This window comes from Kribbella rubisoli (genome assembly GCF_004217145.1).
Classification (GTDB): domain Bacteria; phylum Actinomycetota; class Actinomycetes; order Propionibacteriales; family Kribbellaceae; genus Kribbella; species Kribbella rubisoli.
Genome location: NZ_SHKR01000011.1, coordinates 1749747 through 1805656 on the forward strand (window position 1 = coordinate 1749747; position 55910 = coordinate 1805656).

General features: G+C 68.1%; 59 protein-coding genes and 1 pseudogene (2 of these 60 cut by a window edge). 18 read left to right on the forward strand and 42 right to left on the reverse strand.

Features of this window, described 5'->3' with window-relative positions:
• The 15 genes from EV645_RS11355 to EV645_RS11415 all read right to left on the reverse strand — a co-directional run.
• Positions 1–95: the beginning of a hypothetical protein gene (locus EV645_RS11355; RefSeq protein WP_130442405.1), read on the reverse strand. 502 nt of this gene lie to the left of the window's left edge; 95 of the gene's 597 nt are visible here — the first part of the coding sequence; it begins with the start codon at positions 93–95; the stop codon falls past the left edge of the window.
• Positions 96–206: 111 nt separating this feature from the next.
• Entirely contained in the window at positions 207–1403 is a 1197-nt protein-coding gene (locus tag EV645_RS11360) for a Gfo/Idh/MocA family protein (RefSeq protein ID WP_130442407.1), read from the reverse strand.
• Between the two features lie 180 nt (positions 1404–1583).
• Positions 1584–2261: a glycerophosphodiester phosphodiesterase gene (locus EV645_RS11365; protein ID WP_130442409.1), complete on the reverse strand. Its 678-nt coding sequence runs from the start codon at positions 2259–2261 to the stop codon at positions 1584–1586.
• Between the two features lie 31 nt (positions 2262–2292).
• The gene (locus EV645_RS11370) at positions 2293–2496 is read right to left on the reverse strand and encodes a hypothetical protein (RefSeq protein WP_130442411.1); all 204 of its coding nucleotides are present in this window, start codon (positions 2494–2496) and stop codon (positions 2293–2295) included.
• A 63-nt stretch (positions 2497–2559) separates the two neighbouring features.
• Positions 2560–2724, reverse strand: a complete 165-nt coding sequence (locus EV645_RS41830; protein WP_157997047.1) for a hypothetical protein — start codon at positions 2722–2724, stop codon at positions 2560–2562.
• Complete coding sequence (locus EV645_RS11375) at positions 2721–4109, reverse strand: MFS transporter (RefSeq protein WP_130442413.1); 1389 nt, start codon at positions 4107–4109, stop codon at positions 2721–2723. Before EV645_RS11375 ends, EV645_RS41830 begins: the two co-directional genes overlap by 4 nt.
• Positions 4106–4537, reverse strand: coding sequence for a MarR family winged helix-turn-helix transcriptional regulator (locus tag EV645_RS11380; protein ID WP_130442422.1), 432 nt, complete (start codon positions 4535–4537; stop codon positions 4106–4108). Before EV645_RS11380 ends, EV645_RS11375 begins: the two co-directional genes overlap by 4 nt.
• A 22-nt stretch (positions 4538–4559) precedes the next feature.
• Positions 4560–5258, reverse strand: coding sequence for an MgtC/SapB family protein (locus EV645_RS11385; protein ID WP_130442424.1), 699 nt, complete (start codon positions 5256–5258; stop codon positions 4560–4562).
• 21 nt (positions 5259–5279) lie between these two features.
• Positions 5280–6299, reverse strand: a complete 1020-nt coding sequence (locus EV645_RS11390) for a 2-hydroxyacid dehydrogenase (RefSeq protein ID WP_130442426.1) — start codon at positions 6297–6299, stop codon at positions 5280–5282.
• Positions 6296–7756, reverse strand: coding sequence for an FGGY-family carbohydrate kinase (locus tag EV645_RS11395; protein WP_130442428.1), 1461 nt, complete (start codon positions 7754–7756; stop codon positions 6296–6298). Before EV645_RS11395 ends, EV645_RS11390 begins: the two co-directional genes overlap by 4 nt.
• Before the next feature lie 47 nt (positions 7757–7803).
• Positions 7804–8604 (reverse strand): DeoR/GlpR family DNA-binding transcription regulator, encoded by an 801-nt coding sequence (locus EV645_RS11400; RefSeq protein ID WP_130442430.1) that lies wholly within the window; start codon positions 8602–8604, stop codon positions 7804–7806.
• Positions 8601–9230, reverse strand: a complete 630-nt coding sequence (locus EV645_RS11405) for a histidine phosphatase family protein (protein ID WP_130442432.1) — start codon at positions 9228–9230, stop codon at positions 8601–8603. The genes EV645_RS11400 and EV645_RS11405 overlap by 4 nt, the downstream gene beginning before the upstream one ends.
• Positions 9227–10585, reverse strand: a complete 1359-nt coding sequence (locus tag EV645_RS11410; RefSeq protein ID WP_130442434.1) for an FGGY-family carbohydrate kinase — start codon at positions 10583–10585, stop codon at positions 9227–9229. The genes EV645_RS11405 and EV645_RS11410 overlap by 4 nt, the downstream gene beginning before the upstream one ends.
• A 135-nt stretch (positions 10586–10720) precedes the next feature.
• Entirely contained in the window at positions 10721–10954 is a 234-nt protein-coding gene (locus EV645_RS41835; protein ID WP_198681545.1) for a hypothetical protein, read from the reverse strand.
• 344 nt (positions 10955–11298) lie between these two features.
• On the reverse strand, positions 11299–11544 hold the full coding sequence (locus EV645_RS11415) for a hypothetical protein (protein WP_242000336.1): 246 nt from the start codon (positions 11542–11544) through the stop codon (positions 11299–11301).
• Between the two features lie 108 nt (positions 11545–11652).
• Between EV645_RS11415 and EV645_RS11420 the strand changes: the two genes are divergently transcribed.
• On the forward strand, positions 11653–11919 hold the full coding sequence (locus EV645_RS11420) for a hypothetical protein (protein WP_130442436.1): 267 nt from the start codon (positions 11653–11655) through the stop codon (positions 11917–11919).
• 121 nt (positions 11920–12040) lie between these two features.
• Entirely contained in the window at positions 12041–13453 is a 1413-nt protein-coding gene (locus EV645_RS11425) for a glycoside hydrolase family 43 protein (protein ID WP_130442438.1), read from the forward strand.
• On the opposite strand, the gene EV645_RS11430 is transcribed toward EV645_RS11425, so the two are convergent.
• The 5 genes from EV645_RS11430 to EV645_RS11450 form a co-directional block, all read right to left on the reverse strand.
• Positions 13450–15483, reverse strand: a complete 2034-nt coding sequence (locus EV645_RS11430) for a PD40 domain-containing protein (RefSeq protein ID WP_130442440.1) — start codon at positions 15481–15483, stop codon at positions 13450–13452. The genes EV645_RS11425 and EV645_RS11430 overlap by 4 nt on opposite strands.
• Positions 15484–15606: 123 nt before the next feature.
• Positions 15607–16362: a hypothetical protein gene (locus tag EV645_RS42205; RefSeq protein WP_198681547.1), complete on the reverse strand. Its 756-nt coding sequence runs from the start codon at positions 16360–16362 to the stop codon at positions 15607–15609.
• A gap of 45 nt (positions 16363–16407) precedes the next feature.
• A complete protein-coding gene (locus tag EV645_RS11440) occupies positions 16408–17229 on the reverse strand; it encodes a carbohydrate ABC transporter permease (protein ID WP_130442442.1) in 822 nt (273 codons plus the stop codon).
• Positions 17226–18104, reverse strand: coding sequence for a carbohydrate ABC transporter permease (locus EV645_RS11445; protein WP_130442444.1), 879 nt, complete (start codon positions 18102–18104; stop codon positions 17226–17228). Before EV645_RS11445 ends, EV645_RS11440 begins: the two co-directional genes overlap by 4 nt.
• The gene (locus EV645_RS11450; protein WP_130442446.1) at positions 18101–19393 is read right to left on the reverse strand and encodes an ABC transporter substrate-binding protein; all 1293 of its coding nucleotides are present in this window, start codon (positions 19391–19393) and stop codon (positions 18101–18103) included. Before EV645_RS11450 ends, EV645_RS11445 begins: the two co-directional genes overlap by 4 nt.
• Positions 19394–19693: 300 nt before the next feature.
• On the opposite strand from EV645_RS11450, the gene EV645_RS11455 reads away from it, so the two are divergent.
• Positions 19694–20407 carry a hypothetical protein gene (locus EV645_RS11455; RefSeq protein WP_130442448.1) on the forward strand — a complete coding sequence of 238 codons (714 nt, stop codon included), beginning with the start codon at positions 19694–19696 and terminating at the stop codon, positions 20405–20407.
• Positions 20408–20497: 90 nt separating this feature from the next.
• Entirely contained in the window at positions 20498–21214 is a 717-nt protein-coding gene (locus EV645_RS11460) for a hypothetical protein (protein ID WP_130442450.1), read from the forward strand.
• On the opposite strand, the gene EV645_RS11465 is transcribed toward EV645_RS11460, so the two are convergent.
• On the reverse strand, positions 21211–21945 hold the full coding sequence (locus tag EV645_RS11465; protein WP_130442452.1) for an ArsR/SmtB family transcription factor: 735 nt from the start codon (positions 21943–21945) through the stop codon (positions 21211–21213). The two genes, EV645_RS11460 and EV645_RS11465, sit on opposite strands and share 4 nt — an antisense overlap.
• A 66-nt stretch (positions 21946–22011) precedes the next feature.
• Here EV645_RS11465 and EV645_RS11470 point away from each other — a divergent pair, with 66 nt between their 5' ends.
• On the forward strand, positions 22012–23154 hold the full coding sequence (locus EV645_RS11470; RefSeq protein WP_130442454.1) for an MFS transporter: 1143 nt from the start codon (positions 22012–22014) through the stop codon (positions 23152–23154).
• A 127-nt stretch (positions 23155–23281) separates the two neighbouring features.
• Here EV645_RS11470 and EV645_RS11475 read toward each other — a convergent pair whose 3' ends face one another.
• Positions 23282–24814, reverse strand: a complete 1533-nt coding sequence (locus tag EV645_RS11475; protein WP_338419135.1) for a serine/threonine-protein kinase — start codon at positions 24812–24814, stop codon at positions 23282–23284.
• A 53-nt stretch (positions 24815–24867) separates the two neighbouring features.
• Here EV645_RS11475 and EV645_RS11480 point away from each other — a divergent pair, with 53 nt between their 5' ends.
• From EV645_RS11480 to ptsP, 6 genes and pseudogenes are all read left to right on the forward strand, one after another.
• Complete coding sequence (locus EV645_RS11480) at positions 24868–25428, forward strand: RNA polymerase sigma factor (protein WP_130442458.1); 561 nt, start codon at positions 24868–24870, stop codon at positions 25426–25428.
• A gap of 64 nt (positions 25429–25492) precedes the next feature.
• Complete coding sequence (locus EV645_RS11485; RefSeq protein ID WP_130442460.1) at positions 25493–26722, forward strand: MFS transporter; 1230 nt, start codon at positions 25493–25495, stop codon at positions 26720–26722.
• A gap of 43 nt (positions 26723–26765) precedes the next feature.
• The gene (gene dhaK, locus EV645_RS11490) at positions 26766–27770 is read left to right on the forward strand and encodes a dihydroxyacetone kinase subunit DhaK (RefSeq protein WP_130442462.1); all 1005 of its coding nucleotides are present in this window, start codon (positions 26766–26768) and stop codon (positions 27768–27770) included.
• 2 nt (positions 27771–27772) lie between these two features.
• Positions 27773–28393, forward strand: coding sequence for a dihydroxyacetone kinase subunit DhaL (gene dhaL / locus EV645_RS11495; RefSeq protein WP_130443745.1), 621 nt, complete (start codon positions 27773–27775; stop codon positions 28391–28393).
• Positions 28390–28800, forward strand: a pseudogene (gene dhaM / locus EV645_RS43290) (dihydroxyacetone kinase phosphoryl donor subunit DhaM); the annotation flags it as partial. The gene dhaL and the pseudogene dhaM, both read left to right, overlap by 4 nt.
• 51 nt (positions 28801–28851) lie before the next feature.
• Positions 28852–30702 carry a phosphoenolpyruvate--protein phosphotransferase gene (ptsP, locus tag EV645_RS11500; RefSeq protein WP_338419143.1) on the forward strand — a complete coding sequence of 617 codons (1851 nt, stop codon included), beginning with the start codon at positions 28852–28854 and terminating at the stop codon, positions 30700–30702.
• Here ptsP and EV645_RS11505 read toward each other — a convergent pair.
• From EV645_RS11505 to EV645_RS11525, 5 genes are read right to left on the reverse strand one after another with little or no spacing between them, the layout of a single operon-like run.
• Positions 30681–31337, reverse strand: coding sequence for a cupin domain-containing protein (locus EV645_RS11505; RefSeq protein ID WP_130442466.1), 657 nt, complete (start codon positions 31335–31337; stop codon positions 30681–30683). The two genes, ptsP and EV645_RS11505, sit on opposite strands and share 22 nt — an antisense overlap.
• On the reverse strand, positions 31334–31882 hold the full coding sequence (locus EV645_RS11510) for a GNAT family N-acetyltransferase (RefSeq protein WP_198681548.1): 549 nt from the start codon (positions 31880–31882) through the stop codon (positions 31334–31336). The genes EV645_RS11505 and EV645_RS11510 overlap by 4 nt, the downstream gene beginning before the upstream one ends.
• Positions 31883–31896: 14 nt before the next feature.
• The gene (locus EV645_RS11515; RefSeq protein ID WP_130442471.1) at positions 31897–32403 is read right to left on the reverse strand and encodes a hypothetical protein; all 507 of its coding nucleotides are present in this window, start codon (positions 32401–32403) and stop codon (positions 31897–31899) included.
• 23 nt (positions 32404–32426) lie between these two features.
• Positions 32427–33131: a DUF1707 SHOCT-like domain-containing protein gene (locus tag EV645_RS11520; protein WP_130442473.1), complete on the reverse strand. Its 705-nt coding sequence runs from the start codon at positions 33129–33131 to the stop codon at positions 32427–32429.
• Positions 33132–33157: 26 nt separating this feature from the next.
• Positions 33158–35473 carry a beta-L-arabinofuranosidase domain-containing protein gene (locus EV645_RS11525; RefSeq protein ID WP_130442475.1) on the reverse strand — a complete coding sequence of 772 codons (2316 nt, stop codon included), beginning with the start codon at positions 35471–35473 and terminating at the stop codon, positions 33158–33160.
• 159 nt (positions 35474–35632) lie between these two features.
• On the opposite strand from EV645_RS11525, the gene EV645_RS11530 reads away from it, so the two are divergent.
• Positions 35633–36604, forward strand: coding sequence for a LacI family DNA-binding transcriptional regulator (locus tag EV645_RS11530; protein ID WP_130442477.1), 972 nt, complete (start codon positions 35633–35635; stop codon positions 36602–36604).
• Here the strand turns inward: EV645_RS11530 and EV645_RS11535 are convergent.
• Genes EV645_RS11535 through purS form a run of 5 tightly spaced genes read right to left on the reverse strand, consistent with a single transcriptional unit; the run spans position 36593 to position 42378 of the window.
• Positions 36593–37087 (reverse strand): DUF1707 SHOCT-like domain-containing protein, encoded by a 495-nt coding sequence (locus EV645_RS11535; protein WP_130442479.1) that lies wholly within the window; start codon positions 37085–37087, stop codon positions 36593–36595. The genes EV645_RS11530 and EV645_RS11535 overlap by 12 nt on opposite strands.
• A gap of 42 nt (positions 37088–37129) precedes the next feature.
• Positions 37130–39403, reverse strand: coding sequence for a phosphoribosylformylglycinamidine synthase subunit PurL (purL, locus tag EV645_RS11540; RefSeq protein ID WP_130442481.1), 2274 nt, complete (start codon positions 39401–39403; stop codon positions 37130–37132).
• Position 39404: 1 nt separating this feature from the next.
• A complete protein-coding gene (locus EV645_RS11545) occupies positions 39405–41444 on the reverse strand; it encodes a hypothetical protein (RefSeq protein WP_198681549.1) in 2040 nt (679 codons plus the stop codon).
• Between the two features lie 14 nt (positions 41445–41458).
• Positions 41459–42130, reverse strand: a complete 672-nt coding sequence (purQ, locus tag EV645_RS11550; RefSeq protein WP_130442485.1) for a phosphoribosylformylglycinamidine synthase subunit PurQ — start codon at positions 42128–42130, stop codon at positions 41459–41461.
• Positions 42127–42378, reverse strand: coding sequence for a phosphoribosylformylglycinamidine synthase subunit PurS (purS, locus tag EV645_RS11555; protein ID WP_130387955.1), 252 nt, complete (start codon positions 42376–42378; stop codon positions 42127–42129). Before purS ends, purQ begins: the two co-directional genes overlap by 4 nt.
• Before the next feature lie 112 nt (positions 42379–42490).
• On the opposite strand from purS, the gene EV645_RS11560 reads away from it, so the two are divergent.
• The 5 genes from EV645_RS11560 (at position 42491) to EV645_RS11580 (ending at position 46199) form a co-directional block, all read left to right on the forward strand.
• The gene (locus EV645_RS11560) at positions 42491–43012 is read left to right on the forward strand and encodes a PadR family transcriptional regulator (RefSeq protein ID WP_130442487.1); all 522 of its coding nucleotides are present in this window, start codon (positions 42491–42493) and stop codon (positions 43010–43012) included.
• Positions 43009–43689 carry an ABC transporter ATP-binding protein gene (locus EV645_RS11565; RefSeq protein WP_130442489.1) on the forward strand — a complete coding sequence of 227 codons (681 nt, stop codon included), beginning with the start codon at positions 43009–43011 and terminating at the stop codon, positions 43687–43689. Before EV645_RS11560 ends, EV645_RS11565 begins: the two co-directional genes overlap by 4 nt.
• Positions 43689–45014 carry an FtsX-like permease family protein gene (locus EV645_RS11570; protein ID WP_130442491.1) on the forward strand — a complete coding sequence of 442 codons (1326 nt, stop codon included), beginning with the start codon at positions 43689–43691 and terminating at the stop codon, positions 45012–45014. The genes EV645_RS11565 and EV645_RS11570 overlap by 1 nt, the downstream gene beginning before the upstream one ends.
• Entirely contained in the window at positions 45011–45631 is a 621-nt protein-coding gene (locus EV645_RS11575; RefSeq protein ID WP_130442493.1) for a CDP-alcohol phosphatidyltransferase family protein, read from the forward strand. Before EV645_RS11570 ends, EV645_RS11575 begins: the two co-directional genes overlap by 4 nt.
• A gap of 79 nt (positions 45632–45710) precedes the next feature.
• A complete protein-coding gene (locus EV645_RS11580) occupies positions 45711–46199 on the forward strand; it encodes a hypothetical protein (protein ID WP_130442495.1) in 489 nt (162 codons plus the stop codon).
• Here EV645_RS11580 and EV645_RS11585 read toward each other — a convergent pair.
• Positions 46196–47071 (reverse strand): phosphoribosylaminoimidazolesuccinocarboxamide synthase, encoded by an 876-nt coding sequence (locus EV645_RS11585; RefSeq protein ID WP_130442497.1) that lies wholly within the window; start codon positions 47069–47071, stop codon positions 46196–46198. The two genes, EV645_RS11580 and EV645_RS11585, sit on opposite strands and share 4 nt — an antisense overlap.
• A gap of 9 nt (positions 47072–47080) precedes the next feature.
• Positions 47081–48136, reverse strand: a complete 1056-nt coding sequence (locus tag EV645_RS11590; protein ID WP_130442499.1) for an FAD-dependent monooxygenase — start codon at positions 48134–48136, stop codon at positions 47081–47083.
• A 53-nt stretch (positions 48137–48189) separates the two neighbouring features.
• On the opposite strand from EV645_RS11590, the gene EV645_RS11595 reads away from it, so the two are divergent.
• On the forward strand, positions 48190–48768 hold the full coding sequence (locus EV645_RS11595; RefSeq protein ID WP_130442501.1) for a TetR/AcrR family transcriptional regulator: 579 nt from the start codon (positions 48190–48192) through the stop codon (positions 48766–48768).
• On the opposite strand, the gene EV645_RS11600 is transcribed toward EV645_RS11595, so the two are convergent.
• From EV645_RS11600 to EV645_RS11635, 8 genes are all read right to left on the reverse strand, one after another.
• Positions 48752–49174 carry a hypothetical protein gene (locus EV645_RS11600; protein WP_130442503.1) on the reverse strand — a complete coding sequence of 141 codons (423 nt, stop codon included), beginning with the start codon at positions 49172–49174 and terminating at the stop codon, positions 48752–48754. The two genes, EV645_RS11595 and EV645_RS11600, sit on opposite strands and share 17 nt — an antisense overlap.
• A 181-nt stretch (positions 49175–49355) precedes the next feature.
• Positions 49356–49931, reverse strand: a complete 576-nt coding sequence (locus EV645_RS11605; protein ID WP_130442505.1) for a hypothetical protein — start codon at positions 49929–49931, stop codon at positions 49356–49358.
• Positions 49932–49933: 2 nt separating this feature from the next.
• Positions 49934–51967, reverse strand: coding sequence for a glycosyltransferase family 39 protein (locus EV645_RS43145; RefSeq protein WP_130442507.1), 2034 nt, complete (start codon positions 51965–51967; stop codon positions 49934–49936).
• 120 nt (positions 51968–52087) lie between these two features.
• Entirely contained in the window at positions 52088–53308 is a 1221-nt protein-coding gene (locus EV645_RS11615; protein ID WP_130442509.1) for a bifunctional glycosyltransferase family 2/GtrA family protein, read from the reverse strand.
• 85 nt (positions 53309–53393) lie between these two features.
• Positions 53394–53786 carry a hypothetical protein gene (locus EV645_RS11620; RefSeq protein ID WP_130442511.1) on the reverse strand — a complete coding sequence of 131 codons (393 nt, stop codon included), beginning with the start codon at positions 53784–53786 and terminating at the stop codon, positions 53394–53396.
• Between the two features lies 1 nt (position 53787).
• On the reverse strand, positions 53788–54144 hold the full coding sequence (locus EV645_RS11625) for a hypothetical protein (RefSeq protein WP_130442513.1): 357 nt from the start codon (positions 54142–54144) through the stop codon (positions 53788–53790).
• A 3-nt stretch (positions 54145–54147) separates the two neighbouring features.
• Positions 54148–55575, reverse strand: a complete 1428-nt coding sequence (gene purB / locus EV645_RS11630) for a lyase family protein (RefSeq protein ID WP_479684495.1) — start codon at positions 55573–55575, stop codon at positions 54148–54150.
• Positions 55576–55599: 24 nt separating this feature from the next.
• Positions 55600–55910 carry the 3' portion of a hypothetical protein gene (locus EV645_RS11635; RefSeq protein WP_130442517.1) on the reverse strand. It continues 304 nt past the right edge of the window, so only the last 311 of its 615 coding nucleotides appear in the window; the start codon falls outside the window, past its right edge; its stop codon occupies positions 55600–55602.

Consider the following 55910-nt stretch of genomic DNA (forward strand, 5'->3'; position numbering starts at 1 on the left):
GTACTGCTGGCCGGAGGAGAACTGGGCGTCTCCCCCGAGCAGCCGGCCGCCATCAATCCCAGCAGCCCGATGAGCGCCATCCGCCGAACGATCACGCCCGCACCCTATCGGGGCTAACGACAGGAGGTAGTCCGCTCGTGAGCCGAACCGCCCGCACACTCACGCCTGGCAGGTCGCCAACCGGTGGACTACCTCCTGTTCTTAGGTCAGGCAGGTGCGTCGCCGTGGTCGGGGATCTCTAGTTGTACGCCGCCTTGGAGGGCTGACTGGTGGGCGTAGATGCCGGGGAGGGTGTAGCGGGCGGAGATCCAGGCGTTGATGGGTGGGAGGGTCTTGTCGGCTACCGCGCGGACGAAGTCGTCGGCGAGGAAGTGGTGGGAACCCTCGTGGCCGTTGTGCATGCCGGCGAACGCCTCCGGCAGGCGGCTGCGGTCGTGGACCGGGGAGAGGCCGGAGCGGAACGCGTCGCGGAGCGCCGGGTCGACGTTCGCCAGGTCGGCGTCGTCGAGGGAGCTGCTCGGCTTGGTCTCCATCAGGTGGGAGACGTCCTCGACGCCTTCCTTGTTCTGCCACAGCGTCGTGGTGGCGAGCTGCTCGAAGCTGCCCTCGGTGCCGAACACCCGCAGTCGCGACTCGCGGATGTGCGACGGGTACCCGACGCGGCGCATCTCGTTCGTCCGCATGATGCCGCCGTCGGCGAGCTTGAAGAGCGCGGTCGCGTTCGAGAAGTCGTTGTTGAACTGGCTGATGTCCTTGTCGAAGACGCCGTCGCCGCGGTCGTCCTTGACCCCGATCGCCGACACGTGCGTGGCGTGCTGACCGGTCACCGAGAGAACGTTGCCGACGGCATGCGTCGGGTAGAGCAGCGGCGGGAACGACGCGGTCTTCTTCCACTCGTCGCCGCCGGAGTACTGGTACGCCGCGTAGAACCCGAGGTCCATGTCGTGGACGTAGTCACCCTCGGAGTAGAACACCCGCCCGAACGCGCCCTCGGCGAGCTTCTGCCGGCAGTAGACCGACGACGGGTAGTAGAAGCTGGTCTCGCCCATCATGTACGTCAGGCCGGTCTCCTTGACCAGCTCGATGATGCGCGCGATCTGGTCCGCCTCGATCGCCATCGGGACTGTCGAGTACACATGCTTGCCGGCCTCGAGCGCCTTGATCGCCATCTCCCCGTGCAGCCAGCGCTGCGTGAAGATCGCGACCGCGTCCAGGTCCGACTCGAGCATCTCCTCGAACGACGCGTGCGTCACTGCGATGCCCTGCTTGGCGGCCATCTCTGCGGTCCGCTCCGGGATGACGTCGGTCAGCCGCACCTCGGACACGTCCGGGTGCGCGGACCACAGCCGCAAGAACGAAGGAGCAAACTGTCCGGCGCCAACCACACCGATGCTGATTCCCATGCGAGATAGGCAATCACACATTTATGTTCTACGGAAGAACAAATTCAGACGTTGGAACGTGTGAGGCGAGTGGCGTTGGAAAGGGTGAGGCGGATCGCCAGGCCATCACAATGGCGGGGTGCGTCCATCGGCCCGCGTGGTGGGCGGGCGGAGGTGCGGTTGTGATGGCCTGGGGATCCGCTAGCTCGCGAGCTGGAGCAGGTGGGGGTTGTCGGTGGTGATGCCGTCGACGCGCAGAGCGACGGCCTCGGCCAGCGTCTTGGCGTCGGGGACGGGCCAGGCGGTGGTGGACAGGCCGGCGGCGTGCAGCTCGGCGACGCCCGCCGGGGTCAGGCCGGCGATGCCGCAGAGGGACCAGCTGGCCTCGGCCGCTCGGGTGCGGGCGATGACGTCGGCGATCTCCGGCGTCCGTCCGAAGATGTGGCCGGTCGTTACGTCCGGGAACGCCTGCCGCATCGCGAGCAGGATCTCCGGGTGGAACGACGTCACCAGCGTCCGCGCGGCCAGCGCCGGATCCGACTTCAGCGACTGGGCGAGCAGCGGTACGGCGGCCTCGGCCTTCACCTCCGCCTGAAAGCGGACGTCGATCGCGGCGACCGTCTCGGACCAGGTCGGTACCTGCTCGCCGAGACCCGCATCCAGCGCGCGGATTTCGGCGAGCGTCAGCGCGGCGACCTCGCCCGACCCGGAGGTGGTCCGGTCGACGGTGGCGTCGTGGATGATCACCAGCTCCCCGTCGGCGCTCACCCGCAGGTCGAGCTCGATCTCGTCGCAGCCGTCCGCGACCGCCCGGCGGAACGACCGCAGCGTGTTCTCCGGCTCCGTCCCCACCGCACCGCGATGCCCGGTGATGATCACGGCAACAGCTCCTCGGCCGACCCGGTGATGATCACAGCACCTTCTCCTCGTAGAGCCGCTTGACCTCGGTGCCGATCGCTTCGAGGCGCTTGGCGACCGAGCCGAAGACCTTCTTGGGTTGTGCGTTGTCGGCGTAGATCTGCTGCAGCCCGGTGTAGATCTGCACGTTCGCGTTCCGCCCGTACAGCCGGATCGCGTCCTGCTGCCGCGCGTTCTCCAGCTGCGCGATCGCCACCCCGTAGTTTCGGCTGCTCGGCGATCAGCTTCCTCAGCTCGGCGTCTTCGCGCGCCTTGTTCACTACCGGCAGATAGCCGGTCTGCGTCGTCCACCACGCCGAATTCTCCGGATGCGCCAGAACTGCAGGAACGTCGCCGCGGCCTGCTTGCGCTCGTCCGAGACGTTCCGCAGCATCCCGATCCCGCCGCCGCCGGTCGCAAGCCCGGTCGCGTTATAGAGAATCACTGTGATTTTCTTGCGAAGATCACATCTAGGAGCAGGATCGCCGCGATGCCGCCGACGAGGAGGCCGAGGCGGTGCAGGCCTGCGTCCGTAGCCGGTCCGGCGAAGACGAGAGCGATCGCGGCGGCGGCGAGGTTCGCGCCGACGTACTGCGAGGTGCGGAACAAGCCGGCCGCGGCACCGGCGACCTCCGGCGGGGCGGCGCGGTAGACAGCCAGCTGGTTGCCGAGCCCGTTGAACCCGTTCGGGATGCCGAGGACCGCGCTGATCAGGACGAGCACGACGATCGGCGTACCGGTGTGAACCCCGAAGGCGAGCGCGGCGCCCCCGACCAGCAGGCCGGCCGAACCGATCAGGAGCAGCAGCCGGTCGCCGTGAGAGCGAGCGAGTTTGGTCGCGATCGCGACGGTGATGGCGCCGAGCGTCGCGATTGGGAGGACGACCAGACCGACCTGCGTCGGGTCGAGCCCGCGGCCTTGCTCGAGCCAACCGGGCAGACCGTAGAAGATCGCGTAGAAGGCGACGTACGTAAGCATCGTGCGGAGGTAACCGAGCGACAGCGGCGCGCTGCGAGCGAGCAGGCGCACGTCGACGAACGGGGTCGTGGAGCGACGTTCCCACAGGATGAACAGCACGACGAGCGGGACCACCGCGCCCAGCAACCACCAGTTCGGACTGGTGGTCAGCGAGAGCAGAACCAGCATCAGCGCGGTCATCGCGAGCGTGAACAAGAGCAGCCCGGCGAGGTCGATCTCCCGCCAGAGCTTGCGGTCGTCGTCCGCCGGCCGGGGCGGATCCTTGGGCACAAGCCGGAGTACGGCGATGCCCGCGACGGCGGCGACCGGGAGGTTGACGAGGAAGATCGCCTGCCAGTCGAACGTGCCGACGAGGAGACCGCCGACGCTCGGACCCAGCGCCGCAGAGGTCTGCGCGAAGACGGACAGCAGCCCGAGCGCACCTACCGCGGACGCCTTCCGGCGGTCGGCGATCCGGCGGATCATCGCGACGCCCGAGGGGAACTGCGCGCCGGTCCCGATTCCGAGCAGGACCCGCGCGGCGATCAACCACCCGAGGCTCGGCGAGAGCGGGGCCAACGCCGACACGACCGCCACGAGCGCAAGTCCGGCAAGGAACACTCGACGAGCGCCGATGAGATCAGCCAGCCGACCGGCTGTCGGCGCCGAGACCGCTGTCGCGAGGTACAGCCCCGAGACCAGCCACTGCGTCTCGGTCCCCGCGTGGAAGTCCGCGCCGATCGCAACCAGCGCGACGGCGATCATCGAGGAGTTCAGGGGCTGCAACAACGTGCCGAGGCCCACCGAGGCGGCATACCGCGCCGGCAGGTTCCCGGTCCGAACCGCCTCCCGTTCCTCCACGGCCTTGGTCACTCAACGACCTCCGAGAGCTGGTCCATGAGGCGGGCGGCCAGGTGGAGGAGTTCCTGTTCGGTCGGGGTGAGGGTGGCGTCCATGGCCTTCGCGAGGAAGGTGTCCCGGCGACGGCGGTCTTCGCGGACGAGAGTGGCACCGGCGGGCGTGATCTCGAGGAGGACCTGACGGCGGTCGGCAGGATTGTCAGCACGGCTGATGAATTCACTCGCTACCAGGTCGGTCGTTGCGCGCATCATCGTCTGCGGGGTGACCCGCTCGGCGGCGGCCAGGTCGGCGTTCGTCATCGGACCTTCGCGCTCCAGCCAGCCCAGCACATTGAACTGCGAGTAGCTGAGCTCACCCTCGGGACGCTCCTGCCGCAACCGGCGGACCAGCCGGAAGAGGCTGGTACGGATCTCATGGGCAGCAACATCCGAAGAACTCATACCATCAGCATAGCTGATGATATCAATCGTCGTCGTCCTCCCGTAGTCGCACCCCGGTAACCCCGTCGAGGTCGTCCAGTGCGAGCACCAGGTGCTGCAACGGCGGCCGTCCGGTGAACCGCATCGACGCCAGTACCTGCGGCGCCGACCCGTCCCGATGCAGCACCTCGGTCCCGAGCACAGACGCCTCGAACCCCATCGAGGCAGCGGTCGCCAGGATCGTTCGCAGTACGCCGGAACCGTCGTCGTACCGCACCGTGACGATGCGGCGCCGGTCCGGCGAGGGCAGGAACCGACCGAGCCGGGCGAACGGGCCGACCGCGACCAGATGCAGCACGGTCGCGGCGACCGCGAGCACCGGCATCCCGGCGCCGCAGGCCATCCCGATCGCCGCCGTCATCCAGATCGTGGCCGCTGTCGTGAGCCCGCGGACCACGTCGCGGCGCATGAAGATCACTCCGGCGCCGAGGAAGCCGACGCCGGAGACGACCTGGGCCGCGATCCGGGACGGGTCCAGGTTGACCTCGGTCCCCAGGACGGCACTGAAGCCGAAGCCGGAGACCAGGGTGAACAGCGCCGCACCGGTGCCGACCAGCGTGTGCGTCCGCATCCCCGCGCTCTTCTGCCGTATCTGCCGTTCGATGCCGATGATCATCGACAGCACGAACGCGATCAGCAGCAGAAGGAGCTCGACCACGGTCGTCGATGTTGCCAGTTTCATGGTTCGTACCCTGTGCCCCGACTAGGCGGACACCAGTCCTACGGGGTCCTTTCCGGAAAGGAAGGCTGCCACCGCCTCCGCGGCGATGGAGCCGGCTCGGTGGGCGGTCTGACGGGTTGCGCCGGCCAGGTGGGGCGTCATAACGATGTTCGGCGCCGTCAGCAACCGCGAACCCGCGGGAAGAGGCTCAGCCGGGAACACGTCGAACGCCGCCGCCCCGAGCTGACCTGACTCCAATGCATCCACCGCTGCGTCGTAGTCGAGCAAACCACCGCGCGCAGTGTTGACCAGTACGGCGCCTCGCGGCATCGACGCGATCTGCTCCGCACCGATCATGCCGCGGGTCTGATCGGTCAACCGGGCATGCAGACTCACCACGTCGGACCGCCTCAGCAGCTCGTCGAGCTCCACCAGCTCGATGCCCTCCGGCGCCTGATCGACGTACGGATCGGCGACCAGGACATTGGCGCCGAAGGCAAGCATCACCCGCGCGACCCGTTGCCCGATCGCGCCGTACCCGATCAGCCCGACCGTGGATCCGTCGAGCTCCACACCGCACTCGTCGTACGCGTAGAGATCGGAGCGCCACTCCCCCTGCTCCAGCGTCCGCTGCAACCGCGGAAGGTTGCGCAAGGCACCCATCATCAACGCGACCGCGTGCTCCGCAGCTGCCACGGCGTTCCGCCCGGGCGTCGAAGCCACTGCGATCCCGCGCCTGGCCGCGGCGGCAACGTTCACGTTCACCGGGCCACCCCGGCAGACGACCAGATAGCGCAGGTCGGGCGCGGCATCCAGCACCCGTTCCGTGAACGGCCCCATCTGCGTGACCGCAAGCTCGACCCCGGCCAGCGCCTCGATCAGCTGGTCCTCCACGTCACTGGCCTCGTCCACCTCGGCGACCCGCCCGTACGGCGTCAGCGGCCAGGGCAACGTGACCTCACGAAACTCGAACGCGACGTGCGGGATCGTGCTGAGCGCCGCGGCGAGCAGGTCGTTGCGTACGAAGTGGTCGCCGGCGAGCAGCGTCCTGACGGTTCTCATCGATCTCCTGTGAACGTGGGTGCTGGGTCGGACCAGCGCGGGCGGGCCGCCTCGATCCGGCGCAGGTAGTGGGCGTATCCCTCGGCGTAGAACTCGGCGCGGGCCGGATCCGGGTCGACCTGGCGGGTCTCGGCGATCCACTCCGCTCCGGCGCTGTCCGGGTCGACGGCGCGTCGCGCGCAGATCACCGCACCGCGCGCAGCGACCTGTTCGGCCTCGGCGGTGTGCAGCGGCGCGTTCAGTACGTCGGCGAGGATCTGGGTCCATTCGCTGCTCCGGGCACCGCCGCCGCAGACCGTCACGCGACCGGTCCAGCCGGCTGCGTCGAGGCAGTGGCGAGCGGCGTACGCGATCCCTTCGCAGGTGGCACGGACCAGGTCGGCCGTCGTCGTGGCCAGCGAGATCCCGTCGATCGTGCCGCGAGCGCGGGTGTCGACGAACGGCGCGCGTTCACCGGCTTCGGACAGGTAGGGCAGTACGGTCACGCCGGACGCACCGGGCGGGCTCTCGGCGAGCAGACCGGGCAGTTGCGCAGTACCAACGCCGACAAGTGCGAGCACGCGGTCTAGGGCCGCCGTACCGACCATGGCAGGCATCGCACGCAGCCAGACACCGGGTGTCCAGGTGCCGAGGAACAGGCCGGCGGGCTCGCCGTCGACGGGCAGTTCACGGGTGACGACTTGGCACGCCAACGTTGTACCGACAGTTAGAAGCGCGTCCCCCGGCTCAGTCACACCCGCGCCGGCCGCAGCGGCGGGCAGGTCGTACGGTCCGGCAGACACCCTCGTCCCCGGGGCCATGCCAGTCGAGTCATCACGCAGCTCGCCAACCGGCCCGCCAGCCGCGACCGGCGCCAGCAGTCGACGTACCTCGGACAGCCCCGTCGCCGCCAGCGCCTCATCGTCGTACTCCCCGGTCCTGGGATCGAGGAACGGCGCCGACGCGTCCGACACATCCGTCGCCCGTACTCCGGTCAGCGCCTGCATCACAACGTCCTTGCAGTACGCCGCCGTCCCGGCCCGCTCGATCACCTCCGGCTCTTCCGCCCGCACAGCGGCCAGCAGCGGCCCTGATGCGCCGGGAAACATCCGGTTGCCCGATCGCCGGAACACCCGCTCGGCGACACCCTCCGTCGTCCACCGCTCGAGGATCGGGCTCGACCGCGCGTCCAGCCAGGAGATCGCCGGGCGGACGGGCGTACCCGCATCGTCGACGAGCCAGAGGCCGTCACCCTGCGCGGTGATCGCCAGTACACCGGGTCGATTCCCGACCGCGCCGGCCAACTCCTGCACGACCTCGTTGACTGAGGCAACTATTTCTGCGGTCTCGTGCTCGAACCGCCCGGTACTGCGATGAACCAGGCGGGTCGGCCGGGAGGCCTCGGCCAAGGGACGCCCGTCGGCGTCGAAGGCGACCGCCTTGGTCACGGTGGTGCCGACGTCAACTCCGACGTCCATAAGCCCCCTCCTCAACGCTGCAGCTCAGGACACCTGAGCTGTAGCGTTCATAGTTTGGCTACCTCCACGGTGGCGCCGTGGTCGCGCAGCGGTTCGATCAGGTCCTGCGGGGTTTTCTCGTCGACGATGACGACGTCGAAATCGGTGAGCGGCGCGAGCCGGTGCAAGGCAGTGCGCTGCAGCTTGGCGTGGTCGACCAGCAGCACCTTGGTCCTTGCCGAGCGCAACATCGCCCGCTTCACCAGGACGATCTCCTCCTCCTGGTGGAACGCGTGCGTCGACGACACCGCGGACACCGAGCAGAACAGCAGGTCGGTGTGCAGCGCCTCGACCGCTTCGGCGCACGGCATCCCGCCGAACGAGTCGTGGGTCGCGGAATAGATCCCGCCGAGGGCGAGCAGCGTGATGTCGCGGAGCTGGGACAGCCGGGTGATCGCGGGCAGGAAGTTCGTTGCCACGGTCAACGGCGTGATGTCCTCGATCAGGTCGATCAGGGCCAGCGCGCTGGTCGAGTCGTCGAGCATCACCGACATCCCCGGCTCGATCATCGCCCGCGCGTGCCGGGCGATCGCGGCCTTCTCCGCGTGCGCGGTGTTCAGCCGGTACGCGACGTTGCTCTCGAACACGCTTGTCGGCTGGGCGCTGACGCCACCGCGGTACTTGCGGACCACGCCCTGCCGCTCGAGCTCGTCCAGGTCGCGGTGCACCGTCATCACGCTCACCCCGAACGCCTCGACCAGGTCGTTGGCCGAAACCGAGCCGTGCTTCACGACGTACGCCGCGATCTCGGCCTGCCGGCGCGCGGGCCGGCTCAGTTCGGTGGTGTCACCATCGACTTCCGATGTCATTCCCGGGTCTCCATTCGCGCAGGCTCGATCACAGGTGGAACGTTGTACGCCTCGAGACCCACTGTGCCGTCCTGCCACCGGAAACGCACCAGCGCCGCGGGACCGAGCGCAGGTAGCAGTCTGCGGTAGTCGTTCAGTCGCAGTCCGAGCACCCTGCACACGAGCAGCCGGACGAGTGTGTTGTGCGCGACGACGAGGACCCGCTGCCCCTCGTGCCGCTCGGCGATCTCGGCGAAGACCTCATGGACCCGGTCGGCCGCATCGGCGGGATGCTCGCCGCCCGGGAAGTGGTCGAGCACCGGATCCAGCACGAACGCCTTCGCCACCGCCGGGGGCAGTTCGCTGAGCATCTTCCCCTCGGCCGAACCGAAGTCGACCTCCCGCAGCCGGGCATCCAGAGTCGGCTCCAGCTCCATTGCGCCGGCGATCGGTCCGATCGTTTGCCGAGCCCGCAGCATCGGCGAACACCACAGCGCGTCCGGCGCATAGTCCAGCGCCCAGTCCTTCAGCTGCTGCGCCTGCTGTACGCCGATCTCGTCGATCGGGAGGTCCGTCGATCCGGTGTACCGGTTCCCGTGATGCCACTCGGTCCGGCCATGGCGGGCCAGGACGATCGTCGTTCTCATCTGCGGTACCCCCGGCGGTCGAGCTCCGCGACAAATGCGCCGTACAAGTCGTCAAGTCGTTGGCCGGCTGGTTCGAGCACGCGATCCACCCGGACCATGCGGCGCGCGGTGCCGGTGAGGTCGGTCCCGCCGGACGCGGCCAGGACAGCCATGCCGTACGCCGGATCCGGTACGGCCGGAAGCTCCACGGGTACGCCGAGAACGTCGGCGCGGAGCTGGTTCCAGTAACCGCTCCGCGTGGCGCCGCCGGTGAGCGAGACCGAACGCACCGGGTCGGCGCCGAGCGTCTCGAGGTGCTCGAAGGCGAGCCGCTCGATGAACGCGACGCCTTGCAGCACGGCGGCGTACGTGTGCAAGTCGTCGGGAGTGCTGCCGAGGGTGAAGCGCTCGGCCTGCGGCGCGACGAACGGGAAACGCTCACCGGTCTTGGTCAGTGGGTACGTGACGGCGTTGATCGGCCCTGCGGCGCGGGCCACGTGACCGAGAGCGTCGAGGTCGGCTCCCGGGAGGAGCTCAGTGAGTACGCCGGCACCTGTGCTGGAGGCGCCGCCGGGGAGCCACCCGCCGTCAGGATGACGATGGCTGTAGACGGCGCCGGTGGGGTCAGTCAGGAGATCGTTGCTGACGCCTTTGAGGACGAGCGTCGTACCGAGGACGGAGTTCCAGGCGCCGGGGCTGAGCGCGCCGGCGGCGATCTGAGCGGCGCAGCCGTCGGTCATGCCGGCGTGGACGGGGACGCCGGCGGGAGTGCGGCCGAGCTCGACGCCGGGGCGGACGACCTCGGGGAACGCAGACAGCGGGAGGCCGAGTTTGCCGAAGGCTTCGGTCGGCCAGGCCTCGGCAACCAGGTCATAACCGGTCTTGAGGGCGTGGCTGGTGTCGGTGGCGACCGGGTGGCCGACGAGGTGCGCAGCGACGAAATCGGCGCTGTGGACGACCCGGCGATCGGCGAGGTCGTGACCGTCCGCGACCAGGTCGAGGATCTTCGGGAGGGCCCAGGTGGGCTGCATGCTCGTGGACCAACGGTCCGGGTCGGCGTCCACGATGTGGTCGCGACGGGCGGCCGCGCGCGCGTCGTCGTACATCAGGGCCGGGGTGACAGGCCGGCCGGAAAGGTCGGTCAGGAGGAATGTGCCGGAGGTCGAGCAGATCGCGATGCCGTCGAGCTCGGTCGCGCCGACCTCGGCCAGGACGGCGTCGACGGCGCTGAGCCAGCTCTGTGGATCCTGCTCGTGGCGGACGCCGGCACGGTGACTGGTGAGTGGACGGGTTGCCCGGGCCAGCACATGGCCCTTGGCATCGGCCAGCACGGCGCGCACACTTTGCGTGCCGAGGTCGAGACCGATCCAGCCCACAGAGCCTCCAGGTGAGTGTTATCTAGGTTGATAACATAACACCAGAAGGCGATAAGAACGCGCCAGCTCCGTGGCCGAACGCGGACACAACGCGGCTCCCGCAGCCGGTCGGCATGCGGGAGCCGGAGTTGACGATCAGGAGTGCATCAGCACCAGAGCCGGGTCGACCGTCGCCAGCTCGAGGCGGCCGGCGTCGACTGCGCCGTACGCGCCGATCGGGCCGCTGCTGCGGCGGCCGCTGCGGTTGGTCCAGAAACCCCAGCCGGCCGGGGCGTCAGGCCAGGCCGGGTCAGGCTCCCAGCCCATCGGCGGGCGCCAGGTGTCACTCGGTGGTTCAGGCCAGTCAGGTGGAGCGTTGAACTTGTGCACGAGCGGTCCCTCCGGATTCCCCAGCGATCCGCTGATTCGCGAACTGCCTGACAGATCAACGAGCTGGCGCGCCGAATGTCACGGATAAATCTTCGTAAAGTTTCATCCGGCACACGGGGACCCATCTCACCACCAGAACCCCATCCCGGCAACCGTTCTCTCACTAGCCGGACTGCACGTGCATCCTCACCGGCATTAGTTGCCTCCTCCACAACCAACCCCCAAGTTGTCCACAGCAACCGTCCACATATCCACAGCCAGACACGCTTATCCACAGGTAATTCTGTGGACACACAGCGTGCCCCCTCGGGGGTTACATCCAGTCACCGTGACGTTGTGTTACATCAAGCGGCGATGGTCTCGCTGATCCGGGAGGGAAGCGTGCCGGCGGCAACCGCCTGGTCGAGGGCGGCGAGGTGGGAGCAGGCGAGCGCGATCGCTTCGGCCTGGGTGTGGCAGCCGTCGGCGTACCAGTAGGGATCGTCCGGCTGACGATCATCCGCGTCGTCGATGTCGGCGTACCAGCAGTCGTGCCGGTAGTGCACGACCCGCACCTTGAGCTTCATGTGCGGTGAGACGCCAGATCTCATCCACAGGTTCCTTTCGACCCAGATCGAAAGGGTGCTGCACCAGGAACCCAGCGTTTTGACGTCTCGTCGCAACCACCGTCAGCACAACCAGCGATGAGGGAGTCAGCGATGGCCTGGGGAGAGAAGAAGCCGCCGAGGGCAGTGCGCAAGGCGGAAGCCAAGCTCGATGCGGCCGAACGGCGTAGGGACGACACGGCAGACAATGGCAGGGAGATGCGGCAGCAGATGCGCGGAACGTCGCAGATCCATCAGACCATCCGCTCCGGGAACGCTGCCAACCGCAGCGCCGCGAAGGGCGTGAAGAGGGCCGAGAGGGACTACAACAACGCGGTCAAGAAGGCAGCCGAGAAGGCAGCGAAGAAGGGCCGCGGATAGCAGCCCTCGGGTCCTGCCGCGGCCGATCCTTCGATCCTGGTGCGAAGGGTTTACAACGTTGGCAAAGAGCCAGTAGAACCTTGAAGAGACTGGTCCGCCCCCCAGTTTCGAGAGGTATGTCATGAGGCTCTTCCATGCCGCAGTGACCGCAGCAGCCGCCGTACTGCTCACCGGCGTACTGGCGCCGGCCGCACCAGCAGCCGAGAAACAGGAGACTGCAGTGTCGTCGCAGAGCTTTCGGAATCCGGTGAATCCGTCCGCGGATCCGTCGTTGATGTTCTACAACGGCAAGTACTACGTCGCGACCACCCGCGGCGACCGGATCGGGATCTGGTCGTCGCCCAGTCTCGCCACACTGCTCGTCCAACCCGAGCAGGTTGTGTGGCGGGACTCGGACACCACCCGCAACACGCAGATGTGGGCGCCGGCGTTCCGCCGCGTCGGCGGCCGTTGGTACATCTACTACACGGCCTCGGACGGCGTCGACGCGAACCACCGGATGTACGTCCTCGAGTCCGCCGGCGACGACCCGCTCGGCCCGTACTCCTTCAAGGCGAAGATCGCCGACTTCGGCGAGTACGCGATCGACGGTGAGCCGATCACGGTCAACGGCCAGCAGTACTTCGTCTGGACCGGCCCCGGCCGCGGTCAGGGCGGACCGGCCCAGCTGTATATCGTCCGGATGAGCAACCCCTGGACGGCCACCGGCGACCGGGTCGCGATCCCCGCGGACGGCGGTTGCTCGGAGGTCCGCGAAGGACCGACACCGCTGTACGGCGCGACCCGTACGTTCCTGACCTACTCGACGTGCGATACCGGCAAGCCGGACTACCAGCTGTGGATGAAGAGCATCGCGAACGGCGCCGACCCGATGGTCGCGTCGAACTGGGTCCAGCACGCCGGCCCGATCTTCTCCCGCAACGACGAGACCGGCGTCTGGGGGCCGGGCCACCACTCGTTCTTCAAGTCACCGGACGGCACCGAGGACTGGATCGCGTACCACGGCAAGAACACCAGCGTGTATACGTATTCATTCCGCGCGACCCGCGTCCAGAAGATCACCTGGAACGCAGACGGCACACCGAATCTCGGCCGGCCGCTCGCCGCCGGCGCCACGCAGAACCTGCCGTCCGGCGACCCCGGCTCGTCGAACTACTGGATCAACGACACCGACAGCACGGTCGAGTACGCCGGGAGCTGGAGCTCGGGATCCGGCTGCGGCAACCAGTGCTTCTGGGGCAACGACCACTGGAGCGGCCAGACCAACGCGACCGCCACGATCCACTTCACCGGCACCCGCGCCGCGCTGCTCAGCGTCGCCGACACCGGCAACGGGATCGCCGCGATCTCCGTCGACGGGGGCCCCGAGCAACGCATCGACTATTACAGCTCGATCCGCGTCGGCGAGCAGCTGATGTACATCAGCCCGACCCTCGCCGCCGGCGCCCACACCCTGAAGGTGCGAGTCACCGGCGACAAGAATCCAGCATCCACCAGCGCCGTCATCAGCCTCGACCGCATCGAGGTGTATTAGGTACGGCGTACCGCGAGCCCGTCGACCTGGTAGATCTGCCCGGACGTCCGCGTGGTCAGCAGGACCGACCCGGTCAGGAAGGTCGCCGGCACCGGCAGCGGGATGATCGCCTGGTACTCGGTCGTGGCCTTGTACAGGTTCACGGCGCCGACGTACTTGCCGTTGTAGTAGACGTTCAGTCCGCCGCAGGTCGCGCACTTCGTCGCGATCAGGAACAGTCGCTTGGCCTGGACGCTGCGCGAGACCGAGATGCCCTTCGCGGAGGTCGCGGTCGCGGTGCCCAGGTAGTACGCGCGGTTGGAGGCCCGGACCCATCCCTTGGCGGCGCCCATCAGGCGGTCGTCGGAGGGCCGGGAGAAGCACTTGTCGGCAGTCCAGCCCGAGAGGTTGCCGGCGACGTCACGTGCCCGGACCGAGACGCAGTACTCGTAGCCCGCCGCTAGACCGATCGCCACCGACGTGGCCGTCGTACCGGACTTGACCGAGGCGTAGGCGCCGAAGTTCCCCGCTGTCGGCGCGATCCGCCAGCGGACGTCGTACGACGCGACGCCGTTGTCGTCCGAGCCGGCGTACGCGACCGTGGCCGTCGCGGCCTTCGTGACGTCGTACGTCGGACCCGTGATCCGCGCGGTCGGCGCAGTCGAGTCGACGGTGAGCCAGCGGTAGGCCTCAGTGCCGCGTCCACCGACCTCGATGCCCCGAATGCGCAGTACGTGCCGACCTGCCGCGACGCCGGATGCCTTGAACGGCGATGCGGGGCACGGCTCGGTCTTGACCCCGTCGAGCTCACAGGAGACGGACAGCGAAGGCAGCCCGGTCGTTTCGTACGGCACCGACAAATTCGGCCCGACGACCGGAGCGGTCGGCGCAATCGTGAGCCGCGGACCCTGCCAGACCGCCGACTCGACCGTCTCCCCAGCCGGTGGGACGAACAGCTCCCCGTTCACGTACGGCCGTCCGTCGTTGACCGGCACCTGCTGCAGGGTGCTGCTCCCGGTGTCGGTCCGGCGCGCGACGAGCAGGAGGTTGAACTTCGCCCAGCTGATCGAGTCCCCGCTCGTACCGTACGGGTACGCCGGTACGGGAGTGCCGCCGGCGACCGGGATCACGTTCACGGAGGTGTTCTTGAAATAGGCGATCCACAGACCGTCCGGTGAAGCGACCGGGTGCTGGGCCAACTCGGTGCCGGCGTACGTGGTCAGGACCGCACCGCCCACCGTTGCGCGGACACGTTGAAGCTTTCCCGTCACCTGGTCTTTGACGATCAGGGTCTGGTTGTCGGGCAGCCAGGACGGCGCGGCCAGGTTGCATCCGACCCGGATCGGCGTACCGCCGGTCGCGCCGATGATCTCGACGCAGGAGGATCCGCTCTGCTCGCGTTCGAAGGCGATCTTGGTGCCGTCCGGTGACCAGGACTTCACCGTGATCCCGCTCGAGCCGTCGAGGATCTTCACCGGCTGCGCATGCGGGACGACCGCCGAGACCGTCCACAGGCTCGCCTGCCCCTGCGAGAAGACGACCTGCCGTCCGTCGGCCGACGCCGCGATGGCCTTGTCGACCTGCTGCGTCGGGCCGGAGGTGGCGAGCGGAATGACCTGGGTCGCCCCTTGGACGGCGATCTGGCCGAGGAACGTACGGCTGACGCCGTCGGTCGTCACGGTGTTCGCGACCGTGATGGCATCGGCCGGCGCGGCGACCGGTGCGCCCGGCACGGTGTCGGCCGGGCCGGGGGTGCTGGCCGGTCCCTCGCCGTCGGCGTCCACCGCGGCCACGGAGTACGTCGCACCCGGGATCCGCTCGGTGTCCTGCCAGTTCAGCTTGGTCGGCGGCACCGGGTACGTGGACTCGGTTCCGTTCACGCTGCGGTGGACGACGAAGCCGGTGAGGCCGGTTCCTTGGTCAGCCGGCAGGGCCCAGGCCACGTCGATACCGGTGAATGTGCCCTTGACCCGCACGCTGGCCGGCACCGAGGGAACAGCCGCAGCCTGTTCACCCGATGCCATCGCCGGCGCGGCCACGGTCAGAATCAAAGCCGACAGCGATATCGGCGTGGCCAAACGCAGAAGAACGTTACGCAAAGGAACCCCCAGAGTCAGAATGGGCGAACCGATGCGCACCCGCTGTTGTATCGGGCCGGGCGGCCCTGCGTTACATCAGACGAACGTCTTGACGATCGTCCGGCCGTGGATCAGCAGGAAATGGCCGTCGTTGCGGATCTGTACGACGGTGCCGGCGCGGCGGCTGTCCCATCCCCAGGTCTCGTCGCCGTCGCGGTTGAGCGTGCCGAACCGGCCGCTGCTGTCGATGTAGGCCCTGGACTCCGGCCACCCGGTCTTGCCGGTGCTCCAGAGGACGGTCTTGCCGTTCTTCAGGAAGACCAGGTTGCCGTTCGCCAGCAGCTGCAGCGTGTAGACGTGGTTGGTCGAATACATCGTCACGTCACGCCCGAGGCTGTCCGGGGACCGCAGCAGCGCGTTCGGCATGAGGGTGCCGATCACCATGTGGCGGTTCCAGACCGCTTTGTTGCGGGTGTTGTAGATCCCGAGGAGACCTGTGTTCGGCAGGACCAGCTTCGCCTGCGGGCTGGCGGCGCCCATCGCCCAGATCGCCGTCCGGCCGTAGATGACCCGCATCACGCCGTCCGTGCCCATCACGAGCACAGCACCCGGGCGGTAGGTGTTGGACATCCACAGCGGCTGCACCGCACCACGCTGCAGCAGCGTCACGTTGCCGTTGCGCTGCATGGTCAGCGTGTACACGCCGCTGGCCGACTTGATGGATTGCAATGCCAACAGCTTCTGCCCCGGCAACAGCGTGTCCTTCACCGCCGCCTCGGCCGGTGCCGCGACCACAGCCCCGCCCAGCATCGCCCCGACGGCCAACAACCCGGCCAATAACCGACGTACCATTTCGCCTCCCCCTTCGTGGAAGGACAGTGTCCTTCACGCAGGAGGTCACCCCTTCAGACCGGATGCGAACCCGCGGATGACGTAGCGCTGCAGGATCAGGAACAGCAGAAGGATCGGGAGCGCAGCAAGAATCAACCCGGCGGCGACCAGGCCGTAGTTCGACGTGTACTGGTTGACGAAGGCAAACACCCGCACCGGGACGGTCTCGTGCCCCGAGCCGCCCAAATACAGCAGCGGCGTGAAGAAGTCGTTCCAGATCTGTACGGCGTTCAGGATCAGCACTGTCCCGGTGATCGGCCGCAGCAGCGGGAAGATCACGTGCGCGAAGGCCTGCAGATGCGATGCGCCGTCGATCAGCGCGGCGTTCGTGTAGTCCGCCGGGAGCGACCGGATGAAACCCGTGTACAGGAAAACCGTGAACGGCAGCTGGATCCCTGTGTAGAAGATGATCATGCCCTGGTACGTCCCGAGCAGACCGGCATTGTCGACGAGTTGGTACAGCGGGATCATCCCCAGCTGGAACGGCAGGATGATGCCGACCAGGAACAGGATGTAGAGGCTGTAACTCAGACGCGTCGCCGTACGGGCCAGGAAGTACGCCGCCAGCGAGCCGAACGCGATCAGCAGCACGACGCTGACCACGGTGATCAACGTGCTGTTCAGCAAGGCCGAGCCGAGGTCGGCCGACCGCCACGCCTCGCCGAAGCTCCCGACGCTCGGCGGGGACGGCAGCGACAACGGCCGATTCGCGATCTGCTGCGGATCCTTGAACGCGAGCGTCACCAGCACGTACACCGGGAACAGGAACCCGATCGCGACCGCGATCATCACCAGCTCCAGCAGGAACGTGCGCGGGCGATACTTCATGCCGCCGTCTCCCTCGACCTCAGGTACCCGATCTGCAGGAACGACACGGCCGCGACGAAGATCGCCAGTACCAACGCGACCGCGGTGCTGTAGCCGAACTTCCCGAATACGAACGCCTGCTTGTACAACACCGTCGACAGCGTGTCCGTCGCGTACCCGGGCCCGCCGTTCGTCATCGCGATGATCTGGGTGAACAACGTCAGCCCGCCCACCGTCGACAGCATCACGTTGATCGTCACGGCCGGCGCGAGCAACGGCCACGTGATGTACCGGAAGCGGGCTACCGTACCGGCGCCGTCGACCATCGCCGACTCGTGCAGCTCGGCCGGCACGCCTTCGAGCCCGGCCAGGAAGATCACCATCGAGTACCCGGCGCACTGCCAGATCACCGTGAACGCGACCGACCACAACGCCAGCGACGGATTACCCAGCCAGTCCTGCCGCAATCCGCCGAGACCGACAGCTCCGAGGGCCGCGTTCAGCCCCGCGTCCGGGGCCGGGTTGTACACGAACTTCCACAGGAACGACACCATCACCGGACTCACCACGACCGGTGCGAAGAACACCAGCCGCAACGCCATCCGGCTCTTGATCCCGGTGTGTACGCCGAGCGCCAGCAGCAGCCCGATCCCGTTCTGTACAACGACGATCGCGACCGTCAGCAGCAACGTGTTGCGCAACGCTCCGAGCGCCTGGCTGTCGTGCGCGAGCTGCTTGAAGTTGTCGATTCCGACGAAGGTCTTGGCGTTCCCGATCCCGGACCAGTCCGTGAACGCCGATCCCGCACCCGCGATGCTCGGGTACAGGACCACGACGGCGTACACCAGGATCGCCGGGACGGCGAACCACCACGGCGGGGCAATGCGTACTCTCATGCTTTCTTCCGGTAGGCCTCGTCCATCTTCTTCAGGGCAGCGTCGACGGTCGTCTTGCCGCCGAGCAGCTCCTGGACGACGGCGAAGTGCGTCGGCTGTACTTCGGCGTTCGGCCAGCGCTGGTCCATGAACGGGACAGCCTTGTTCGCCTTCAGCGCGGGCAGGAACAGCGTCAGCGCCGGGTCGACCTTCGCATCGCCGTACAACGGGACGCAGGAGACGGCCTCGGCCCAGGTGTTCAGGTTCTCCTGCTGGCCGCAGTAGTCGAGGAACGACTTGGCCTGATCGGTCTTCTTGCTCTTCGCGCTGATGGCGATCCCGACCACCACACCGGCGGGAATCCAGTTGTCAGCGGCAACATCCGTGGCCGGGAACGGGAACATCGACAGGTCGTCCGGCGTCTGCGACGCGGCCCGGAACGCTCCCAGCACGGCCGACACCTGAACCGCCATCGCAGCCTTGCCGGTGGCAACCATCGAGGTCGCCTGCTCGTACGTCGTACCGTTCGGGTTGTCGTTGAAGAAACCCTTCTTCTGCAGCTCGAGGTACTTGTTCATCGCGTCGACCCAGCCGGAGTCCGCGAACGACGCCTGGCCGGCGAGCATCTTGTCGTCGAAGTCGGGCGTCTTGGCGTAGACCGTGCCCGGGACCAGCGCGTACGGGATCAGCTGGGTGATCCACGGCGTCTGCGCGCCGAGCGCGATCGGGACGATGCCCTTCGCCTTGAGCTTCTCGCAGACCGACAGCAGCTCCGACCAGGTGGTCGGCGGCTCGACGCCCGCGGTCGCGAACGCCTTCTTGTTGTAGATCGCGCCGAGCATGCTCGAGCCGGGCGAGTAGATGTAGGTCTTGCCGTCGCTCTGGAACGCGCCCTTGAAGCCGTCCGGGATCTTCTGCGTCCAGGACTGGCTGCTGAGGTCGGCGAGCAGGCCGGCCTTGGCCAGCTGCGCCATCGACATCGCGCTGCCGTTGCCGGGGTACACGACGTGTACGTCGGGGGCGTTGCCGCCGCCGAGCTGGGTCCGGAGCGCGGTCTGCACCTGGTCGGCCGGCGCGAACGAGAGGTTGAAGTCGAAGCCGGAGTGCGACGACTTGTACGTGTCGAGCAGCTTCCGCAGACCGGCCTCCTGGTCGCCGACGCCGATCACCTTGAGGGTGCCGCCGGACGACGACGAGCCGCTGCCGCCTCCGCCGCAGGCAGCCAGGGTGCCGACCGCAGTGGCGGCGACAGACGCTCCGCCGATCAGCTGCAGGAGACGCCGTCGGCTGACGGACTGATCGAGTGCCATGGGTCCTCCTGAGCGCCGGAGATACCGGCGAAGAGTGTGAAGTAACCGCAGGATCGTGTTACTTTCGTCACCGGGACGCTACGTATGGCCCGGGAGGGTGTCAAGTCCTCGTTGAAAGGATTCAGTCAGGAGCGGTGTGAAAAGGTCTCCGCCGGGGTTTTGGGCTCGTGCCCGTCTCTCCTGAGAAGATGGCGCCGTGCCCGTGACCGCCTCCCCACATCCGGCCGGTACGCCGTACCTCGTACTGCAGCCCGGCGGTCCCGTCATGTCCACTCGATCGACCAGTGGACCGGTGCAAGCGTGAGACGAGTCCTCCTGGCCGGCCTCCTGTTGCTGGCTCTGGCCCTTGGCGTCGGCGGTGGCTACTACACCGGCGACCGCGTCGACACCCCGGAACCAACCGCCTCCGGCACCGCCGGCCCTCTGGGCACAGTGTCGGAGTCCCCGTCACCAACCCCGACCGAGCCGCCCCTGCCGGTGAAGACCCCGGTCCCGAGCAACCTCGAGCCCCTCGAACCGGGCTTCGACTACACCCGCCGCAGCTTCACGGTCACCCCACAGGACCAGCGCTCGGTCCAACTCTCGATCGAGATCCCGGAGGGCTGGAAGCAGACGCGCGACCCGAAGCGGCCGCAAGAGGTGAAGTACCTGGACGACCAGAAGGAGCGAGGGGTCCGGATCGAGGCGGTCGAGCCGGTCGACACGACTCCTGCGGCCGCGATGGCCCAGCTCATCGTCGACCTGAAGAAGAGCCAGCCGCCCGAGAACGACGTACAGATCGTGAGCCACACCACGGACACGATCCAGGGCGAGGACGGCGATCCCCGGCCGGTCGCGACGCTGATCTACACCTACATCCCGGGCGAGACGCTCCGCTACGTGATCGTGCGCTGGATCGCGATCGACGGTCAGTTGACGAATGTCGAGATGAGCATCACCGGTATTCCTGAGGACGCGGCCGCCCTGGACGAGGTTCTGCAGCGGACTTCGACGTCGGTCCACGAGGTCGGCTGAGCGCTTTCACGGAATTGTTACCTCGGGACATGCAACCTGAGAGTGCACTCAGGTGTCTTCTGTTGAGTAGGGAGTGGGGAAGGTGGGGGCGTGAAGAGGACGATGTCGCGGCGCGCGCTGCTCGGCGCCGGCCTGCTCACGCTGGCCGGAGTCGGTGGCGTCGGCGGGTACGGCGTCGGCCTGTTCCTCACCGAAGAGCCCAGCCTGGCCGGTACTGCGGCACCCCTTCCGATGGCAGTCAGTTCTGGGCCGCCCGCGACACCGACCACACCGGCCCCGCCGCCGAAGAAGATCGTCCCCGACGACACCGAAGCGCTCAACAAGGACGACCTGGAGTACAGGGTCCGTGAATTCACCGCGACCAGCGTGGTGCGGTCGGATGTCCGCCTCAAGGTGCCGAGGGACTGGGGCTTCACGCAACCCGATCCCCCGAAGATCGGCCGCTACACCGACCCGACCTCCAAGCGCTGGATCCGGATCGAGGCCGGGTTCACCATCCGCCGGCCACCCGCGGAATCGATGGCCCAGAGGCTCACGGACCTCGCCACGGTGCCGGCCGCCCAGATGCTGTCGATCAAGTCCCACACCGTGGATCCGGACACCAAGGAAGCAACGCTGGTCTACACCTACGTGCCGGAGAACTCGCTCCGCTACGTGATCATCCGCTGGGTCGCCAACGGCGAGGGTCTGTGCACGTTCGAGATCGCGGTCACCGGACTGCCGCAGGACCGGGAAGCGATGGAAGACATCCTGGACCACGCGGCCAACTCGGCTACTCGAGACGACTCGCCGATCCGCCCCTCCTAGCCTCCGAGCAGGCCGGCCAGGGACTGGTGGCCGGCGTTGGTGAGGTCTACGGCTCGTTGGTTGGGGCGGCGGTGGAGCCAGTTGTTGGCCAGGAAGCTGTTGACGATGGATGCTCCTAGTTGGCCCGACAGGTGGTGGCGTTGTTCGCTCCAGTCGACGCAGAATCTTAGGAGTTGGCGGCGGGACGGCTGGTCGTCGAGGTCGACGCCGAGTTCGCCGAATACCTTGGTGGCGTTGGGACCCAAGGCATACGGGCCGTCCGGGAGTTGTGCGGCCAGTGGGTCGTCCGGGCGGCGGTCTGCGCCGGTGCCGCCGTCGGTGCGGGTCAGGGCTTCCCGGCGTACCAGACCGTCCAGCAGGGCGACACCGAGGCGGCCGGCCAAGTGGTCGTAGCAGGTGCGGGCTTCACGGAGTGCTGCAGCGCGGGTGCTCTGGCGGAGCGACTTGATCGGCTGGGGTTTGGCCAGGCGAGCCAGGGCTTCTATGGCCGCGGCCACCTCCGGTCCGGACAGCTTGTAGTACCTGTGTCTCCCGGACTGCTCGACCGCGACCATTCCGCCGTCCAGCAGTTTGCGCAGGTGGCCGCTGACGGTCTGCGGTGACACACCGGCCTCTGAAGCCAGCAAGGAAGCAGGCAGGGCGCGGCCGTCCGCCAACGCCATCAGGACCTTCGCCCGCGCAGGCTCGGCCATCAGGCCGGCGGCGCGAGCCACATCGGCATCTCCGCTCATGTGCTCCATGCTCACACCGTCACACTTCGGCGCAACCCGAAGTGTTTCGGTGGGAGCTTGGGAAGCATGCTTCTCGCGTTGCTGTGTGTCGGAATCTTCCTCGTCCAGCTCGACGTGACCGTGGTCAACGTCGCGCTGCCGACGATCCGGACCGGCCTCGACACCAGTGCATCCGGGCAGCAGTGGGTCGTGAGCGGCTACATGATCGCGCTGGCCGGGCTCCTGCTCGTCTGTGGAGCACTGGGCGACCGCATCGGCCACCGCCGTACTGTGCTTGCCGGCCTGACGGTCTTCGGTTGCGCGTCCCTGGTGTGCGGCATCGCGCCGAACATCGAGCTCCTGATCGCAGCGCGCGCACTCCAGGGCGTCGGCGCCGCACTGCTCCTGCCAGGCACGCTGGCCGTCATCACCGATCAGTACGTCGATAGCGCCGCAAGGGCCCGTGCCGTTGGGATCTGGGCCGGAGCGGGCGCACTCGCGTTGGTCGCCGGGCCTATCCTCGGCGGCGTACTGGTCAGCGGATTCGGCTGGCGGGCGGTGTTCCTGATCAACCTGCCGATCATCGTGTTGGTGCTGCCAATGGCCTGGCGGATGGTGCCGCGACGCCGTACAGCTCGAAGTGAGGCACATATGCGGCTTCGCATCGGCCCTGCGTTCGTGGGCGCCAACGTAGTCTCCGGCCTGATGAATCTGGTTGGTCTAGGCACGCTGCTCGCACTGACCCTTTATTTACAAGAGCATCTGGACCAATCCGCGCTTCGTTCCGGACTCGAACTACTGCCGGTTCTGCTGCCGCTGGCCGTCCTCGGCCCGGTGTCAGGCCGCATCACCGCTCGGTACGGCTCTCGGCTCCCGATGTCGTTCGGCCTTGCTCTCGGGGCTATTGGCTCGTTCTGCCTGCTGGTCGTCCACCCGGACAGCCGTTACGCCGCAGTCATTCCCGTCGAGGTCTGCCTGGGCATAGGCATGGGTTTGCTGACCGCCGCGGTGGTGCACGCGGCCATTGCAGCACTGCCTCCGGATCGCGCCGGCCTGGCCGGCGGCGTCAACAACACCGCACGGCAGGCCGTCGGCGCAGCGGGCGTAGCGCTCTACAGTGCGGTCCTGAGCCACTCCGCAACCTTCACCGCAGGTCTCCACACCCTTGCCTGGGTAGGCGGCGTCCTGTGGCTGGTTGCGCTCGGCATCACTTGGCTGACAGTCGACTAGTCAACCGGCCAGATGGTGCGGAAGATCGTGGAGCGCAGCCGATAGAACGTACGACGAGCAGACTGCATCAGCGCCGGCGACGGCCGCAGCCGTTCGGTCGGAAAACGCATGGGGGACTTCCTGAGCGCTAGTACTTCACCGAATTGGCGATCTCGGCAGCCCGGGCGGCATCTGGCGTGATCACCTGGACGAGCAGCGAGCCGCCGTCCCCGCGATCGACGACCCGTTCGAACAGGACCATATCCGCCCCGGCGCATCCACTGGAAATCCGGTCCGTGGTCGGCTGGTCATCGAACGTGCCCGGATAGGTCGGGCCGGGCTTGCATCCGAGCGCCTTGTTGTCCGGAAGAGCGAGCTTCGAGCCGGCTACGCCGATGAACACTCCCGGCGTCGTCGCGGACCAGTCCGAGTCCCGGCTGACCCGGAACGCGGGCGTCCGAGCCTTGCTCCCAGGCGCCAGCCAGTCGGTCTGGGCCATCGACCTCGCCCAGGACCGCGGCACCGTCACCTGGAACTGTCCTTGCGAGACGACGATCGCCTCGCGACTCGACAGGTACCACTGCCCGGCATACCCGGCGCCGCCACCGACGACCAGCGCGAGCAGGGCGGCGACGACCCACCGGCCGCGCTTCCGCTTCCGCGTGGGAGCGGGCTCCGGCTTCTCCGTCGTTTCCTCCGGTACGGCGGGTGCCTCAACCGCGACGGTCTCTGCGTCCGCCGACGGCTCCTCGAGTTTCACGATCGTCGGCTGGTTCTCGTCGCTCAGCGCAGTCTTCGCACCCAGGTGGTCCGTGTCGACGGCAATCACTTCGCGGATCGACAGCGGGAAGTCGTGGGTGGTCTCGTCGAGCCCGCCGACGAGCTCCCGCGTGAACGCCTGCACGTCCGGCCAGCGCTTCTCCCGGTCCGGATCCAGCGCGCGGACGATCGCGGCGTCGACCTGATCGGGCAGCTCGAACCCGAGCGAGCTCGGCGGCGGCGCCACCTCGACCCGGCTGGCCGCCCCGAGCCCGTCGACCTGATGGGGGGATCGCCCGGTCAGAGCGGCGTACGCGACGGCACCCAGCGAGTACTGGTCGGCACGCTGGTCCAGCCGCTCCCCCAGCGCCTGCTCGGGAGCGACGTACGACGGGGTGCCGCCGGGCATCGTGATCCTCGACACCTCGTCGAGCGACTTGCCCAGACCGAGGTCGGACAGGACGGCGCGCTCGCCGTCGTCCGTGCTGCGGAACAGGACGTTCGCGGGTTTCACGTCACGGTGCAGCAGACCGCGCCGATGGAGGGCCTGCAGGCCGCGGCCGACCTGGACGACCACGTCGACAGCCTCGGTCAGCGGGAGGGGCTTCTTCTTCAAGCGGTCGGCCAGCGTGCCGCGATCGGCGTACGTCAGGACCAGAAAGGGGCGGCCGTCCTCCAGTTCGCCGACGTCGTGCACCTGGACGACGTGCTCGGACTCGACGCGGCGCAGGAACCGGCCCTCCTCGAGGAACCGCTGGCGGACCGAGTCGTCGTGCCCCCAGTTGTCCGCGAGCACCTTGATCGCCACTTCGGCATCCAGTTGCTCATCGTGAGCAAGCCATACCGTAGCGAAACCGCCTGAGCCCAGGCGTCGGCGCACGACGTAACGCCCGAGTCTGGTTGGGACCCCCATACAGGGCATTATGGAGTACTGGAGTGTCCCCGTGCCGGGGCCGATCGAGAGCAAAGGCGCAGATGAGCGAGAGCACCAGCCCGACCGACGACCTCGCAACCCTCGCGGAGCAGGCGCAGGCGGGCGACAAGAACGCGATGGACGACCTGCTCCGGCAGGTCTACCCCCGCGTCCTGCGCATCTGCCGCAGCGTCCTGCCGTACTCCGCGGACGCCGAGGACGCCGCTCAGGAGGCGCTGCTGAACATCGCCACCAAGATCGGCACGTACTCCGGCCGCAGCAGCTTCTCCACCTGGGTCCACTCGGTCGCGGCCAACTCGGCCCGGTCGACGTACCGAAAGCTCAAGCGCACTGCCCAGGCCGCGCACAACCCGGAGCAGATGGAGAAGCCGGACCCTCGCACCACCAGCGTGATCGCCGGCACCCGTCTGGACCTCCTGGAGGCGCTGGAGACCCTGGAGCGCGACCGTCCTCAGATGGTCACTCCGCTGGTGCTACGCGACGTCTACGGCCTGTCGTACGAGGAGATCGCGGCCGAGGTCGGCGCACCGCTGGGCACGGTCAAGTCCCGCATCCACGACGCCCGCGAGGTCGTCCGCCCGCTCCTGCGCCCGAAGGACTGAATTGCATCAACCTGCAATGCATCAGGCCGGATAACTGACCTGACCCGGACATACCCTCCGAGTTATGTCCGCCCGGGGGTTGTTGCACAACGGTGACTATCTCAAGCTGCTGACCGGCCAAACGATCAGCTCCATCGGCTCCGCGATGAGCTCGTTCGTCTTCACGCTGCTCGGCTTCGCCATCACGGGCTCCGCGGTCCAGGCAGGCCTGGTCGGGACGGCGTACGCGCTCGGAGCAACCCTCGCCGCGCTGCCCGCGGGCGCGCTGGCGGACCGATGGAGCCGGCGCCGGATCCTGATCGGCTACAGCTTCCTCGGCGCCGTCCTGTTCGGCTCGGTGGCGGTCGCCGGGTGGCTCGGCCATCTCACGCTCCCGCACCTGATCGCGGTCAGCCTCCTGAACGGCGCCGGGTTCGCGATGTTCATGCCCGCAGAGTCCGCCGCACTCCGGCAGATCGTCGCTCCCGAGGACATCAGCACCGCCCTCGCAGCCGCGCACGGTAGGCAGAACATCGCCGGCCTGACCGGCGCACCGCTCGGCGGCCTGCTGTTCTCGATCGGCCGGGTCGTCCCGGTCGCCGTCGACGCGATCTCGTACCTGGTGATGGCGATCCTGCTCGTCACGATCCGCCATCCGCTGCCGGCCGCGAAGCCGGACGGCGACGCGCACGAGCCGATGCTCAAGGCGATCCGTTCCGGCCTGACGTGGCTGTTCCGGCAGGCGTCGCTGCGGACGATCGCGGTGGTCGGCACGATCCTCAACTTCGCCGCGAACGGGACCATCCTGGTCCTCATCCTCAGCATGCAGCAGCGCGGTGTGCGGCCGTCGGTGATCGGGCTGCTGGAGACCGCGATGGGACTCGGCGGGCTGGCCGGCGCCATCGCCTCGCCGAAACTGCTGTCCAGGTTCACCACCGGCCGGATCACGGTCGTCGCCTGCTGGATCATCACCGTCACTTTCACCGCGACCGCCGCCACCACGCATCCCGCTGTGCTGATCGCGCTGCCGGCGTTCGCGATCTTTCTGCTGCCGGCGCTGAACTCGGGCCTGTTCGGCTACCAGATGCTGATCACGCCCGACAACCTCCAGGGCCGGACGCAGAGCGCGGTGATGTTCCTGTCGAACATCTCGATGCCGTTGGCTCCGTTCCTCGGCGGCCTGTTCCTGGAGACGCTCGGCGCGAGGACGGCACTGCTGATCTTCGGTGGCCTGCTCATCGTCGGCTCCGTGCTGCTCACTGTCAGTCGATCGATCCGGTCGATCCCGTTGCTGGCCGAGGTGGAGGCCGTCTGATCGGGGGCTCCCGTTCTGGGCGGGTGTGTGCTCAGATGGGGAGATGAAGAAGCTCATCAACGACCCAGGTGATGTTGTGAGTGAGGCGCTGCGGGGGATGGCGGCAGCGCATCCGGATCGGTTGCGGGTGGATGTGGAGAACCGGATCGTCTACCGCAAGGACGCGCCGAGGCCGGGCAAGGTGGGGCTCATTTCCGGCGGCGGGTCGGGGCACGAGCCGATGCACGGCGGATTCGTCGGGCTCGGGATGCTGGACGCCGCGTGTGCGGGTGAGGTGTTCACCTCGCCGGTGCCGGACCAGATGATGGCGGCGACGAAGGCGGTCGACGCGGGCGCCGGCGTACTGCACATCGTGAAGAACTACACCGGCGACGTGATGAACTTCGAGATGGCCGCCGAGCTGGCCGCGGCCGACGCCGGCACCGAGGTGCTGTCGGTCGTGACGAACGACGACGTCGCCGTCCAGGACAGCCTCTACACGGCCGGTCGCCGCGGTGTCGGCGTGACCGTGCTGCTGGAGAAGATCGTCGGCGCTGCCGCTGAAGAGGGCCAGCCGCTGGCGCAGGTCGCGGATCTCGCGCGCCGAGTCAACGACAACGGCCGCAGCATGGGGATGGCGCTCACGTCGTGCACGGTTCCGGCCGCGGGCAAGCCGACGTTCGACCTGGCCGACAACGAGATGGAGGTCGGTATCGGCATCCACGGCGAGCCCGGCCGTCAACGGTTGCCGTTGGCACCGGCCCGCGAGATCGCCGCCATGCTGGTCGATCCCGTGGTCAGCGATCTCCCTTACCAGCAAGGCGATTCGGTCATTGCCTTCGTCAACGGCATGGGCGGTACGCCGTTGATCGAGCTGTACCTGATGTACAACGAGGTGGCCCAGCTACTCGACCGCGCCGGCATCACCGTCGCCCGCTCACTCGTCGGCAACTACATCACCTCCCTCGAGATGGCCGGCTGTTCGGTCACCCTGCTCAAGGTGGACGACGACCTGGTACGCCTCTGGGACGCCCCCGTAAACACCCCCGGCCTACGCTGGGGCGCGTGAGCATGGGAGTCGATTCCTTCGTCGACTGGTTGCGGGATGCTGCGGGGGTGCTGCATGAGAATGCGGCGTACCTGACTGAGCTGGATTCGGCGATCGGGGACGCGGATCACGGGGCCAACATGGATCGTGGGTTTCAGGCGATCGTGGCGGTGTTGGACGAGTCGTCGTTCGACAGTGCTGACGAGTTGTTGAAGAAGGCCGGGATGACGCTGGTCAGCAAGGTCGGCGGGGCGAGCGGGCCGTTGTACGGCACGTTCTTCCTGCGGTTCGGGACCGCGCTGGCCGGAGCCGATCTCAGCGCGGAGGCGATCGGGCGCGCGCTGCACGCCGGGGTCGAGGGTGTGCTTGCTCGTGGCAAGGCGGAGCTCGGCGACAAGACGATGTACGACGCCTGGGCGCCGGCACTGGAGGCGTACGACGCTGCGGTGGCGGGTGGATCGGAAGTCGGTCCGGCGCTGACCGCGGCCGCTGAAGCGGCGGCCAAGGGGCGGGACGCGACGGTGCCGTTGGTCGCGCGGAAGGGACGCGCGAGCTACCTGGGTGAGCGGAGCGCGGGGCATCAGGATCCGGGCGCAACGAGTACGACGCTGATTCTGGAGTCCGCGGCCCGAACGCTCACATGATCGGCATCGTGGTGGTGTCGCACAGCCGTGCGTTGGCTGAGGCGGCGGTCGGGCTCGCGTCCGAGATGGTTGCCGAGGACAAGCGTCCGGTGATCGCGGTCGCGGCCGGGTTGGATGCGACGACGTTCGGGACGGACGCGATGGCGGTATCGGAGGCGCTAGCTGCTGCGGACAGCGCGGACGGGGTGCTGGTGCTGCTGGACCTGGGCAGTGCTGTGCTGAGTGCGGAGATGGCGCTCGAGTTCGTGGATCCGTCCGTTGCTGACCACGTCCGGCTGAGCAGTGCCCCGTTGGTGGAAGGGCTGGTCGCAGCGGTGGTGACCGCTTCCACAGGCGCATCTCTCGATGCGGTGGTTGCCGAGGCGGAGCGCGGGCTGGTCGGCAAGCAGGACCATCTCGGTGATGCTCCGGCCGCCGAGGCGGCTCCGGTCGTGGAAGCTGACCGGACGGTGGAGGTTGTGGTCGGCAACGAGCATGGTTTGCATGCTCGGCCGGCGGCCCGATTGGTCGGGCTGGTGAATGGGTTCGACGCTGTCGTCACGCTCACCGATCTGGACACCGGTCGCGGGCCGGTGGATGCGGGCAGTTTGAGCATGGTCGCGACGCTGAACGCCCAGCAGGGTCATCGGGTCCGTGTAGGTGCGAGCGGTCCGCAAGCCTCGGAGGTGTTGGCTGCGATCGAGAAGTTGGCGGCCGCGGGCTTCGGCGACGAGCCCACTGTGCAAGCTGCTCCGACAGCCGGTGGGTCTGGGTTGGATGTGGCTATCGGGCCTGCGGTGCTGGTGGGCTCGGGGGTTGACCTGAGCGGTTATGTTGCTGGGGACAACGAACTCGGGCGGCTCGACGACGCACTGGAGGCCGCCGGCGAGCAGCTTCGCGAGCTGCGTGACACGACCCCCGAGCACGGGGACATCTTCGTGGCTCACCTTGCCTTGCTGGAAGATCGGAAGGTTCTTACAGCTGTCGAGCATGCAGTCTCCGGCGGCTCGTCGGCTCCGACCGCCTGGCAGGACGTGTACGACGACCTGGCAACGACCTTCGAAGGGCTCGACGACGCCTACCAGCGCGAGCGTGCACAAGACGTTCGCGCAGTAAGGGATCGCGTACTGCGGATCCTCGTCGGCGCGACCGAAGAATCACCGGCGGACGGCATCCTCGTCGTACCGGAGCTGGACGCGGCAACCGCGGCAACGCTTGATGCAACCCGGATCGCAGGGATCGCCGTACGAGCAGCCGGGACGACCGGCCACGGGGTGATCGTGGCGCGTTCGCGCGGCATCCCGCTCATCACCGGGATCGGCGACGTCGACGTCCGGCCGGGCGCAACGATCGCGTTCGACGCACGCACCGGGTCCTTCGAGGTCGCGCCGGACGAAGACCGGGTCCAGGCGACGATCCGCGAACGGCAGAACGAGCGCGCGCAAGCCGTCACCCGAGCCGACGAGCCCGCCATCACCCGTGACGGCAAGACGATCGACGTACTGGTCAACGTCGGTGTCGTCCAAGACGCCGTCGACGCACAGGGCGCGGACGGGTCGGGTCTGGTACGGACCGAGGTGCTCTTCGGCGACCGTCGTACCGCACCGACCGTCGACGAACAGGTCGAGGCCTTCCGCGCGATCGCACGAGCGCTGGAGAACAGGCCGATCACCATCCGCACCTGGGACATCGGCGGCGACAAGCCACTCCCGTTCCTCCCCCAGGCCAAGGAGGCGAACCCGTTCCTCGGCGAGCGCGGCCTCCGCGTGTTCCGCCGTCGACCCGAGCTCCTGCGCGACCAACTCGAAGCCATCCGTCGGGTAGCGACCGAGACACCGGTCCACGTGATGTTCCCGATGGTCACGACCGCCGATGAGGTCGCCTGGGCACTGGACGAGCTCGGCCCACGGGACGGTCTCGAGGTCGGCATCATGGTCGAGGTCCCCGCCGCCGCGTTGCGCGTCGCCACACTCGCCGAGGATCTCGACTTCGTCAGCATCGGCACCAACGACCTCACGCAGTACACAACCGCCGCCGACCGCACCAACACCGCGGTCGCCTCTCTCGCCGACGGTCTGGACCCCGCAGTCCTCCAACTCATCGACCACGTCGTACGCAACGCCGGCGTCCGCGTCGCAGTCTGCGGCGACCTCGCCAGCAGCCCACAAGCCGCAGTACTACTCGCAGCCCTCGGCGTCACCGAACTCAGCGCCGTCGGCCCACAAGTACCCCTCGTCAAAGCACAACTGCGACAGGCCGACCTCAGTCAGATCGACACTGCCGCAGTGCTCAAGGCGAGGGACGCGGATCAGGTGCGCGGCCTGCTGTAGTAGCGCAGTTCGACCAGGTTGAAGCCGGAGGTGCGTGAGGGCTTGGCGGGGAGGGTGTAGGACTCGCCTGGCTCCAGGTAGGTGACGTCCGGGTGGTCGAGGTCCAGGTCGACCACGAGGGCTGGGTACGCGCCGGTGTGCCAGGTGTACGACTCGCCGGCCTCGGGTGTCACGTGCTGCACGCGTACGTCGTCCTCGTCGACGACCACCTTCACCGGGAGCTCGCCGGCCTGCTCGAAGCCGGACTCGGCCGGGACGCCCGCGATCGCGAAGTACGGGTCGCCGCTGGCCTCCTCGCCCAGGTCGAGGACCTCGATCAGGCGGTTGAGGTACAGCGCGTCGCCGTCGTTGGTGAGCATGTGCACCGGGGACACCGGGCGGTACACGGACCCGCCGACGGTCTCGCTCAGCTGCCGCGCCGGACTGCCGTCCAGCCAGTCCATGTGGCACGGGGACGTCGACAGGCACAGCACGACGTACGGGTTGTGGTGCAGGTGCCAGCCCTGTGCCTCACCGGGCTGGAGCTCCACTTCCCACACGCGGACGCGCGAGTTCTTCAGCAGCACGCGGGTCCCGATCTCACCCAGTACGACGTCGCTGCCGTCGGGCGCGCTGACAGTAGTACCTGCGGTCATGCCATCTCCTCGAGATCTATCGGTCGTTCCATCGCGACACCGGCGAGCACAGTGCCGTCGGGCATCGGTAGCTGGGCAGCCTCCACCTCGGTGAAGCCGAAAGCCTTGTAGAGCGGTACTCCGGGCAGCGTCGACATCAGCGCCAACTTGGTGAACCCCTCTGCCCGTGCTGCGTCCGTGCACGCGGTCAGGATCGCCCTGCCGAGTCCACGCCGGGTCCAGTCCGCACGGACGAACATGGCCCGGATGCGCGCCGGCTCGGTCGCGGGGTCGAGCAGTCGCTCGTCAGCTCCCGCAGTACTGGCGTTGAACAGCTTGTTCCGCCGGCTCCATCCGCCACAGGCGACGATCTCCCCGCCGGCGTCGTGCACGTAGTAGGTGCCGTCCTCGATCAGTGCGGTGTCCAGCGTGGTGATGTGCTCCGCGGCGCTCGCCGTCTCAGCATCGTCGTAGTACGCCGGGAACACGTCCAGCACGGAGGCCCGGGCTAACTCACCAATCGCAGATCCGTCCGACGGCACGGCCAAGCGCAACACGGGGTCCACGCGCACAGGCTAGTTCACTTCGTACGGCGCTTGTCGGCCCAGGATCTGTAACTGGCGAACATGTTGCCTGCCGTCACCACGAGGGCGACCAGAAGCAGGATCACGCTGGAGCCCGACAGGATCAGGACGCCTGCGAAGACGACCCCGATACCGAGGCTCTTTGCCAGGTTCACGATCAACTCACGGTCCGCCGGCTTCGGCTCGGCCGCGAAGCGCGGCGCGCGGGGAGCCGGACGGGTCGGAGCCGGCGCGGGACGGCGGGCAGCCTTCGGCCGACTCAGCGGCGGACGTCTCTTGGCGACCGGGACAGGCGAGGCAGCGATCCGCCCGACCTGAGCCAATCGCTCCACTCCGAGCGGCGTCAGCTCGTAGTCAGCCGGTCCGATGTCCTGTGGGCGGCGGACGACGTGTGACGTGCCGATCAACTCGTCCAGTACAGCCTGGACCTGGTGATCAGTTGCGGCAGTACGGCTGACCAACTCGGCCCGGTTCAGCGGTCGGCCCTCCAGCTGTCTGAGCACCAGGCGCTCCACCCGCGGGTCCTTCACTTCCGCCCGCGCCCGCCTCGGAACTGCCACAGCAGGACGCCGACTACAAGCGCGGTGAACAGCACCGCCGTCGGGAGGCTCGCATGGCTGGACCAGATGGAGCCGGCGATGAACAGGACGATGCAGAGCACCGGTAGCAGCAACAGGGCAACCGACCCCCAGGTCGGCGGATTGGACCCGGGCGGCAGCGTCACCGGATCGGTGAGGTTCGGCAGCGGCAGGCCGTCGAAGACCTGCTCCAGCACGCGTCGGGTCTTGCCGGCGGACAGCAGATCCGACCGTCGTTCGAGCTCCGTCCTGTCGATCCGGCCTGCGACGTAATGGGCAGCCAGGGCTTCCCCACAGACCGCCTTGTCGTCATCGGACAACCAGAGATCCCTCGGGTCCGCCGGCTGCACCTGCCGCGGCCGGATGGTGTCCCTGACCGTCGCGACGAACACCTTCCCCATCATCTTCAGTGGCGAGTCAAGGAGTTCCTCGACCACCTCCAGCCGGCCGGATCCGGCCGCGGTGATCTCGTAGTCGGCCGGTCCGGCATCCTGCGGGCGACGGACGACGTACGTCCCCCGAACCAGGTCGTCCAACGCCGACTGAACCCAGCGCTCGCTGGCGCCCGTACGGCGTGCCAACTCCGCCCGGGTCAGCGGCGCAACTTGCAAATGCTCGAGAAGCGCATGTTCCAGCGCAGCTTGATCCCCCACGGGCTCATTTTCGCAGGTCCAAGCGGTCAGCTGTATGTCAAAAGCAGCAATCCCCCGGAGTACGTCGGGCGCAGTAGAGCCTCCACCCGGATGTACTGCGCATGCACCGGCGTGAAGGTTGTGGTGTTGAGCTGGTCGACTGCGACGTCGTACGGCGTGGTGTTGTCGACCGGGCGCCACGTGTCCCCGTCGAGCCACAGCACGCGCCAGGTCTGGGGCACGCGGCACAGGCCGGAGCCGGTGTCGTCGTACCAGTACGCCGAGACCTGCGAGAGCTCGCGCATCAAGCGCAGGTCGTAGGAGATCCACTCCGTCGTCCCGCGACGGTCCCACCACGTGAAGCGCGGAATCGACGTGTCTGCAGAGGACTCCGGCACCCGCCCTGAGCCAGGAGCTTCCAGCGAGTCGCCGTCGTTGACATGCGATGCAGTGATCCGCGTGCGGTAGCTCCACTCCTTGCCATGCGGCGAGACCTGCGGGAACGACGTGACCCGCAGTCGAGCCGCACCCATCGGAATCAGCGTCACAGTCTCCACAGGTTCTTCCGACCGCGCCGGACCGGGCTGCAGCACTCCGACCACGTCCTCGGTGTCCGCCTCCCACTGCGGGAGCCGTCGCGCCTGGGTGGTCAGTGCGAGTGGCACTCCCTCGCTAGTGAAGGGATTCGCGCCCGCGTCGCGTCGTACGACGTCAAAGCGCGCGTCGGCGACCAGACCGTAGTTCCAGGGGGACTCGGGATAGACGGATAGCTCGGGCCACTCGTCAGTCCCACCGATGCGCTCGTACCGCTCATCGATCTGCAGCGAATAGGTCAACGGACCACGGTCCACAGACACCGAGCGCTGGTTGTCGTCCCAGACCCTGGTGCTCGTCCGCATCGGCAACAGGAGCTCCACGCGGTCACCGGACCGCCAGGTGCGGTCCAGCTTCAGCCAGTCGCCGCTGACGTGAACCGGTTGGTCGTTAACCTTCACCGACACCTCATGTACCCAGCCAGGACGCCTTAAATACAAGGGGAATCGCGCCGCGCCCTGCACAGTGAACGAGACGGTGTCAGAGAACGGGTACTCCGTGTCCTGCACGATGCTCACCGTCTCGCCCCCAGCCCCGACGCGAGCAGTCACCTTGCTGGCGGCGTACATCGACGCGGCCAGCCCGTTGTCCGTGGTCGCCAGCCAGAGCTCCTGCGCGTAGTACGGCCAGCCCATGCCGTAGTTGTGTGGACAGCATCGGTACTGACGTACGCCGTACTTGTACGCCTGCATCGGGAACGGGTTCTCGAACTGCCCGTGCTTCGGCCGGTCGTCCAGCTGCACACTGTTGGCACAGGTGATGTAGTGCATCACCTGCTGCTGCGGGTCGTACGACGCTGGCAGCGAGTTGAACGCCAGCTCCTCACACCGGTCCGTCCAGGCCGTGTCACCGGTGAAGCGAGTGAGCAGCTCACAGCTGTGCATCAGCTCGACGATCCCGCACGTCTCGAACCCCTGCCGCGGGTCACCGAACCCGGGCCGCGAGTTCTCGTCTCCGGCGAACCCACCACCGGGGAACTGCCCGTAGAGCCCCATCACCGTCGCATAGTTCCGGTACGTCGCCGCCCGGTGCTTCTCGTCGCCGGACAGCAGCCAGTACTGCAACGGCTCACGGAACCCCTGCGCCAGGTTGACGTTGTGCCAGGTGGGAATGCCGTCGACGTAGTCCGCCGACCCGCTGTGCATCTTGGTCACCAGGTCGAGCAGCCACTCGTCTCCGGTGCGGTTGTAGAGCCAGTACGCACTGTCGATGTTGTCGCCCCAGCGGAACGCACCCCACGACCGGTTGAACACCTCCGGCGGCTGCGTGTTCTGAAACCCCAGGTACTTCGTCATGAACGGAATGACCCGCTCGTCACCGGAGTACTCGTGCCAGGACCGGAATGCGGCCAGCAGCGGCATGCCCGGCCAGAAGTCCGGCCCGCTCTCCAGTGAGGTCCGCAGCCGTTCGGGACCGAACCATCCGTCGGCGGCCTGGGTCCCGAGGATGCCTTCCATCCACCGCTGTGTCCTGGTCAGTACGCCGGTGTTGCCGGTGACATACCCGAGGTCACCGAAGCCGCGAAGCCAGTACGGCAGCTCCTCCCACGCTCCCTGCGCCGGGTCGACCCAGCCGTTCGTCTCGTAGACCAGGAAGTCCGAGATCTCGTCATACCGGCCGCAGAGTCCGTCGACCTGCAGCTCGAGCTGCTGCGCCAGCCAGCCGCGCGGCTCGACTGCACCGGGTGGGAGCTTCTGGAACGGCACGGGCCGGAGCGGCGCGCGCTGCGGGACGTAGTGGCCGCCACGGCCGGCAGGTGGAGTGGGCATGGCTATGCCTTTCTGACGAGGAACGACGGCAATACCGCACACGTTTTCCGTGATTGACAACGTAGGACTAGACAATGCGCCGGTCAAGATCAAAGTACAGGTCAGCAGGGTTCTCCGACGCTCCTGCTAGGCTTCGCCGCAAGAACGGAAGGAAACGCCATGAAGAGGCCAGGAGTGCGGATCACCGACGTCGCCGCGCTCGCCGGCGTGTCCGCCGGAACCGCCTCGAAGGCGCTGAACAACACCGGCCAGCTCAGCCAGGAGACGCGATCCCGGGTACGACGAGCCGCCGCGCAGCTCGGGTTCACGCCGGACGCCCGCGGCCGCGCGCTCTCATCCGGCCGGACGTACACCGTCGCGCTACTGACCACAGACAGCTCGGGCCGCTTCAGCATCCCGATCATGCGCGGCGTGGAGGACGTACTCAGCGCAGGCGAGCTGGCGACCGTCCTGTGCGACACCCGCGACGATCCGCTCCGCGAACAGAGCTACTTGCGCACACTGGTCGCCCGTGGTGTCGACGGCATCGTCGTGACCGGTCGGCGAACCGAGCCGCGCCCGCCGATCGACGTACCGCTGCCAGTCGTCTATGCGCTCGCTGCGTCGACCAATCCGGCGGATGCGTCGGTCATAGTCGACGACGCGGCCGGGGCCGCCGCCACGATCACCCACCTGCAAGGCCTCGGGTGCACTCGGATCGCCCACATCACCGGCCCGGCCCACCACCGCTCCGCAGCAGAACGCGCCGAGGCCGTCGCCGCTGCGCTGTGCACCGAGCCGCTGTTCGGCGACTGGTCCGAACGCTGGGGCCGCCAAGCGACAGACCTGGTACTGCGCGAGCACCCGGACGCAATCACCTGTGGCAGCGACCAGATCGCCCGCGGCGTCTGCGACCGCCTGCGCGAGCTGGGCCGCTCAGTCCCCGACGAGATCGCCGTCACCGGCTATGACAACTGGCCGGTGATGGCCCTGGCCAGCAGGCCGCCGCTCACCACCGTCGATCTCCGCCTCGAAGACCTGGGTCGCCGCGCCGCCTCCCTGCTCTTGGAAGCGATCGCAGGCACGCCGCATCACGGCGTACTCGAACTCCCCGCTCAGCTGGTCACACGGGAGTCGACGCTAGGAGCCTGACCGCCGGCGTTCCTCCCGGGCCGGTCGTGATGCCCAGCGGTACGCGTAGAACGTCCACGCCAGCGCCGGCAGCGCGAAGATCGCCGCAGCGATCTCACGTCCGAACACCATGAACACCAGTCCGGTCAGCACGAACGGCACTGCCATCCAAGCGGCTGCGGCGAACCCAGCCCACCGCCACTTCCCCGGCTTCCGCTCCGGCGGCTTGTACAGCGAGGGAGCCGGCAGCCCGGCAAAGATCGGCTGCAGGTCGCCATGCGTCACGGCATCGTTCAGCAGATCGACCCGCCGATGCAGCTCCAGCTCATCCAGCCGGCCGATCGCGAACTGCTCCGCCAACTCATCCGTGGCGACCCGGCGCTCCTCGTCCGTCAACCGGATCTGAGCCATCCGCCGCCGCGCCGCGGCAGCCCGAGCCTCCTGGCCGGCCGCAGCCGCCAGCCCCATCAACTCCCCCGGCTTGACCGGCCGCCGCTCCGCCATCCATCACCTCACTCGTCTCCACCGAGTGTGCCAGAGAGGTGTCTAGTTGAGGACCGACGGCAGCGTGGCCGTCCATGCGGTGCGCAGCTCGGTCAGCGGCACCTCGAACTGGTCCTGGACGTCGAGGGTGTCGCCGGTGATGACGCCGATCTTCGCGTGCGGGAAGCGGCGGGCGGTGCACATGTCGGTGAACCGGACCTCCTCGGTCCGCGGTACGGCGACGACCGCGCGGCCGGCCGATTCCGCGAACAGGAACAGGAACGGGTCGAGCCCGTCCGGCGCCCACACCCGCGCGCCGACGCCGCCGCGCAGGGCGGACTCGACCAGCGTCTGAGCGACACCGCCGTCGCTGACGTCGTGCGCCGCGTCGATCAACCCGTCCCGCGACGCGTTGATCAGGATGTCGGCCAGCTGCTTCTCGGCCTCGAGGTCGACGGCCGGCGGACGCCCGCCGAGGTGACCGTGGATGACGTTGGCCCACTCGGACCCGGACAGCTCCTCCTCGGTCTCGCCGAGCAGGTACAGCTGGTGGCCCTCCATCTCGGCCGTGAACCCGATCGGCGTACGGCGAGTGACGTCGTCGATCACGCCGAGCACACCGACCACCGGGGTCGGCAGGATCGGGGTCTCGCCGGTCTGGTTGTAGAACGACACGTTGCCGCCGGTGACCGGGATGCCCAGCTCGATGCAGCCGTCGACCAGACCGCGGATCGCCTCGGTGAACTGCCACATCACACCCGAGTCCTCCGGCGAGCCGAAGTTCAGGCAGTCGGTCACAGCTGCAGGGCGCGCACCCGTGGTGGCCACGTTCCGGTAGGACTCGGCGAGCGCCAGCTTCGCACCGGTGTATGGGTCGAGCTTGGCGAACCGTCCGTTGCAGTCGGTCGAGACCGCGACGCCCAGGCCGCTGGTTTCGTCGACGCGGATCATCCCGCTGTCCTCGGGCTGCGAGAGCACCGAGTTGCCGAGCACGTACCGGTCGTACTGGTCCGTCACCCACGACTTGTCGCAGAGGTTCGGCGAGGCGACCAGCCGCAGCAGGGTGTCCCGCAGCTCCGCGCCACTGCTTGCCCGAGGCAACTTCTCCGCACCGTCGGCCTGCAGTGCGTCCTGCCAGTCCGGCCGTGCGTACGGGCGGTTGTAGACCGGGCCCTCGTGCGCGACGGTCTCCGGCAGTACGTCGACGACGCGCTCGCCGTGCCAGTCGATCTCCAGCCGCCCGGTGTCGGTCACCTCACCGATCACATCAGCCTGGACGTCCCACTTCGCGCAGATCTTCAGGAACGCCTCGACGTTCTCCGGCGTGACGCAGGCCATCATCCGTTCCTGCGACTCGCTCATCAGGATCTCTTCGGGCGACAGCGAGGCGTCCCGCAGCGGCACCTTGTCCAGCGATACCCGCATGCCGCCGTCGCCCGCGCTGGCGAGCTCCGAGGTCGCACACGACAGGCCGCCGCCGCCGAGGTCCTGGATGCCCTCGACCACATTCGCGGCGAAGAGCTCGAGCGTGCACTCGATCAGCAGCTTCTCCATGAACGGGTCGCCGACCTGGACCGCCGGCCGCTTGGTCGGCCCGCCCTCGGCGAAGGTCTCCGAGGCCAGCACCGACACACCGCCGATGCCGTCACCGCCGGTCTTGGCGCCGTACAGGATCATCTGGTTGCCGACGCCGGTCGCGTTGGCCAGGTGCAGGTCCTCGTGCCGCATCACACCGATGCAGAGCGCGTTGACCAGCGGGTTGCCCAGGTACGTCGGGTCGAAGACGACCTCGCCGCCGATGTTCGGCAGGCCGAGGCTGTTCCCGTAACCGCCGACACCGGACACGATGCCCGGCAGCACCCGCTTGGTGTCCGGAGCGTCTAGCGGCCCGAAGCGCAGCGGGTCCATCACGGCGACCGGGCGGGCGCCCATCGCGATGATGTCGCGGACGATGCCGCCGACGCCGGTCGCCGCCCCCTGGTACGGCTCGACGTACGACGGGTGGTTGTGCGACTCGACCTTGAACGTGACGGCGTACCCCTCGCCGATGTCGATCACGCCGGCGTTCTCACCGATACCGGCCAGCATCTTCCCGGTCGGCGTCTCCTGCGGGATCTCGCCGAACCGCTTCAGGTGCACCTTGGAGGACTTGTACGAGCAGTGCTCGCTCCACATCACCGAGTACATCGCCAGCTCGCAGCTGGTGGGCCGGCGATCCAGGATGTCCCGGATCCGCTGGTACTCGTCCGGCTTCAGTCCGAGCTCAGCCCACGGCTGCTCGACCTCAGGCGTGTTGGTTGCGTTGCTGACGGTGTCGGCGTGGGATTCCGGGGACACGTTAGGACTCCTGCACTAGGTGGGACTCAGGTGAAACGGTAGCGGGCTGCCGGGAAGCCATGAGATGAGCCACCAGCAGCGGGACAGCGAAGCCGGCCATGATCGCGGGCAGTGCGACCCCGGCGTCGTTCAGAAGCATGCCGACGAGACCACAGGTCGACAGGGCCAGCAGCGTGGGCCGGACCATCGGCAGGCTGCCGTAGAACTCCCGGTACGACTCCGAGGGCACACGGTTCGGCAGGACTGTCGCCAGCATGAGGAGGACGACCGCGACGAGCATCAGCCACCCGGCCGGTCCGCTGAAGAACTGGACCGCCATCTGGAGCTTGCGGATGAGTACGTCGCTGACGTCGCCGTCGAGGAGCCGTGCGACGAACGTACCGAAGTGGCTGCGCTGCTCGGGCGGACGCAAGTAGTCGAGGAAGGCGACCACAGACACCGCCAGTACGCCGGCAACGCCCACGCCGATCAGTGCGCGCAGCGAGATGGTGCCCTTCCAGGTCAGCCAGGCCATCAGCAGCACAGCCGGGGTCAGCGCGATGATGCCGCCGAAGTCAGTACCCCAGCCCGGTTTGCCGTCCACAACGATCGCAGCACCGCCGATGGCCAGTACTGCGAGTGCGGCCTGCACTCTGCTCTTGTCGAGCAGCTTCTGCGCGGCCCACCCGGCTGTGACCAGCGCACCGACCGCCAGCGTCGCGAACGTCGAGTTGCCGAAGCCATAGAACCGCCCACCGATCACAGGTCCGTCAGCGAACATGCTGCCGACCTGCATCGGCGTACCGAGCACTCCGTCGACCAACAGGAGCAGGTACGCCGCCAGCGCGAGCCCGAGGTACGCGTACCGCTTCAGGAACACCTGCGCGACCGCTGCGGAGAGCACGCTGATGCCGATCGTCACGGCGTACAGGGAGAACGCGGGCGACGGCCACCGCCACCACACCGTCGCCTGCGCCAGGAAGACCGCAATGAAGAACCCACCCTGCACAAGGAGGGCGAACACCGCGGTACGGCGGGACGTCGGGCTGCGCCTGATCAGGAACCACACCAGTGCGAGCACCTCGGCGCCGACGATCGTCAACGCGACTGCGAACAGCACCGGCCGCGGCTGCTCGAACCGCTGGTTGGCGTCCAGCCTGTCCTCGATCACCGCCGCCGCATTCGTGTGCAGGTCACCGGTGAAGTGGATCTCCGCGCCGTCGAGAGGTCCTGCCTTCTCGGACCCGGCGGGGTCGACCGGCTTGGCCTCACCACGCAGGACGGTGGCCGTGATGTCGGTCAGCTGGATCATGCCGGGGCGGCGGGTCGAGTCGCTGGTCAGCCAGCGCGGCCCGTTGTCCGGAGGCAGTTGCATTGCCACGAGGGTTTGCTGATGTGCGTCGGCCGTCTCCTGGCCGACGCCGACGAGCAGCACCCAGCCACCTGCTGCTCTGGCCTGCGCCACCAGGTCGGCTACGTGCTTGCGTGCTTCGTCGCGTCCTTCGCGGAGCGGCATCGCTCCGGCGTCGACGATCGCGTCGCCACATGCGGTACTGGCGAGCTTGGAGTCGTCGAACTCCGGGCTCCAGTTGGCGACCGTGCCGTCCGTCTTCGCTACCGCGATTGCCGCGCCCGGTCCGAAGCCGCAGACGCGGTCGCGGCTGACGCCGAGGCGGCCGATGGGTGCGCCGGTGTGGTGCTCGGCCTGGCGGTCGACGTACGTCTGCCAGCCGGTGATCTTGCCGTCGGTCACTGCGGGCAGGTCACCGCACGGCTGGTCCGGCACGTTGCCCCAGGCGCGCGTCCCTGCACTGATCGTCAGCCAGCCGTCGATCGGACAGGTGTGCGGCCCGGCCGTCTTCACCGAGATCGACCCGACGTGTGACTTGTTCACCAGAGCAGTCAGCTCCGGCGACGCCTGCACGTCACTCCAGGTCAACCCGGGTACGCCGATCACCACGACCTTGGCCATCAGGTCGGCCGGCTGCGCGGTCGCCGTACCAGTGGCCGCAAGGACGATCGCCGCGGCTAGTAAGAGGGTGCGGGCCAGGAGCGACCGCACCCGGGTGAGGCTCATCAGGAGGCGACGACGGCCTTCAGCACCGAGGTGAAGAAGCCCAGGCCGTCCGTGGTCGGTCCGGTGAGAGTCTCGACGCAGTGCTCCGGGTGCGGCATCAGGCCGACCACGTTGCCGCGCTCGTTGGTGATGCCTGCGATGTCGCGGTACGAGCCGTTCGGGTTCTCGTCCAGGTAGCGGGCGACCACCCGGCCCTCACCCTCCAGCCGGTCCAGCGTCGCCTCGTCGGCGACGTACGAACCGTCCTGGTTCTTCAGCACGATGGTGATCTCGTGGTTGGCGTCGTAGTCGCTGGTCCAGGCGGTGCGGTTGTTCTCGATCCGCAGCGGCTGGTCCTTGCAGATGAACTTGCGGTGGTGGTTCTTGATCAGCGCGCCCGGCAGCAGGTGCGACTCGCACAGCACCTGGAAGCCGTTGCAGATCCCCAGCACCGGCATGCCCTCGCCGGCCTTCTTGATGATGGTCTCCATCACCGGGGCGAACCGGGAGATCGCACCGGCGCGCAGGTAGTCGCCGTACGAGAAGCCGCCGGGCAGGACGACCGCGTCCACACCGTGCAGGTCGGCGTCACCGTGCCAGAGCGCGACCGCCTCGGCACCGGCCACCGCGGCCGCACGACGGGCGTCGACGTCGTCCAGCGAGCCCGGGAAGGTGACGACCCCGATCTTCACTGTCCGTTCTCCACATGCAGCGTGTAGTCCTCGATCACCGGGTTGGCCAGCAGGGTGTCCGCGGCCTTCCGGATCTCGGCGACCCGCTCCTCGGTCGCCTCACCGTCCAGGGTGATCTCGAAGCGCTTTCCCTGCCGGACGTCGGCCACGCCGTCAAAGCCGAGCCGGCCGAACGCGCCGTGCACCGCCTTGCCCTGCGGGTCGAGAATCTCGGGCTTGAGCATGACGTCGACGACAACGCGAGCCACTGACTACTCCAGGTTCGTTGCGGGGTGACGCCTGAATCCTACCGAGCACGGTCCAGAATGCCGCATCCTGGACTATTCACTCAGTACATACACGCGGTGTATAGTCACCGCTATGGCCACCGCAGAGCTCGTGCTCGGGCTCCTGTCCGCCGGACCGGCACACGGGTACGACGTGAAGCGCGGCCATGACGCTTGGTTCCCCGACAGCCGCCCCCTGGCCTTTGGCCAGGTGTACACGACACTGGGGCGACTGGAGCGCGACGGACTGGTCGAGGTGGTCGACAAGACATCGGGCGGAGGCCCGGACCGGACCGTCTACGCGCTCACGAGCAAGGGCCGCGACCACCTGGCCGACTGGCTCAACGATCCGGTCCCACCGGCCTGGGGCAGCGCCGACGAGGTACTGCGGAAGCTCGTGGCGGCCATCCGCACCGGAGGGGACGCCGCCGGCTTCCTCGCCCGTCAGCGCGCCAGCCACCTGCGGCGGATCCGCGAACTGCGCGAGACTCCCGCCGACGACGACCCGACCTCACCACTGGTCCGCGAGTACATCGTGGCCCATCTCGACGCCGATCTGCGCTGGCTGGACAGCGCCTTGGACCGCATCTCAGAGCAAAGGGGGGCTCACAGATGACTGGACAACCTGTGCTGGAGCTGGAGGGTGTCGAGTACTCGTACCGGCGGAACCCTGCGCTCCGCGGCGTCAGTCTGAAGCTCAAACCAGGTGAGGTAGTCGCGGTGACCGGGGCCAGCGGCTGCGGCAAGTCCACCCTGCTGCACTGTGCGGCCGGCATCCTCACTCCGGATGCGGGCGTGGTCCGTGTGGACGGTGAGGACCTCTCCGCTCTGCCGGAGGAACGGCGTGCCGCACTCCGGCGTACGAAGGTCGGCATCGTGCTGCAGTTCGGGCAGCTGGTGCCGGATCTGCCACTGATCGACAACGTGGCGCTGCCACTCCTCTTGGACGGCCACGAGCGTGGCGAGGCCCATGTGGCCGCACGCCACTGGCTGGACCAGGTGGGGATCGCCGACGACGCCGATGCGGTGCCGGCCGAGCTGTCCGGCGGGCAGACGCAGCGTGCTGCGCTGGCGCGGGCACTGGTCACCGGACCGTCCGTCGTGCTCGCTGACGAGCCGACCGGCAGTCTCGACAGTCGCGCCGGGCAGGAGCTCCTCGACGTACTGCTGCGGGCCGCCCGATACCGCGGCGCCGCGCTGCTGATGGTGACGCACGACAACGTCGTCGCCTCCTCGGCAGACCGGGAGATCAGGCTGCGGGACGGCCTGATCCAGCACGAGGTGTCCCTCTGATGACACTCGAGACGCTGGTGCAGCTGTCCCGCTCGCGGACCCTGGCCGACCGCAGCCGGGTCAAGCTGGCCACTGCGACCCTGGCGCTCAGCGGCTCGCTGCTACTTGGCGCGTTGCGCATCGCACGCCTCGGCAAGGGCGACCTGAGCGAAAGCATCTACAGCAACTACGTCGCCGAGAGCGGCCTTCGCTCCGGACTGATCGCGATCCTCGTCATCCTCGCCGTACTCACCGGAGGCCTCGCAGTCCAGGCCCTGCGCCTGGGTACGGCGGCACGCGAACGGCGACTGGACGCGCTGCGACTGGCAGGTGCATCCCGCAAGCAGCTGCGCCAACTGACCGTGACCGATGCAGCTATCGCGGGCCTGGTCGGCGGACTGCTCGCCGGACCGGCGTACCTGCTGCTCAGTCTGCTGTTCGGCGCACTCCCCCGGATGGCCCGGATCCTGCCCGGCGCGGAGGTGCTGGACGCGGCTCTGTGGATCCCGGTGGTGATCGCGATGACGGCGGCTGGTGCGGTGATCGGCAGTCTGCTGCACCGGGACGGTCCAATGCCGTCCACGCCGGAGACCGCGGCGCAGCGTCGTACGGGCATCATCGCCGGGCCGGTGCTGATCGTGCTCGGGCTGCTGACATCGCGGTACCTGGGCTATATCGCGTCGACGATCGCGCTCGCCGGGATCGCACTGCTCTTCCTCAGCATGTCGGCGTTGTGGATCCGCGCTGTCGGGCTGCGGCTGCAGCGGTCGAGCGACCCGGCGTACATGCTGACCGGACTCCGGCTGGTCACTGACTCGCGCCCGGCGTCACGGATCTGCATGCTGCTGGGTTGCTGCGGCTTTCTCGTCGGCACCATGGCCAACGCGATCGCCGGAGTCCACGCCGAGAACGACCGGGGTGGTAATGCTGCGTTCTACACCACCGGTTTCGGGCTGACGATCGCCGGGCTCGCCCTGGTCGCGCTCACCGCGATGGCTGCGCTGATCGTCGGTGTCGCCGACCAACTGGTCGACCATCGCCGTCAGTTCGCCAGCCTGACCGCACTCGGCGTGGACCTGGCGTTCCTGCGCCGGGTGATCCGCCGCCAGCTGACCGCGGTCGCCGCGCCGGCGCTCGCGACCGGTCTGCTGCTGGGCACCCTGATCGGCCTCGGTCGCGTGGTCGGCGGTGCGGTCGATCCATTCGAGCCAGGCACGCTGCTGATCGCGGCGGCCTTGACGGCCGGGGGCTGGCTGCTCGGTCATCTCGGCGGCGCGGCCGCCGGCTATCTCCTTCGCAACCAACTCCGGGACGCACTGGATCCCGAGAATCTGAGGGCCGCATGAGTTCGACCCCCTTGGCGGTCCGGCCTGCGCTGCTGCTGGGCCTGCCGAACCGGATCACCCTGGTCCGGACCTTGATCGCGATGACCGTCGCCACCTTCGCGTTCCGGACCGGCGATCTGACCTGGCTGGTGCTCGGGTACTTCTCGTACTGGTTCGGCGACAGCCTCGACGGCTGGGTGGCTCGCAAGCGGAACGAGGAGTCGCTGTCCGGAGCCGTGTTCGACATCGTCTGCGACCGGGCCTGCTCGTTCCTGCTCGCCGCCGCGTTCATGGCGACATATCCGGCGACGATCGGTCCGCTGGCGATCTACCTGGCGCAGTTCGGCGTACTGGACACGATGCTGACGTTCTCGTTCCTGCTCTGGCCGTGGATGCTCAGCCCGAACTACTTCTACAAGGTCGACCGGCCGATCTACCTCTGGAACTGGTCCAAGCCCGCCAAGGCGCTGAACACCGGCGCAGTCGTGATCTCGCTGGTCGTGGCCGGTCACACCGGCGCACAGTGGCTGCCGTACGCCGTCGCGATCGCGGCGCTGGCCGTCAAGGTGGTCTCGTCGTACCGACTCGTCATGATCCTGTCCGGCCGCTGGCTCGCCGCACCTGGGCAACCGCGATGAGGGGGTGGACCCTGGTCTACCCCCGAAGGTGGGGCTGAGTTCCGTGGGAATGGCCGCAATGGCGCATAGCCTCGGAGTCATGTGGGTATGGCAACTGGTACTCGCGGTGGGCTTCGGCATCGGCTCCGCCGTCATACCGGTGATGAACGCGGAGGCGTACGTCCTCGCCGTCGCGGCTACGCATGCCCTGAACCCGGTCGTCGCCGCGGCCGGCATCTCTGTCGGGCAGACCATCGGCAAGGTCGCGATGTTCCTGGCCGTCCGGTACCGCCCCGGCTACGCAGCCCGGAAGACCAAGGAACCGAAGCCGGTCAACCTGGACACCCGCTGGGGCCGCTTCGTCCAGTGGAACCGCGACGTCACCAAACGCCTGCTGGACGCGATGAGCGACAGCCGCTGGGGTATCCCGGTCACGCTGCTGAGCGCCTTCGTCGGCGTCCCACCGCTGTACGGCGTGGCGCTGATCGGCGGCGCCTCGCGGATGAAGACCGTCGTCTTCACCCTGTCGGTCCTCGCCGGCCGCGGCGCCCGCTTCATCCTGCTCGCCCTGGGTGTCAGCGCGTTCTAGGCGTCGAACTTGCGACCCGTCAGCTGCTCGTAGGCGTTGATGTACGCCGACCTGGTGCGCTCGACCACCTCGTCGGACAACGGCGGCGGGGCCTCGCCGGACGTCCGGTCCCAGCCCGACTCGAACTGCAGCCAGTCGCGGACGATCTGCTTGTCGTACGACGGCTGCTGCTTGCCCGGCGACCACTGGTCAGCCGGCCAGAAGCGGCTCGAGTCCGGCGTGAGCACCTCGTCGGCGAGCACCAGCGTCCCGTCCGCGCGAGCACCGAACTCGAACTTCGTGTCGGCCAGGATGATCCCGCGGTCCTCGGCGATCGCCCGCGCCCACGTGTAGATGTCCAGCGTGGTGTCCCGCAGCGTCGACGCCGTGTCCGCGCCGACGGTCGCCACCACCGCGTCGTACGAGACGTTCTCGTCGTGTTCGCCGAGCTCGGCCTTGGTCGCCGGGGTGAAGATCGGGACGTCCAGCCGCGAGCCCTCGACCAGGCCGTCCGGCAGCGGGATGCCGCAGACCGCGCCGGTGGCGTTGTAGTCGAGCAGGCCGGTGCCGCTCAGGTACCCACGGGCGACGCACTCGACCGGGTAGATCGCCAGCTTCTCGCACACCACAGCGCGGCCCGCGACCTCGGCCGGCACGTCGGTGGAGATGATGTGGTTCGGCATGTCCAGCTGCTCGAACCACCACAGGCTCATCGCGGTGAGCACCTTCCCCTTGTCGGGGATCAGCGACTCCAGGATCCAGTCGAACGCGCTCATCCGGTCGCTCGCCACCATCAGAAGATCGCCGGACTCCAGCTCGTACAGGTCCCGGACCTTGCCGGAGTGGATGTGCTTCGCGCCGGGGATCTCCGGCGCCTGCGGCGTTGTGATCACGCCGCGAGCCTACTTGCGGGCGCGCAGTGCCATCAGCCTGCCCCCTAGGCCGAACAGCCCGTCGCGGAGCGAGCACACCAGCGGATTCTCGACCTGCCCGAGCCGGCCAACACTCCGAGAGCGCTTGATCAGCTTGGTCGTCGCCGGTCGCCGTTCAGCGTCGTACGCCGTCAGCGCCTGGGTGAGCTCGCCGGCTTGAAGGTGTCGCGCCAGGGCACCGGCATCCTCGATCGCGGAGCAGGCGCCGCGGCCCAGGTTCGGCGTCATCGCGTGGGCGGCGTCGCCGAGCAGGACGATCCGACCCTGGACGAACGGGACCAGCGGCAGCGTCAGGTCATAGATGTCGTTCTGCAGCACCGTCTCGCTGCTCGCGATCAGCCTCGGGATCGGGTCGTGCCAGCTCTTGAACACAGTCGGCTCGCTCGTCTGGCCGGCCGGCTGGTTCGCCGTTCCGTACCAGTAGATGCGGCCGTCGATCAGTCGCGCGAAGCCAAACAGTTGCCCCCGGCCCCAGGTCTCTCCGCCACCGTCGTCGATGTCCACGTCCGCAATCCCCCGGTACGCCGAGACGCCGGAGTACCGCGGGCCCTTGTACTGCGGGTACAGCGTGCCCCGCACCACGCTTCGGATCCCGTCCGCGGCGACCACCAGGTCGGCGTGGAGCTCGCCGTTGACCGTGACGCCGTCCGCGTCCTGCGTGACGGTCCGTACGTCGTACCCGGTCCGGACTGTGACGGCCGGACCGAGCTCGGCCGTGATCAGCTCGTGCAACTGCGCGCGGTGGATCATCACCGGCAGCTCGACGCCGAGCTCGGCCGCGGTGACCACCCATCGACCGTCCGCCTTCCGCATGCCGGCCGGCTTGGACTGCACCGAGGCCTTCTCGACGCCCTTCACCCCGAGCTCCTCGAGCACGGCAACCGCCGCCGGCCAGACCGAGATGCCGGCCCCTACCTCGCCCAACTCCGGAGCACGCTCCAGCACCGTGACCTGCCAGCCGCACTGTTGCAGCGCGACAGCAGCCGTAACCCCGCCGATACCCGCCCCCACCACGATCACCCTCATGAACCTGACTCTACATCTGTAGAGTTTGGTTGGGAAGTGCGAGACTGACGGGCGTGACGAAGCAGGTTCCGCGGGGTGCGGATCGCCAGGACGCCATTGCCGATGCTGCGATCCACCTGGTCGCGACCCGCGGGCTGCGCGGGCTGACGCACCGAGCGGTCGACGCCGAGGCAGGCCTGCCGCCGGGATCGACGTCGTACTACCTGCGTACGCGCAACGCTCTGCTCACGGCGTGCGTCAGCCGGATGCTCACGCGGGACGTCAGCGCGATGCCGCCGGCCGGTGCGGATCCGGTCGAGCTGATGGTGGCGATGACGGTCGGGATGGCGCGCAATCGGCCGGACGATCTGGTCGCGCGGTACGAGTTGTCGCTGGAGGCGAGTCGTCAGCCCGAACTGCGGACGGCGATCAACGAGGGTGGGCGGGAGTTGCGGGCGATGCTTGCGCAGTTGCTCGCCGGGCTCGGCGTACCGGAACCGGAGGCGGCGGCGTGGCCGGTGGCCGCGATGATGGACGGGCTGATGTACGACCGGGTCGCGGGGGCGGGCGCAACGCTCTCACCAGAAGCGTTCGAGGCCGCAGTACGACGCTCTGTCGTGGCGCTGATCGCCGGCCTCAAAGGCGCTCGGTGAACGTGACGAAGGTGAAGTAGCAGACACCGATCAGCATGCCGACGTGGCCGAGGACGGACAGGCCCGCGCCGGAACCCCACGCATCACTCTGCGTGTCCTGGGAATGCTTGCCTCCGCCCGGCAACCAACGGGCCAGAAGCAACAATCCGATGACCGTGAGCAACCACCACCCGGCCAGCATCACCACGGCGATCTCCTGCCGACCGGTGATCAGGGCAACTACCCAGCCGAGCAACGTGATCACGCCGACGACGGTGTGCAACCGCAGCAGGGCAGCGGAAAACCCGTGCCGGCCCGCGCCGCGAGCGGTGCCGTCCACCACCGTGCCGCCGAGACGGACGCGCGTGATCAGTACGACGACCGCACCGAGCGCGGTCAGGAACCAGGTGACGTTCGACCATTCCACGCCCCCATCCCTACCCCACCCCGTACGCCGGTGAACCATTCCGCGTGTCGTCTCATCGCTTGACGACCGTCCAGAAACAGCGCCCGGCGGGCCGAGTGTCCGCTCATTGACCCGCCGGGCCGCCTACTTAAACCCAACTTCACCCGACCTACATCACCCGTTCTGCGTCACCCGTTCTGCGTCACCCGTTCTGCGTCGTCCCCGGCTGCTGCTGAGTTCCCTGCCCCTGCTGGGTCCCCTGCCCCTGCTGCGTTCCCTGACTCGGCAAGGTGCCCTGCCCAGGCACCACCCCTTGCCCCTGCCCGGTGCCTTGCCCAGTTCCCTGTCCGGTGCCCTGCCCCGTCCCTTGCCCGTTGCCCTGGAACCCGCGGCCGAAGCCGCCACCACCAGGCCCACCGAACTGGTTCTGCTGGTTACTGGTCCCGTCCCACGAATGCCCAACCGCCATCCCACCAAGGAACGCAAGCACGGCAAGCACAGACCCAGCCCCAGCAAGCACCACATTGCTAGGCCGCTTCCCACCCACCGAACCTCCCTCCTGCCCATAGCCCGCCTGCGGCGCAGAACCCGCCTGTGGCGCGACACCGCCTTGCGCAGCACCTGGTTGCGGTGCGGCACCCGCCTGGGCGGGCGAGCCGGACTGGGCGGCGGAGCCCGCGTGCTGGGCGGAGCCGGCCTCCGGTGTGGAGCCGGCCTGAGGGGAGCCGCCGGGCTGGGCGGCCTGGGCCGCTTGCCATTGGGCTTCTTGGTGGGTCATGTTCATGCTCCTGTTCCGGTGGAGAGGTCATACACGGTGGTGCTGCCAACGGTCTGGGCGGTGAAGTTTTCGCTGACCCAGGTGGCGATCTCGCTCGAGGTGCCGTCGCGGCCCCCCATCATTCCGCCGCCACCGCTCCCGATGAAGTAATGGACCTTGCCCTGGGCAACCAGTTCTTCGAACTCGGCCAGCGACGGCGCCGGGTCTGTCCCGTTGAACCCGCCGATCGCCATGATCGGCTCGCCCGACGCGATCTGCAGCGGCGCGGCACCGTTCGCGGTCACAGCTGCGGCGGCCCAGGTGTACCCCTTCGCGCCCTGCTGCAACAGCGTCACCAGCTCACTGGACACTCCACTGATCCCGCCACCACCAAGGAACCCGCCAACACCACCTCCGCCCATTCCGCGGCCGGTCGTCGTGCCGGTCCCAGGCTGCCCGGTAGTACCGGTCCCCGTACCAGTCCCAGTGCCGGTCTGACCAGGCGGCGTGCCCATTCCTCCGCCACCCGGGAACCCGCCGCCACCACGCCCGCCGCCCATTCCGCCCATTCCACCGGGCCCAGCAGTCGGAATCGCTCCGGTGTGCGCCGAGCTGATCGTCGACAGCGAGTACGCCGTAGGCCCCGCCAACGCGCTAAACGCGAGAACCGCCGCCGCAGCCACACCAGCCCGCCGAGCCGCCGTCCGATGCAACCGAAGCTCAGGCAGCAGCATGACGAGCCCGGCCGCCAGCACACCGGTGATCAACACAATCCACCGCAGCCACGGGTGCCAGGTAGGAGTCCCGTTCAGCAACGCGAAACTCCAGCCCGCCGTCAGCAACGCCCCACCAGCAAGAGTTGCCCGAGGCAACCACTCCGTCCGCCGCTTCCAGAGGATCGACATCGCACCACCGATCACCGCACCGAACGCCGGCGCCAGCGCGATCATGTAGTACGGGTGGATGATCCCCTGCATGTAGCTGAACACCAGCCCGGTGGCCACGAGCCACCCGCCCCACAGCAGCGCAAAGGCCCGTGTCTTGTCCGTCCGCGGCGCTTTGCCCGCAGCAACGATCAGTACGACGGTCGCCAGCAACGCGGCCGGCATCAGCCACGAGATCTGCGACCCGAACTCGCCGCCGAACAGCCGCTGCAGCCCGGTCGCCCCACCCCACCCGGGGTTCCCGACACCGCCGCCGACCGACCCGGACTCGTTGCCGCTCAACCGCCCGAGCCCGTTGTACCCAAGGGTCAACTCGAGAATGCTGTTGTTGGACGACCCACCGACGTACGGTCGCGCCGAGGCCGGCAGCAGTTCGACAATCGCGACCCACCACCCCGCACTCACGATCAAGGAAACAGTCGCCAGCACCAGATGCAGCAGCCGCTTCCCCAGCGCGGGCTTCCCGGCCACCAGATAAGCAATCCCGAACGCCGGCAGGATCAGGAACGCCTGCAGCATCTTCGTCAGGAACCCGAACCCGACCAGCGCACCGGCCAGGATCATCCACCGCGCGGAGTGCTTGACCGAGTCGATCGCCCGGGTCACCGCCCACGCACCGGCGCACAGCAGCAGGATCAGCAGCGCATCCGGGTTGTTGAACCGGAACATCAGCACCGCGACCGGCGTCAGCGCGAGAATCGCTCCGGCCAGCAGGCCGGCGTTCGCGGAGAACCAGCGCCGCACCGCGACGTACACGAACCCGACGCTCGCGACGCCCATCAGCGCCTGCGGCACCAGCATGCTCCAGCTGTTGAATCCGAAGATCCGCGCGGACAACCCCATCACCCACAGCGAGCCCGGGGTCTTGTCCACGGTGATGAAGCTCGACGAGTCGAACGACCCGAAGAACCAGGCCTTCCAGCTCTTCGACCCGGCCTGTACGGCGGCCGCGTAGTACTCGTTGGCGTATCCGTTCTTGGACAGCCCCCACAGGTAGGCGATCGCGGTCAGCACGAGCAGACCGCCGTACAGGACCTTGTCCCGACTCAGCGTGTACTGCGTTGTGATCGAGCGAGGCCGGGTGGCCTCGACGGGATCAGTCAGCGTGGTCATTGGGCCTCCCGGCCTGGACTGAGGAGCGGAGGGAGCGAAGCGACCGGAGCGACGAGGGAAGGCCGGGAGTCACAGCCCAATGGCCCGCCGCGACGGAGTCGCGGCATCAATACAGTCATCTCAGTTGCTCCGGGTCTGGTCGAGAACCGCTGGGGGTTCGAAGGCGGGCAAAGTAGGCGCGTCGTCGTCGAACACCCACGTCTGGAAGAGGCTGAACCGGACCACGGTCGCGGCCAGGTTCGCGATGGTCAGCACGGTGATCTCCACCGCTTGGTTCGGTACGGCGATTGCCGTGTGCAACAACCAGAGCGACGCCGCGGTCAAGCTCCAGCCGATGCCGAAGGCAACCAGGCCGCGCAGCTGATGCCGCCACCGTCCCTCCACACCATGGACGCCGAAGGTGATCCGGCGGTTCAGCGTGGTGTTGGCGACGGCCGTGATGAGCAGCGACAGCAGGTTCGCCACCTGGGCCGGCATGCCCTGGCGGAGCACGAGATAGAGCACCGCGTACGCCGCCGTACTCAGCACCCCGACCGCGCAGAAACGCAGGACCCGGGCCGCCATCGCCGTCCGAGGATCGAGGATCCGCGGCCGGCCGTACTTCTGCCGAACCGGCTCGAGGTCGACGCGACTGCGCATCAGTCGGGCGATCCCCCGCAGATCCTCGCCGACTGTCTTCGCGATCGCGACCCGGGAGTCGAGGTCGTCGACCCAGTCGACCGGTACTTCGTGGATCCGCAGCCCGGCCTTCTCGGCCAGGACCAGCAGCTCGGTGTCGAAGAACCAGCTGGTGTCCTGCACCAGCGGCAGCAGCTCGTGGGCCACGTCGGCGCGGATCGCCTTGAAGCCGCACTGCGCGTCCGAGAAGTGCGCGCTCAACGTTGCCCGGAGCAACAGATTGTACGAGCGGGAGATGAACTCGCGCTTCGGCCGCCGGACGACCCGCGAGCTCTTCGCCAACCGAGTGCCGATGGCAACATCACTGTGCCCGGCCAGTAGCGGCGCCACCAGCGGGAGCAGGGCGTTCAGGTTGGTGGACAGGTCGACGTCCATGTACGCGAGCACCTCTGCGTTGCTCGCGGACCAGACCTGCTTCAGCGCGCGGCCGCGGCCGGACTGCTCGAGCCGGACGATCCGGACCCCGGGCAGCTCGCTCGCGAGCAGCATGCCGATCTCATATGTCGCGTCCGTACTTCCGTTGTCCGCGATGCAGACCTCGGCCGGGAACGGGAAAGCGGTGTCGAGGAACTCCCGCAACCGTCTGATATTCGGTCCGAGGTCGTTTTCCTCGTTCTTGACGGGTACGACGATCTCGACCCGAGGATGACCTGGAATCTGCATGACACCGATGCTGTCCGGCCAACCTGTGCCACTCCCTGCGTGTGGCTGGCAGTTCCCTGGCAGTAGAGGCGCCCCAGACCCCCTCTTACCGAGTGCGACGCAGCCAGAGCAGACCGAGAACCGGCAGCACGACCGGCACGAAGCCGTAGCCCTGGCCGAAGTGCGACCACACGGTCGCGTCCGGGAAGTCGTCCGGTGCGGCGTAGCTGAACGCGCCGATCGCGAGTACGCCGATCAGCTCGATCACGATCGCGGTCGTGGCGACCTTGCGGGACACCTTGGTTGCCTTGGCCAACGCGAATGTCGCCGCGCAGTAGATGATCGCGGCAACGGCCGACAACAGGTAGGCGATCGGCGCATCGGTGAACTTCGTCGCGATCTGTACGCCGGCGCGCGCGGTCGCGGCCAGCGCGAACACGCCGTACACCGCGATCAGAATCCGGCCCGGGCCGTGTTTGGTCGCTGCGGGATCGGTCATGTCAGGCCGTCCACACGTCGTACAGCCGGAGCTCGAGGATCGGGATCACGACGCAGGCGATGGCCAGCGCGCCGGCGCCCCAGCGGCTGCTCTCCGCCAGCGCCCAGAACGCGCCGACCGGCAGGATGATCAGCGAGCCGATCAGGTACCCGATGAAGAACGGCCCGGAGACATCCCGCGTCGTCCCACTCAGCTGCACGATGCCGACGACCAGCTGTGCCACCAGCGCGACCTCGATCACCCCGAGCATGCCGAGCAAGGTCCAGTTGATCCGCTTGTCGCGCGCCGCGAGTACGACGGCGAACAGTGCCGCGGCGAGCGAGAGCGCGACCAGGAACCAGGTGAGCGGTGCGAACACGGGTTAGAGGATGTCACCCGGCGTGTAGGCGGCCGCCTCCGGGTAGCGCTTGGCGAGATCGTCGATCTTCCCGACGACGGCTCCGACCTGGGCGACGGCCGCGCCGGTGAACGTCAGCGGCTCGCCGACGATGCCGACGATCTGCTCCTCGGTGAGCCCGAGTCGCCCGTCAACACCGAGCCGGTGGAACAAGTCGTTCCCAGCGAGGCCCTTGCGCAGGTCGAGTGCGGTCGCGACCGCGTGCTCCTTGATCACCTCGTGCGCGGTCTCCCGGCCGACGCCGTTCTTCACGGCGGCCATCAGCACCTTGGTCGTGGTCAAGAACGGCAGGTACCGCTCGAGCTCGCGCGACACGACCGCCGGATACACCCCGAACTCGTCGAGGACAGTCAGGAACGTCTCGAACAGCCCGTCCAGCGCGAAGAACGCGTCCGGCAGGGCAACCCGGCGTACGACGGAACAGAAGACGTCGCCCTCGTTCCACTGGTTGCCGGCCAGCTCGCCGGCCATCGACGCGTAGCCGCGGAGGATGACCGCGAGACCGTTGACCCGCTCGCAGGACCGGGTGTTCATCTTGTGCGGCATCGCGGAGGAACCGACCTGGCCCTCCTTGAAGCCCTCGGTGACCAGCTCGTGCCCGGCCATCAGCCGGATCGTCGTCGCCAGGCTCGACGGCCCGGCGGCCAGCTGCACCAGCGCGGAGACGACCTCGTAGTCGAGCGACCGCGGGTACACCTGGCCGACGCTCGTGAGCGTGTGGCTGAAGCCCAGGTGCTGCGCGATCGTGCTTTCGAGCGTGGCGAGCTTCGTCTCATCACCGCCGAACAGGTCGAGCATGTCCTGCGACGTACCCACCGGGCCCTTGATGCCGCGCAGCGGATACCGCTCGATGAGCTCCTCGATCCGGGCGATCGCGACCAGCAGCTCGTCCGCGGCCGACGCGAACCGCTTGCCCAGCGTGGTCGCCTGCGCGGCGACGTTGTGGGAGCGTCCGGTCAGCACCAGCGCCGCGTGCTCGGCCGCCTTCTGGCCGAGCTGCACGGCGGTCGCCACCGCGCGGTCCCGGACCAGCTCGAGACCGGCGCGGATCTGGAGTTGCTCGACGTTCTCGGTCAGGTCACGACTCGTCATCCCCTTGTGGATGTGTTCGTGCCCGGCGAGCGCGCTGAACTCCTCGATCCGCGCCTTCACGTCATGCCGCGTGACCCGCTCCCGGGCCGCGATCGACGCCAGGTCGACCTGGCCGATGACCCGCTCGTAGTCCTCGACGACCCCGTCCGGAACCTCGACCCCGAGCTCCTTCTGGGCCTTCAGCACCGCCACCCAGAGCTTCCGCTCGAGCACGATCTTGTGCTCCGGTGACCACAGCTCCGCCATCGACAGACTGGCGTAGCGCGCGGCGAGAACATTGGGGATCAGGGGCTTGGTCACGAGCCCCATTCTCCCAGACGGCGACTACTTGACGGTCACCAGACCACAGAGCTTGGCGCCGGACAGGGTGCAGACCTGGTACGAACCGGCGGCGAGACCCTTCGGCATGGCCAGCGTGTACGGCCCGGCGCCGGTGTACTGCGGGATGGAGATGCCCATCTCACCGTTCATCCGGATCGCGTACGGCGTGGAGGCGTCGCCCGGCACCTTGGCGACCAGGGTGTAGAGCGGCACGTCCGGCTTGGCCGCCGAGGCCAGCGTGAACGTCACGTGACGGACCTGCTTGTCCGGGAACGACGCGACGAACTGGCCGCCGGAGACCAGCGCCTTGGCCG

What these genes read in the sequence shown, in the direction of transcription:
- EV645_RS11445 (WP_130442444.1), bottom strand. Translation starts at nt 18,104, where the DNA reads ATGAGAGTACGCATTGCCCCGCCGTGGTGGTTCGCCGTCCCGGCGATC.
- EV645_RS43145 (WP_130442507.1), bottom strand. Translation starts at nt 51,967, where the DNA reads ATGACCACGCTGACTGATCCCGTCGAGGCCACCCGGCCTCGCTCGATC.
- EV645_RS11450 (WP_130442446.1), bottom strand. Translation starts at nt 19,393, where the DNA reads ATGGCACTCGATCAGTCCGTCAGCCGACGGCGTCTCCTGCAGCTGATC.
- EV645_RS11485 (WP_130442460.1), top strand. Translation starts at nt 25,493, where the DNA reads ATGTCCGCCCGGGGGTTGTTGCACAACGGTGACTATCTCAAGCTGCTG.
- EV645_RS11565 (WP_130442489.1), top strand. Translation starts at nt 43,009, where the DNA reads ATGACTGGACAACCTGTGCTGGAGCTGGAGGGTGTCGAGTACTCGTAC.
- EV645_RS11440 (WP_130442442.1), bottom strand. Translation starts at nt 17,229, where the DNA reads ATGAAGTATCGCCCGCGCACGTTCCTGCTGGAGCTGGTGATGATCGCG.
- EV645_RS11620 (WP_130442511.1), bottom strand. Translation starts at nt 53,786, where the DNA reads ATGACCGATCCCGCAGCGACCAAACACGGCCCGGGCCGGATTCTGATC.
- EV645_RS42205 (WP_198681547.1), bottom strand. Translation starts at nt 16,362, where the DNA reads ATGGTACGTCGGTTATTGGCCGGGTTGTTGGCCGTCGGGGCGATGCTG.
- EV645_RS11385 (WP_130442424.1), bottom strand. Translation starts at nt 5,258, where the DNA reads ATGAAACTGGCAACATCGACGACCGTGGTCGAGCTCCTTCTGCTGCTG.
- EV645_RS11400 (WP_130442430.1), bottom strand. Translation starts at nt 8,604, where the DNA reads ATGACATCGGAAGTCGATGGTGACACCACCGAACTGAGCCGGCCCGCG.
- EV645_RS11615 (WP_130442509.1), bottom strand. Translation starts at nt 53,308, where the DNA reads ATGCAGATTCCAGGTCATCCTCGGGTCGAGATCGTCGTACCCGTCAAG.
- EV645_RS11580 (WP_130442495.1), top strand. Translation starts at nt 45,711, where the DNA reads ATGTGGGTATGGCAACTGGTACTCGCGGTGGGCTTCGGCATCGGCTCC.
- EV645_RS11560 (WP_130442487.1), top strand. Translation starts at nt 42,491, where the DNA reads ATGGCCACCGCAGAGCTCGTGCTCGGGCTCCTGTCCGCCGGACCGGCA.
- EV645_RS11465 (WP_130442452.1), bottom strand. Translation starts at nt 21,945, where the DNA reads ATGAGCGGAGATGCCGATGTGGCTCGCGCCGCCGGCCTGATGGCCGAG.
- EV645_RS11480 (WP_130442458.1), top strand. Translation starts at nt 24,868, where the DNA reads ATGAGCGAGAGCACCAGCCCGACCGACGACCTCGCAACCCTCGCGGAG.
- EV645_RS11525 (WP_130442475.1), bottom strand. Translation starts at nt 35,473, where the DNA reads ATGCCCACTCCACCTGCCGGCCGTGGCGGCCACTACGTCCCGCAGCGC.
- EV645_RS11360 (WP_130442407.1), bottom strand. Translation starts at nt 1,403, where the DNA reads ATGGGAATCAGCATCGGTGTGGTTGGCGCCGGACAGTTTGCTCCTTCG.
- EV645_RS11590 (WP_130442499.1), bottom strand. Translation starts at nt 48,136, where the DNA reads ATGAGGGTGATCGTGGTGGGGGCGGGTATCGGCGGGGTTACGGCTGCT.
- EV645_RS11390 (WP_130442426.1), bottom strand. Translation starts at nt 6,299, where the DNA reads ATGAGAACCGTCAGGACGCTGCTCGCCGGCGACCACTTCGTACGCAAC.
- EV645_RS11505 (WP_130442466.1), bottom strand. Translation starts at nt 31,337, where the DNA reads ATGACCGCAGGTACTACTGTCAGCGCGCCCGACGGCAGCGACGTCGTA.
- dhaL (WP_130443745.1), top strand. Translation starts at nt 27,773, where the DNA reads ATGGGAGTCGATTCCTTCGTCGACTGGTTGCGGGATGCTGCGGGGGTG.
- EV645_RS11535 (WP_130442479.1), bottom strand. Translation starts at nt 37,087, where the DNA reads ATGGCGGAGCGGCGGCCGGTCAAGCCGGGGGAGTTGATGGGGCTGGCG.
- EV645_RS11405 (WP_130442432.1), bottom strand. Translation starts at nt 9,230, where the DNA reads ATGAGAACGACGATCGTCCTGGCCCGCCATGGCCGGACCGAGTGGCAT.
- dhaK (WP_130442462.1), top strand. Translation starts at nt 26,766, where the DNA reads ATGAAGAAGCTCATCAACGACCCAGGTGATGTTGTGAGTGAGGCGCTG.
- EV645_RS11475 (WP_338419135.1), bottom strand. Translation starts at nt 24,814, where the DNA reads ATGCCCTGTATGGGGGTCCCAACCAGACTCGGGCGTTACGTCGTGCGC.
- EV645_RS11605 (WP_130442505.1), bottom strand. Translation starts at nt 49,931, where the DNA reads ATGACCCACCAAGAAGCCCAATGGCAAGCGGCCCAGGCCGCCCAGCCC.
- EV645_RS11415 (WP_242000336.1), bottom strand. Translation starts at nt 11,544, where the DNA reads ATGAGATCTGGCGTCTCACCGCACATGAAGCTCAAGGTGCGGGTCGTG.
- EV645_RS11530 (WP_130442477.1), top strand. Translation starts at nt 35,633, where the DNA reads ATGAAGAGGCCAGGAGTGCGGATCACCGACGTCGCCGCGCTCGCCGGC.
- EV645_RS11425 (WP_130442438.1), top strand. Translation starts at nt 12,041, where the DNA reads ATGAGGCTCTTCCATGCCGCAGTGACCGCAGCAGCCGCCGTACTGCTC.
- EV645_RS11570 (WP_130442491.1), top strand. Translation starts at nt 43,689, where the DNA reads ATGACACTCGAGACGCTGGTGCAGCTGTCCCGCTCGCGGACCCTGGCC.
- EV645_RS11575 (WP_130442493.1), top strand. Translation starts at nt 45,011, where the DNA reads ATGAGTTCGACCCCCTTGGCGGTCCGGCCTGCGCTGCTGCTGGGCCTG.
- EV645_RS11470 (WP_130442454.1), top strand. Translation starts at nt 22,012, where the DNA reads ATGCTTCTCGCGTTGCTGTGTGTCGGAATCTTCCTCGTCCAGCTCGAC.
- EV645_RS11395 (WP_130442428.1), bottom strand. Translation starts at nt 7,756, where the DNA reads ATGGACGTCGGAGTTGACGTCGGCACCACCGTGACCAAGGCGGTCGCC.
- EV645_RS11420 (WP_130442436.1), top strand. Translation starts at nt 11,653, where the DNA reads ATGGCCTGGGGAGAGAAGAAGCCGCCGAGGGCAGTGCGCAAGGCGGAA.
- EV645_RS11380 (WP_130442422.1), bottom strand. Translation starts at nt 4,537, where the DNA reads ATGAGTTCTTCGGATGTTGCTGCCCATGAGATCCGTACCAGCCTCTTC.